Below are 51,377 nucleotides of genomic sequence, written 5' to 3'. Positions count from 1 at the left end.
TGTGAGCACGGATTTTCCCTCCCCTTGGCAAGGGGAGGGCTAGGGTGGGGTTCGTACGGCGTGCACCGATTTGGCATGTGTGCCCGATAACCCCTCCTAGCCTCCCCCTTGAAAAGGGGGAGGAACTGATTGAGCTTGTTGTGAGCACGGATTTTCCCTCCCCTTGGCAAGGGGAGGGCTAGGGTGGGGTTCGTACGGCGTGCGCCGATTTTGCACTTGTGCTCGATAACCCCCTCCTAGCCTCCCCCTTGAAAAGGGGGAGGAACTGACTGAGCTTGTTGTGAGCACGGATTTTCCCTCCCCTTGGCAAGGGGAGGGCTAGGGTGGGGTTCGTACGGCGTGCACCGATTTGGCATTTGTGCCCGATAACCCCCACCTGGCCTCCCCCTTGAAAAGGGGAAGGAACTGATTGAGCTTGTTGTGTCACTCCGATCTCACCCTGTTTCCATTTTTCCACCATTTAATTTTCCGTCCCTGAGTTGCTGCAGTACCTGCTCTTTGGGACCGTCGGCGACGAGCTGGCCTTGCTCCAGAACCACGATGCGATCGACGACATCCAGCATGCTGGTTTTATGGGTGAACAGGATCAGGGTTTCGTCATTGTCGAGCCTGTTTAATACCTGTTTGAGTGCCTGTTCGGCTTTGTTGTCCATGCTGCTGCTGGGTTCGTCCATAACCAGGACTTTGGGCTCGGTGAGCAGGGCGCGGGCGATGGCGATGGCTTGTTTCTGGCCGCCGGAGAGCGCTTGCCCGCCTTCGCCGACCTGACGATCCAGTCCGGCTTCATCCTGTCGGGTAAAGGCGGTGACGCCGGCCCGCTCAGCAGCTCGGAGAATGGCGTCGTCACTGACTTGCGAGCGGCCTAATGCAATGTTATCGCGGACAGATCCATAGAAGAGCATCAGATCCTGCGGCACGCTGCCGATATTGCGCCGGATGTCCGTGGGGTGCAGCTGGCCGATGTCAGTGTCGTCAAGGCTGATCGAACCTGCCGAGGGTTTGTATAGCCCCATGATCAAACGCTCTATGGTGGTTTTTCCGGCACCGACCCGGCCAATAACGGCGACTTTTTCCCCCGGTTCTATGGTCAGATCCAAGTCTTTGATTGCCATACGCTGCTGGCCGGGATACTGAAAACTGACCTGACTGAACTGAATCCGGCCCTGTAAGGAGGCGCGATGCAGAAAGCGCTTATCAGCTTCTTGCTCGACAGGTAAAGCCATGAGTTGTTCGATAATGGTCTTGGCCGATTTTGCCTGATGGTAGCGGGTAGACAGCAAAGCCAATTGCACCAATGGCCCAACCGCGCGGCTGCTGAGCATGGATACGGCAATCAGACCGCCCATGGTTAATTCACCGGCGGCAATCTGATACACGCCAAACACTATCATGCCGACTGTGACAAATTGCTGGCAGAACCCGGCGGTGTTTTGCACTGAATCGGTCAGGCGTCGCGATGTGATACTCCAGTTGGCCATGTGGGCAACCGCTTCTTCCCATTTGTACTGAAACTGGCTTTGCGCTTCGAACCGTTTGATGGTGTCCAGTCCGGACAGGCTTTCAATCAGGTTGGCGTGTTTTTGCGACGACAGGCGAGAGCCTTCTTCTATGCTTCTTCGCAAAGGCCGTTGCACCAGCAGGCTGTAGAGAATCAGCAAGGCCAGGGCGATGATGGGAATGATCACCAGCGGCCCGGCAATCAGCCAGATCACCACCAGAAACAATATCGCAAACGGCAGGTCAATCAGGGAAGTGATGGTCGCCGAGGTGAAAAACTCCCGGATCGCTTCAAATTCCTGCAGATGCCGGGCCAGCGCACCGACAGAGGGGGGCCGGGCTTCCATCCGCAGACCCATGACTTTGGCAAAGAGCTTGGCGGATATCAGAATGTCGGATTTTTTCCCCGCCACATCAATGAAATAGCTGCGCATTAGCTTAAGCACAAAGTCGAAGCCAAAGATCAGCGTGATGCCGCTGGCCAGCACCCAGAGTGAATCAAACGCCTGATTCGGTACAATTTTGTCGTAAACCAGGCGGGTAAACAGCGGGGTGGCAATGGCAAACAGGTTGATCAGTATCGAGGCAATAAACACATCGCGATAGATATTTCTCGACAGCCAGAGTGTGCCCCAGAACCAGTGTCCCTGAGTGGGTTTGAGCAACTCCGGCGACCGCTCGTCATAGCGAAACCGTTTTTTGAGCAGAAACAGGTGGCCGGTATAGCTGTCATTGAATTCTGAAAAAGAAAGCCAGCGCTCTTCGCTGTCAAACTGGGGCGATAAAACCGCCAGTTGTTGTTTTTCATGATCAATACTGACGACGACGCAGGCGTTGTTGCCTTTCAGCAGCAGTATGGCCGGTAGCAACATGGGCGGCAGTTTTTCTACCGCCAGTTTTTCTTCTTTTGCTTCAAGTCCGGCTTTTTCAGCGGCCCGGGGCAGCAGAAAGGGCGTGAGTTGCCCGTCCGGCAGTGGCAGGTCGGCAATCAAGGCATCGGGTGTGTTAGTTACCCCATAGTGACGGCTGACGTAGATCAAAGCGAGCAGTAAGGGATCTGTCATGGTGACGCCCTCAGCAGACTGTCGACCACATAGCCCTGGAAACCTCTGACTGACAGTGCTGCCAGCGTATTCATCTGTGCTTGGGTTTCAACCCGGGTGGCTATGGTCAGAATATTCTGATTATCTGCGGTCCGGGTAACCGCGCGGAGGACATCGGTTTTTATATCCTGATCTAACTGACCGGTATAGGCGTAGTCCAGTTTGACATAGTAAGGCTTAAACCGCTGCAGATAGCCAAGGGTACTGAAATGGTGGCCGTAGTTATCAATGCCGAAGCGGAATCCATAATGACGAATGATGTTGCAAAGGAGGCTGGTAAATTCAAAATGCTGAACAAAAGCAGCCTCAGGAATTTCTAACAACAGCTTGCTGCTAAGATGGCGGTGCATGGCCATAAACCCTGCCAGCCAGCGAAGAAAACCCGCAGTGCGAATGCTGCTGAGGCTAAGGTTGACGGTTAAGGGCACCAGTGAAGTATCGTCACGATAGCCTAAGTGTTTTGCCATCTTGCTCAGCACATAACGGTCAAGGCTGGCGCCCTCTTCCAGCCTATCCAGTGCGTGCAGGAAAAATTGCGCCCGGTAAGCCTGGCCCTGATGTTCAACACTGGTAAACACTTCTCTGAACAAAGACTGGTGTTTGTGATCAATGGCTGTTTGAAAGCTGAATGCCAGTTGATCTGATTTGATGGCCTGAGCAATCAGCGATTGCCATTGCTGACGGGCAAAGGTGGGTAAAGAGGTATCGTCGCCTGTGACACACAGCGGCAGGTCTGCCTGAGTGGACGCCTGATTGACGGCATTGTCTGCCGCTGCCAGCAAATCAGACACAGAATGCATCTTCTCTTTCATCACAACGGCCACGCAGCTGTTATGTTCAGCCACCCCTTCTTGCACCGGATGACATTTATCGGTGATGTCGAGCATGCGTCTGGCAATCTCTGTCAGATCCGTTCGCGACTGAGCCGGCCCGATATAGAGAAATTCTGACTGATTGAGCCTGCCCAGGGTGGCCTTCGGGGCAAACAGTGTCGTCAGTTGCCGGGATATGGCTGACACCAGGCTGTCACCGGCCCGGAATCCCTGTTGCTGGTAAGTGTCTTTAATGATGTCGGCACGTAACAAGACGATACCTCCGTGCCCCTTATCCTGAATAAGCGCAGAGAGCTTTGAGAGCAGAAAACGGCGGTTTGCCAGCCCGGAGACGGGATCCTGATAAGCCTGAATGCGAAGTCTGTCCGCTTCTTCAGCCTGTTGCCTGAAATGGTGGCGTATCTGCCGGTTCATCTGATTAAAGGCGTCCACCACATCGTGCAGTTCTTTGGTGGCAGGCAAGGGCAGCGGCGCCCCGAAGTCATGACGGGAAATGGCCTGTGCTTTGGTACGAAGCCGGTTAAGCGGTTTGCGGACAATCAGGTTCAGGCCCAGCAGTAAAGCGGCGGCACCCAGGCCGAGTATGGCGGACAAGGCCAGAAATAACTGAATGGCACTTTGCCACAGCTGCTGGTAAGCGACCGCAGGATTGCTGGTCACCGACAGCTCGGCGGTTTGCATCCAGCCACTGGTGAGTGTCACTGAACGTGTCTGCGGATCTATGGGTAGCCAGCGGCGGAAAAATCCGGGCACCGCAAAAGCCCCTGGCGGGTATTCCCTCAGAATCTGGCTTTGAGGCGTCACAATCTTCAGGGAAACCCGCTGGTAAAAACTGCCGTCAAACATGGCGTTAATCACAGATTCCGCCCCAATTAAATCGTTTTCCGCCAGATAAGGGGTTAATGCCAGACCGGCGGCATTCACGGCATTGTCTGTCTCAATGGTTTGCTGATTGAGCAGGTAGCTACGGGTATTGTGGATCTGAACCGAGAAGACGCTCACCAGCAGCAGCACAAAGACCAGTAATAACCAGAGGATGATTTGCCTGTAGAGTGTCATGCGTCCGTTCCTTCTATGGCTGGTCCAGATTGATGAGCGGGCGCGCCAGTTTCTGCGCGTCGAAGCGCTCTCTCAGGTTGGTCCAGCGTTTCAGGCGCGAAGACTTACCGGCGAGCTGTCCCTGTCCTTGCTGTTTCATCAGCCATAGCTGACTGCCGTTAAAGCTGTAGACGGGCGATAAGTCGCGACGCTCGGTAGCAGGTTTGATGTCAGGATCCAGGTTATCCAGCAGGACAGGCACCTCACCCGGGCTGGCATAGTAGGCCAATACCATGTGGAACTGATTCAGCTTGAGTGACTTCACATAGACAAGGCGCAGTTTCTGGTCATCGACGCCCAGTTCCCGCAGCGAAAAATATTTGGCGATAGTAAAGTCTTCACAATCGCCGCCTGCTGCGCCGAGAAACTCAGAGGGCGTCGCCCAGTAGTCATTTTCTCCCCAGATTTCAATATCATTCAGAAACGTGAATTGGTTAAAGAAGCGGTTGACCTGTTCCAGTTTCTGCCATTCCTGCTGATGGGATACGGAAGTCAGCAGTTGCCGCCAGGCGATCATCCGCTTGCCTGCGCGATCACCATAAAAAGCCGCGACGCGATCAAACATCGCCTGCTCCTGTTCATCGAAGGCATTGAGCGGGGGCGCAACTAAGAGCCATGTCATCAACAGCCACCGCGTCACTGGCGTGGCCAGCAGGGGGCCGGAGTAAGCCGTACTGTCATGGTGTTATTGATTCCTTGTGGTGAAGATAGTCCAGCGTTCCAGCACCCCGGCATCGGCGCCCGTCACGGTTGCCGTCACACGGCGGCTGAGGATATTGGTCTGCTCCCGTGTCTGTCCCGGTACCGGTTCATTATCCCCGAAGCCAACCGTTCTGACCCGTTCCGGCGCGATACCCTGGTCAATCAGCAATGTGCGCACATTCGCGGCGCGGCGCTTGGATAAATCCAGATTATGGGGTGATGCCCCCACAGGGCTGGCATAGCCTTTTAATTCAATTGCTGTGTCTGGATACACTTTTAAGAAGGCGGCCATTTTCTGAATCTGACTGCGAAAACCTGACGGGATGACATCAGAATCGTTGGCAAACAAGATATGCAGCTGATTGGTACGTTTGCTTTCAACAAATTGCGGACAGCCGTCATTGTTCACCACAGCCGGCAGCGGCGTGTCGGCACATCGCTCCCGCGCATTGATCACACCGTCTGAATCCTGATCCAGCAGATCCCGCGACTGCTCGGCGACGGGCGGATCCGAGACCGTGGTTGAGCAGCCCGGCAGAACGAGTGTCAGCAAGAAATACATCACTTGTCGTTGCATGTCACCTCCTTACTCGTCAGCGTACTGACTCAGCCCATTTATCCGGGATATCCACCCGCATTTCATCCAGCAATTTACCCGTGGCATTCAGGACTCGGTATCTGGCCAGAATGCCGTCGTAAAAGGCCTGCAAATAGGCTTTGCGCGCATCAAACAGTTCATTTTCCGTGTTCAGTACATCAAGCAGTGTGCGTTGCCCAATCTGAAACTGTTTCTCATAGGCGATCACGGTACGGGCCGAAGCATCGACGTGCTTTTGTAAATACTGGGTCTGGCGTTCAGAGAGTTCCAGCGCGCTCCAGGCCAGCCGGGTGCTTTCATCCAGCAGACGGTGCGCTCTGTCCCGGATATCTTTGGATTTGTTGATCTGGTAGGCAGCCCGGCGGCTTTCGGCCATGTCTGTGCCGCCGTTATACAGGTTATATCGCATGCGTAACCCGGCTTTTAATTCGTCGGTATGGCCGGGTGTGCCTTCCAGATCTTCTCCCCATTCCTGAGAGGCCTCAATCGAGAACGTCGGCCAGAAATCACCGCGCTCCTGCTTGTACTGATAATGGGCCGCATCAATATCATTGCTGGCGGTTTTCAGTGTCGGGTTATTTTCCCTTGCTATCTCGATGGCCCGATCCAGCGAGGGAGGAAGGAAATTGATATCCACTTCCGGCTGAACCAGATTGACCGGCTGTTCGCCGACTTCCCGGTAAAACTCCGTGACTTTGTCCTGCACGTTATTACGTGAAGCGATCAGGTTGGACTCTGCCCGTGCCAGCCGGCCCTCGATCTGTGACAGATCGGCGATCGAGCCAATACCGGCATCGGTGCGTTTTTTGATATCGGTGTAAATTCGCTGGTGGATCTGGTAATTCGATTCCGAGAGAGACTGCACTTCCTGCGCCTGCAGCACATTGAGGTACACTTCAGCCACCCGCAGTGCTTTGTCCTGTGCATCGGCCAGCAACTGATAGCGCTGTGCTTCGGCTTCGGACTTATTGCGCTGGATATCGTGATAGGTGATGGAGCCATCCCAGATTAACTGGCTGATACTGATGGTGGCATCCGACGGATTATAATCACCGGTGCTATTGGTGGTGTCATCGTAGTCTTCGTAGCCAATGCCGGCCTCCAGATCGACAGAAGGCAGATACTGCCCTTTTGAGGCCCGGATAGATTCAGAGCGACTCATGAAATCGTTATAGGCCCCTTTAATTTCCGGATTGGAAGACAACGTCTGAGCGACCGCCTGCTCCAGCGATTGTGCCGAGGCCAGCCCGGTGATCAGCGCCAGGGTCAGTGCAGTGCATACCTTGGTGTACAGATAGTGCATTGGTTTACTCCCTCAGGGCGGAATGGCGGGCTTTCAGTATCGGGTTCAGTAAATACTGCAACACGGTACGTTTGCCGGTGATGATATCGGCCGACGCTGTCATTCCCGGTATGATGGGCAGCTGCTCACCGCTGTTATCCGCGAGATTGTTTTTTTCTGTTCGAATTTTTACCTGATAAAAACTGTTGCCTTCTTCATCCTGAATCGTATCGGCGCTGATTTGCTCCAGTGTGCCCTCTAAACCACCATAGACAGTGTAATCATAAGCCGAAAATTTAATCATTGCCTTGAGACCTGGGCGTAAGAAGCCAATATCCTGTGGCAGCACTTTTGCTTCGATCACCAGGTTATCTTCGGTCGGTACGATGGCGACTATGTCCATGCCGGGTTGAATCACACCGCCTATGGTATTGAAATACAAGGTCTGCACCGTGCCATTGACCGGAGAGCGTACCAGGGTGCGCTGGACTTTATCCTCTAAACCGACGCTGGACTGGTTTAGTGCATCGCGCCTGGCGGTGGCCTGATTGAGATCGGCCTGAATGTCAGAGCGAAATTTGAGGGCGACATCCAGACGTTTGAATTCAGCTTCCCGGATGGCCGCTTCAATGACGGGGATCTGCAGCTCGGTAGAGCGCATTTCTTTGCGGGTATCGTTGAGCTGGCGTTGCAGTTTCAGCAGCTCTATTTCAGGCACCACACCTTCATCGGCCAGTGGCTTGGTGATTTTGTATTCCCGGCTGGCCAGGTTGTAGCCTTGCCGTTGCCCGCTGAGCCGGGAGCGGGCTTCAATCAGTTCCTGCTGCTTTTGTTGAAGTTGTTGGGTGGCAACGGCGAGCTGGCTTTCAAGGGTCGACAGATTATCGCTGTATTCGGCCTGCTGACGATTCACCAGATCCGGATACGCGCTGAGGAAGGTGTCAGGAAAAACCAGCGGCGGGCGGGATACTGACACGTTTTTTTTTGTCTGATTAACAGTGACATTATCGAGCAAGGCATCAAGCCGGATAGCATCGGCCTGTGCGCTGGCCAGCTCCTGCGCCCTTTCATTGAAGTCGGACTGGAAACGGGTGTCATCAATCAGCAGCAGGGGTTGATTTTTTTGTACCTGTTCGCCTTCTTTGACCATCAGCGCTTTGACGATGCCGCCTTCCAGATTCTGTACCACCTGAAGCTGGGAAGAGGGGATGACTTTGCCGCTGCCAGTCGTCACTTGCTCCAGCTGCGCGCGGGATGCCCACACACCTGCCACGATAAAGAAAATGACAATCACCCAGAGCATAAGCCTGGCGCTGCCCGGTGTGTTGAGCAGCAGGGCGGCGGTTTTATCATCCACAAAATCAAGGTGCTTGCGGTTCACTGACGGCGTCTTCATCGTTGTCGGCGCTCTTGCTGAAGCTGCGAAAATGTCTCAATAGCAAGACTGGGAACAATTAACCCGGTTTAACACTCAACTTCTCGACCCGACTTCAGTAGTTTGGGTATCAGTCCTGATTCAACATCGCGGAAAGTGCGATATTAACCCACTGAATTGCTCGGTAATGACAAGGATAGAACAAGAAAAAGTGATGTGTATCACTTCTATTCTACAATTCTTAATTATCAGATGAGGAACACTGACCCGCCAGTGAGCCAGCGAATGGGAAGAACCCGTTGCTCACGGCAAGGTTATTGCTTCCCTGCGTCAGCGAGGCGTTATGGCAGAGTCTGTCTCAAATGGTCTGGCAACCCTGACCGTTGAAAACGGGGTGGTGTTTGTTATCAAGCCTGATGGCTCGGTAAAACCGGTCGACTTCGCCTACCAGGTTCAGTCCGATGATCTGGTGGTCGCCAACGGCTATGCCCGCTATGTCATGATGCAAAACGGTGAGCCGGTGCTGGTCGATCGGCCCTGTCCGACCTGTGTGTTACTCGACGGTGCCGGGGTCTGGGTGTCGGATCTGGCCGATAATGTTCAGTTTGAACAGCCTGACAGCGATCAAGCACCGCCGGTTGAGCTGGATATCGAACAGCTCCAGGCGCTGATCCTGGCCGGGGAAGATCCGACGGAAGTGTTTGAGGCTGCGGCATTGGGCAGCAGCAGTGCGAGTGTCGCGGCCAACAGCGGTTTTGTGGTCGTGGATTATGACGGCGACAGTGTGCTGACGGAAACCGGCTTTGATACCGAGTATGAATTCGCCGAGGCAGACGCCGACGATGAGACAGATGTGATTTATGCCGCCAGCGGCGGCGCCAGGGTCTCTGTCTCTGTCACTGAAGGTGATTTAGCCCCTGCCACTTATCCAACCGAAACAATCGCAACCGTCCTGGTGGAAGCGGGAACCTTACCGCTTGATCCCGCAGCTTTTACCTTTGATCCCGCATCGCTGAATGCCTTACTGGCAGAGCTCAGTAACGAAGTCACCTCTGGTGGTCAGCCCGTCGTTTTCCTTTTTGATGCTGGGCAGAATGCCATTATTGGTGAAAGTCAGGGACAGACGGTTATCACTCTGTCTCTGGCGGCGGAATCCAGTGGCCGCGATGTCACTGTGACTGTGACCACCACCTTAAGTGGCCCGGTTGATCACCTTGACGGCGGCGCTGGCGGCAGGGTGTTTATTGCCGATGACACCCTGACGGTGCTGGCCGATGTTCAGGGGGCCGATGTGGCCGGGAATGCGCTCGATGCCCCGATCAGCGTGACTGCCACCATTCTGGATGGCGCGGATCCGCAACTGGGCGCCGGCATCACCATTATTGATGAGGCCTCTGAGCTGGGGATCCCGCTTGCCGGCCAGGTCACTCTGGATGTCGGCAGTGACGCGATTGACACCTTGGTGTTTGATGCCGAGCAGCCTTTTCTCGCCAATGTGACCAGTAACGGTAATCCAACGACCCTGGTGGTCAATGGCAATCAACTGACCTTGCTCGATTCGTCGGGCGCCGATGTACTGACAATTACCATTAATACTGACGGCAGTTATACCGTGACACAGTTTTTGGCTGTCGATGAGGCGTCGCTGCTTGATGCTATTTTGCTGATTGGTGTCACAGCGACCGATTTTGACAGTGACAGCAGTCAGGGTTTTATTCTGATCGGGATATTTGACGGCGATACGCCTCCCGGCGGAGAAACCATCAGCCTGGCGGTGACTGAGCCGGATTTGGTTCCAGATGATTACCCGGTTTCCAACAGCAACTCCGTTACAGTCGTTGCCGGGGCAGACCGCATGGATCCGACCACACTGGAGGTGGATGCCACGCAGCGTGATGCTTTGCTGGCGGAACTGGCCGCCGAAGTGCGGTCGGGTGGTCAGCCCCTGACCTTTACCTATAACGCGCAAACGGATGCGATCGAAGGGCGTTTGCCGGATGGCGCTCTGGCACTTGCTATTACCCTGTCCTCGGCTCAGGCGGCCAATGGTCTGGATATGACGGTGAGTGCCACGCTGACCCAATACCTTCCTTTAAATCATAATCAGAGTGGTAACAGTGAAGGGCTGGTTGCTGTGTCCGGTGAAACGATTGTGATCACTGTCCCGGTGCAGGCGCGCGACACAGACGGGGATTTTCTTAATGATCCTGTATTAGTCACCAGCACTATTACCGACGGTGTGTTCCCTGCATTTGGTGATGACACGGGCGCGGTTGTCAATGAAACAGCAGACGACGGCAATGCCGTCGCAGGCCAGATCGCATTGGATATCGGCAGTGATGATGTTGCCTCTGTGACTATCATTGATAATCAGGCACTGGCTGATGCCATTGGCGCCTTGTCCAGTAACGGCAATCCGGTGACTTACAGCGTCAGTGATAACCAGCTGCAGATACTGGATGCGTCCGGCACTGTCATCCTGACCGCGACCATCAGTATTGACGGCAGTTATGAGGTGATCATCACCGATTCGTTCGATGAGCTGAGCGCCGATGATCAGATAGTATTGCCTGTGGCGGTACTGGCAACCGACGACGACGGCGATACGGCGCAGGGGCAGATCACCCTGACGATTCAGGACGGAGACGATGCGGCGGGCGCAGAGGCAGGCAGTATTGCGTTCACCGAACCTGATTTCGATCCGGATAATTACCCGCAGAGCGGGACGGATGACATTGTTATTTCGGCCGGCGCCGACCGTTTAGTGCCCGATTCGCTGACGCTGGATCCGGCACAATTGCAGGCTATTCTTGATGACCTGAGCGCGGTACTGACCTCGGATGCGCAGACCATCACTTTCTCGGTTAATCCGGCAACGGGCGCGTTGGAAGGCCGGTTGCCCGACAACTCACTGGCGTTAGAAGTCAACTTTACTACGGCGCAGTCCGGCGCTAAAGATCTGGCGGTCAGTATTACTGTCACTCAGCATGTGCCGCTGGACCATCTCGACAGTGCCGTCGTTTCACCCTATATCACCACCAACGGCGAGACGATTGCCTTAACTCTGCCACTGAACGCTGAGGATACTGACGGCGACAGTTTAGCGACCCCGGCAGCCGTGACTGTCACTATTACGGACGGCGATGACCCTGCTCTGGGCATCGATCCCGGGCTGCTGATTAGTGAAACCGAGGATCAAAATACGCCAGTCACAGGCAGTATTCCGGTGGACGGCGGAAGTGATGCTATCGCTTCTCTGGTCTTTGCTGACGACCAGCCTGCACTCGGTTTTACCAGCGATCTGAATCCTGTCTCTCTGGTTGCCAACGGGAATGAAATCCAGCTGGTGGACGATAACGGCACCGTGATAATGACAGTCACAATTTCACCGGATGGACAATACGAAGTCTTGCTGACCGGCACTCTGGATCAGATTGGCGTCGAGCTGGTCAGTATTCCGATGAATGTTGTGCTGACCGATGCCGATGGCGATGAGACCACAGGCGTGATCCGGGTCGATGTCGCTGATGGTCAGGATCCCATCACGCCACGGGAAAATATCGTTGTTACTTATACCGAGCCTGAGCTGGATCCCAGTGCCTATCCGGCCACGTCTTCGGAAACGACCGAGGTGCTTGCCGGTGCCGACAGGTTGTTACCCGACTCTGTCGCATTTGATGCGGATCAGATTGACGCCTTGATTGCAGAATTAAATGCAGAGCTGAGCTCAGGCGGGCAGCCGCTGATTTTTGCGGTGAATGCGACGACCGGGGCGCTGGAAGGCAGTCTGGCCGACGGGACTTTAGTGCTCAGTATATTGCCCAGTGGCGATCAGGCGGCAGGCAGCCGCAATGTCAATGTGACCGTTGAAGTCACCCAGTTCGCCCCCTTGGATCACCTGTCAGGCGGCAGTGATACCGGGCTGGTCGAGGTCAACGGTGCTGAAATCCGTATCAATGCGCCAATCCAGCTACAGGATGTCGATGGCGACAGCTTGCCGGTTCCGGTGAACAGTATCTCAGTCATTATTGACGGTAAGCTGCCGGCCTTCCTTGACGATACCGAAGTGAGCGTGAACGAAACCGGTGATCAGGGCGCGACTTTGCCCGGCAGCATAGGCATTGATATCGGCAGCGACGCGGTTGCCAGCCTGACGTTTTCACCGACTCAGCCGGGCCTGGTGGGGATACAGAGTAATGGCGAAGCGGTCACGGTTAACCGGGTTGATGATGATACGCTGCAGGTGCTCGACGCTGGCGGTAATGTGATCCTGACGGTCAATATTGACGAGAGCGGTGCGTACGATGTCACCCTGACGGGCACTTTTGATCAGACGGATAGCGATCCTCTGGTGATACCGCTGAACGTGTTGCTGACCGATGATGACGGAGACACCACGCCGGGCACTATCACTGTCAATATTACCGACGGCGGCGATGCTGCTGGCGGCGAAAGTGTCGCTGTCGGTATCATCGAGCCGGATTCAGATCCCACCTTATATCCGGAAAGTAACAGTGAAGATATAGTGATTGTCGCAGGCGCTGACCGGTTAGTGCCGGAGTCAGTACAAATCGATCCGGCCGATGTGCAGGCATTGATTGATGAGCTCAATGCCGAAGTGGCATCGGGTACCGAGCCGCTGACGTTTACGTATGACCCGGCAACCGGGGTGCTGCAGGGCGCACTGGCTGACGGCACAGTGGCTGTCAGTATCGTGCTGACGGCTACTCAGGTCACAGGCAGCAATGATGTGTCGCTCAATCTGGCCGTCACCCAGAACCTGCCGCTCAATCATAATCTGGCAGGCAACAGCGATGGTTTCGTGTCTGTCAGCGGTGACAGTATTGCCATTAATTTCAATGTACAGGCTGACGATGCAGACGGTGACAGCCTGATCACTCCGGTTAACGCGACGGTGACAATTAGCGATGGCGAGATTCCGGTACTGTTCGACGAGATAGGGGTAACCGTGAATGAAACCGCCGATAACGGCGTGGTGAACAGCGGCGGCAGCATCAGTGTGGATATTGGCTCTGATGCCGTAGCGAGCCTGAATTTTGCGCCCGACCAGCCCGGGTTGTCCGGTATCAACAGCAATGGTCAGCCAGTCAGCTTCGCGGTCAACGACAATCAAATCACGGTGAGTGATGCCGATGGTAACCTCATTCTGACCGTGACCATTGCTGAGGACGGCAGCTACGATACGCTGCTGACCGGCACGCTGGATCAGGATGCCCGCAACAGCCTGGATCTGCCGCTGAGTCTCATCATCACAGATGAGGATGGCGATACCAATACCGGTATTATCACTGTCACTGTGACTGACGGCGATGATCCTGCCGGTGGCGGAACGATTGCCCTGGCACTGACCGAACCCGACCTGGCACCGAGCGGCTACCCGGCCACCAATTCAACCACGGCGGATGTTATCGCCGGGGAAGACCGGCTTGACCCGTCTACGATTGAAATTGACCCCGCCCAGTTGCAGGGTTTGATTGATGAGCTGGCAGCAGAGCTGACATCTGGCGGACAGGCGCTGACGTTTAGTTATGACTCCGCAACGGGTGAGCTGACCGGTGCGCTGTCTGACGGTACGCCTGCCCTGACGATCACCCTGACCGCCGCACAGGCCGCAAACGGCCAGGATGTGACGCTCAGTTTTTCGACCACTCAGCATTTACCGCTGGATCATAATCAAGCCGGTAATGATACCGGGCTGGTATCGGTCAATGGCACGGATCTGGTGGTCAGTATTCCGGTCCAGCTGGCGGATGTGGATGGTGATTCACTGCAGCAGCCGGTGAATGCTCAGGTCACTATTAGCGATGGTGTTCTGCCGTCACTCGGCACAGACAGCGGCACCAACTTCACCGAAACCTTTGATGAACAGACAGTCGACGGCAGCATACCGCTGGACATCGGCAGCGATGCCATCGCTTCGCTTGAATTTGCCGACAGTCAGCCGTCGCTGGAGGATCTGATCTCCAACGGGGTGAACACCAGTTATACGGTGACAGGCAATGTCATCGAATTAGTAACAGACACAAACGGCACCCCAGTCCTGACGGTCACCGTGAATACCGATGGCACCTACACGGTTGTGCAGCATCTGCCGCTGGAGCAACTGGAGGAGGGGGATGTCACCGAGCTGGTGCTGCCGCTGATTGCGGTTGATCAGGACGGTGACAGCAGTAATCAGGGCAATCTGATCATCAATATTACCGATGGCCCGGATGCGGAAGGCGGCAACCGCACGCTCAGTATCACCGAAGGCGATTTGGAGACCACAAACCCGGCAGACGCCTACCCGGTTGATAACGCCACCACCTTTGCAATTGCTGCCGTGACGGATGATCTGGTCGCCAGCACCCTGATGCTCGAAGCCGGTGCGGCGGACACGCTGCAAAATGAGCTGTCCGCACTGACCTCAAACGGTGAAGCGTTAACTGCGATTGTCGACGAATCCGTCGATGGCGTGGTTACCATTATCCTGGTGACAACGGGCGGCAATGATCCGGTACTCACCGTGACATTCACGGCCAGCCAGAATGGCAGCGATGTCGATGTCACCGCCAGTGTGGAGCAGTTCCGCCCGTTGGAGCATGTCGATTTTAACGGAGACATCGTACTGGCCAATGGCAGCGACATTCGCATTGATGTGCCCTTGCAGGTCGCCGACAGTGACGGTGATTTACTGACGCCCCCGGATGTGACCCGGATTGCGATCATCGACGGTGATCTGCCGGCATTTGGCAGTGATTCCGGCGCCAGCCTCAATGAAGGCGATGACGGAGTGGCAACCGGTAACGGCAATATAGCGGTGGATACCGGCAGTGACGATATTGTTGCTGTGTTCTTTGATGCGACGCAGGCCGCGCTCGACAATCTGACCAGCAATGGCTTCGACACTGATTATCTGGTCAGCGGCGATACGATCACAGTGACCCGCACCGATGATCCCTCAATCACTGTGCTGACAATCACCCTAGACACAGACGGCAACTATGTGGTGAACCAGACCCAGCCGCTCGATCAGTTTGATGCGCCGGATAACAATAATCTGTCCCTGACGGTACTGGCACAGGACAGGGATGGCGATGTCAGCGCACCGGGCGCGATAACAATCACCATTGCTGATGGCACCAATGCCGACGGCAGCTTTACCGGTGTGAATACCATTGTCTTCACTGAAGGCGATCTCACCCCGGCCGATCCGGCCGACGGTTATCCGGTCTCGGGACAGACAGAGTTAACGATCAATCCGGGTGTCGACCGGCTCGACCCGGCCACAGTCACCCTTGATGCTGCCACGCTGGCCCAGCTGATCAGTGAGCTGGAGGCGGAAATCACCGCAAGCGGCCTGCCGGTGACAGCAAACTGGGATAATGCGGCCAAGGTACTGACCCTGACCGCTGGTGGTGCAACCGTGCTGACCGCGACGCTGGTCGTCACCCAGAACGCCGATGGCGCAGGGGTGGATATCACCCTGGTGGTCGAGCAGTTGGCGCCTTTGGATCATAACGGGACAGACACCTCAGATCTGGTGGTGTCGGCAAACGATCAGATTCAATTCCAGCTGCCGGTTCAGGTGCAGGATACCGATGGTGATTTTCTCGATAATCTGGTGCCGGTCAATGTGACGATCCAAGACGGTGATGATCCTGTGCTCACTGCCATTGAAGCGGTGAGCGTGACAGAAGCCGATCTGGATGGCGGCAGCGGCGTCCATCCGGGCACCAATCCCGGCGGTGACGGCGAATCTGCCACCGGCCAGATCACGCTGGATTCCGGCTCTGATCAGGTGGCGGAGTTTGTCGTGGATGTCGATGCCTTCAACGCCGCCAATGCCGGACTGACCTCAGGCGGCAACCCTGTGACCCTGATTTATGATGCCGGGACAGACACTTATCTGGGGCAGGCCAATGGCGTCACAGTGTTCATTCTGGATTTTGATGTGGCGACAGCCAGTTACAGCTTTACCCTGACCGGGGCGCTTGATCACCCCCAACCGGATGACGATACCAGCCTGCAGCTGGATTTCACCGTCACAGCCGTTGATCAGGATGAGGATCCCAGCGGCGCGGTCACGCTGTCGGTCACAGTGAATGATGATACGCCGAACACGGCTGATGTTACCTTCGACACTTTGGTGGAAGGACAGACAAGCAGCACGCTGGATCTGCTGGCGGTCAGCCAGGAAGGGGCCGATGATGCGCAAGTGACGGCCATTATTGACGCAGACGGTAACCGGACCGACTTAGCCAGCGAGACGCCGGATGCCAACGGGTTTATCGCGGTCGATATTTTTGAAAGCGGCCAGCTGATTGGTCAGTTATTTGTCCAACCGGAAGGGGACGCGTTTTTTGTCTCGCAACCAGAGATTGATCATGCCGATGTGGCCCTGACCAGCACGCTGACATTCGAAGTGCTCGATGGCGATAACGATCTGGACACCAGCCTGATCAACCTGACCATCACAGATGACAACCCGGTGCTCACGGTTGACCCTGCGCAGGGCGTGGAAGAGCAGGGGCGTAATCCGGACCCGGATGAGAGTCTGGCCGATCCGACGCTGGGGATTCCTGTCACCATGTCGATTGATCTGGGCGATCAGGACAGAGGCGAAGCCATAGGTGATGTTTTCATCGTTCTGCCGGCCGACCCGCACGGGGATTTCTATCTTAACGGTGTGCTGATCACCCCGACTGGCGGCCAGATACAAATTCCTGCCAGTGCCTTTACCGACGCTGACGGCGACGGTGTGTTTGAACTGCAAGGGGTCACCTTTGTGCCGGAGCCCGATTATTCAACGGCCGCCGAGCCCGGCTTCTTGCTGGATTTCACCGTGACCGCCCAGATTGACGTCACACAAGGTACGCCGCCGGCTCAAATGACCGGCACCTTGTCCGTCGATGTGCAAGGCATTGCCGATGTGCCTGTCTGGGACGGCGCGGCACAGGTTCACTACGGCAACGGGCAGGAAGACAGTGACAATATCAATATCGGCCCGTCATTCAACGCCTTGCTGCAAGATACCGACGGCTCCGAAGAGCTGGTATACATTGTGCGTATTGTCGAAGGTGAGGGACAGATAGTCGGTGAAGGGCTGATTGATCAAGGCGACGGGTCTTTCTTGGTTCCTGTCAGTCAGATCAATACTGTGGCTGTCGATCCGGCGGATAATTTCAGTGGCGATATCCGCCTCGAACTGATCGCCCAGAGTACGGAAACCCTGAACCCGCTGGCCGGTTCGGAAACCGCCCAGTCTGTGGTTCAGGAAGTGGTGATCAACGTGCTGCCGGTGGCTGATGATGCACAGCTCAGAGTGACACGTGTTGAGGGACTGGAAGATGAACCGATTCCGCTCAGCGATCATATTACGCTGACCGAGCTGGACGACACCGCCGATGATTTTGGCGTAGAAACCCTGTTTGTCCGTATTTCTGGGCTGCCTGATGGCGCTGTCCTGCTGCAAAACGGCACGCCACTCACCCCGGATGCCAATGGCGTCTATGAATTTGCCTATACCGACATCGGCGAGATTGCGTTACAGCCAGTGCCGGAAAGCAATGTCGATTTTTCGTTCACCGTGGAAGGCGTTGTCCGTGATGAAGTAGACATTACTCTGGCAGACGGCACCACCACCACGGCGACCGATGAGCGGGTGATTCCGGCGCAGACCATCAATGTCGCGCTGACCGGTGTGGCCGATCAGCCCTTTATTGACACCACAGGCTCCACCTGGACCGAAGTGCCCGGCGAGGATGCACTGGAAACCACCATAGAGGAAGGCGGTCAGGTCACGGTGGATTTCATGGTGTCGTCGGGGGAGAAACCCAATGCCCCTGATGATGATTCTGAAATCTTGTCGGTCCTGGTGGCCAATATTCCGCAAGGCACTGTGATCTTCGATGCCTCAGGCAATGAGCAGACCCTGATTTTTGCCGGGACAGACCCGGACACCGGGTTGCCCAGATATCAGCTGAGCCTGAACGGTAGTGTCACCGCCGGCGATATTGTGATTCAGCCGCCACCCAATGCGACCGAAGATGTGGTGTTGGATGTACGCTATGTGGTGACAGAAAATGATGGTGATCAACTGGTCTATGACACCAATCTGATTATTCATATTGAGCCTGTCATCAACAGTGGCGATTACACCCGAATCAGTCAGGGGCTCGAAGATCAACCTGTCACGATAGACTGGCAACCCGTGCTGGCGGACAGCAAGGAGTTTGCCACCGGCCTGACGATTCAGAACATACCGACAGCTCCCGGTTACTCGCTGCAAATTAATGATGGTGGCAGCATTACGACTCTGACTGTCGACGGCAGCGGCTCAGTAACACTCAGCGCGGCGGAATTTGCTTTATTACAGGGCGGGGCACAGTTGCAGCTCGTCGCTCCGGAAGACTCAGATCTGGATGTCACCCTGACCACAGTGGTGGACATGCAGGAAGATGATGTCGACTCACCCGCAGTGGCCACCGGACAGGTAACAGGCACTATTACGCTGGATATTCGGGCGGTTGTCGAACCGGATGCCGGCATAGGTGTTCAGATTGGCACGGACGGCAGCGGCAATCCGATCTTTGAAGACAACGAGATCACGGTCGATGGTGAACTGGACTTAACCGGCGGCCCTGATTCCGTCGGCATCGTCGCGTTTGAAGATTTTGATCCCAGCAGCGATGAAGTGATCACCAATGTGGTGATTACCTTTTTAGATCAGCCCAATGCCGGATTTGTGGTGATCGGCGGGATTAACAACGGGGACGGCAGCTGGGTGGTGCCAGCCGGGGATATTGATCAGATCCGGATTATTGCGCCGCCGAATTTTGTCGGCTCGGCGCAAATTGAAATCGCCGGTGAAGTCCAGGATCTCAGTGATGACGGCGATACCAGTGCCATTGTTATTGTCTCTGATGTGATCACCGTGAATTTCAGTCAGGGGGATTTTGATAAGTTCGCCGGTGAGATTATCGTTGATGACTCTGTCGTGGTGCTGGGCACGGAAGATACCCAGGTCGTATTAGGCGACTATCTGCTGCAAATTGTGCAGGTAGATACCGCATCCGGCGATCAGGGCGACGATGAATTCTCCCTGGTGATTGACGCCAGTTTATTGCCGCCGGGTGCCTCGATATCCGGTATGGAGTTTAATTTCACCACAGGCCAGTACCAGCTCAAAGCGCCCGTGAATCCTGACGGAACCGTGGATTTGACCGGCGTAACACTCAATCTGCCGCAGGATTTCGCCGGTGATTTCATGCTGGAGGTCCGTTACGTCAACACGGATATTGTCAGTGGTGACACTAATCAAGTGACGGACAGCATCCCCATTCGTGTCTCGCCTGTGGTGGATACGCCCAGTTCCAATATTTCGGTGGTCGACACCCAGGGGTTAGACGCCAACCGGCAACCTGTGTCGGAATCCGGCGAGCCGGAAGTCATAGTAACAGGCACGGCCTATGAAGATGGGCTGATCACGCTGGATTTAGGCGGGGTGGTGGGTGACATCAGCACCACCGAAGAAGAAGGCCTGGAAACCTTCACACAGGTCATTATTACTGTGGCCGATCCGGCCACGGGGTCATTAGTCGATGCGAATGGCAACCTGGTCACCAGCATCACGATTACCGATGCCAGCCAGCTCAGCGCAGTGCAATTTCAGCCCGCGGAGGATTACAGCGGTACTGTGGAATTATTGCTGAACGCCGATGTGCAGGATCTGGCGGTTTTTGATGAAACTCCGGGCGCGCCGACAGAAACGGATACGGCAAATGTCAGTGGCAGTACCAGTTTTGAAATTATTGCTGTCAACGATCAGGTCGAGTTCATCGGCACCGATGTCCCCATCGTGCAGTTTGAGGATTCAACGGAAATTATTCTGGGCGGGATTTCCGGTGCTGCCCTGGATATTGATGGTTCAGAGCAGTTTTTGTCGGTCAAGCTGGAAAATGTGCCTGAAGGTTTTGTTGTCTTAGGGGCGGCGAATAACGGGAATGGCGAATGGTCGTTTCCGGCTGGGGGAGGCAGCAATATCACAGTCGTTCCTCCCAAAGATTTCAGTGGCGTGGTGAATATTGACATTGTGGTGTTCACCAAAGAAGACAGCCTGCCCGATCCGGTTGAGTTCCGCGATACCTTCAATCTGGTGATCATCCCGGTGGCTGACGGGGTGGATACGGACATTACAACCATTGCCACAGGCACGGAAGATCAGAATGTCGAGCTGCTCCTGAATATTCAGGCCATCGATGATGAACTCAGCGTGGCAGAAGCGCCCAATGTCAATGAAACCAGTCCTGAGATGCTGCAGATCATCGTATCCAACGTGCCGGATTCCAGCAGCATTGAACTGCCACCGGGTGTACCCGGTAACGTGACGGATAACGGTGACGGCAGCTGGACGGTGCAGGTGGAAAGCTCCTCGCTGGACAGTCTGATCTTCGTGCCGGGTGATGCCAACAGCAGTAACTGGAACGGTGAGCTGAATCTGGATATCCGTGCTGTCGATTTAGACGACGAAGCCACGGATGATCTGGCGGTCTTTGAAACCATTACGGTGACACTGGACAGTGTTAACGATGCACCGGTCAATGTCGTACCGACCGATCCGCTGACCGTCGATGAAGACACGACGCTGCTGATCAATACCCTGCAGGTGACCGACGTTGATGTCGATGAAGACACCGAAGGCACAATGACAGTCACCCTGTCTGTTACTGACGGCGTACTGGCGATCCCATCCGGCAGTGCTACCGGCGCGTTAAGTATTAGCGGCGACGGCACAGGCACATTAGTGCTGGAAGGCTCTGTCACGGATATCAATGCCTTGCTGAGCAGCGGACTCAATTTTACCCCTGATGCTGAATTCAGTGGCGATATCACCCTGACGATGACCTCCAATGATCAGGGCAATACCGGTACAGGCGGGGCGCTGGAAGACACAGACACTGTCACCATACAGGTACAGGCCATCAACGATGCTCCTGTACTGCCTGCGATGCCGGATCAGACGGTAGATGAAGACAACGTGTTGATCATCAACGGCCTGTCGGTGACAGATGTCGATTTCAACGACGCAGGATCAACAGGTGTGATGACGGCCACACTGAGCGCGACAAATGGCACCTTATCTGTGACTGTTCCCGGCGGCTCAGGCGCAACAGTGACAGATAACGGCACAGGAACTGTCATTCTGGAAGGCAGCTTGGATGAGATCAATGCCATTCTGGCGGCGGGTGTCAGTTATCAGGGCGAGGCCAGTTTCAATGGCGATGATCTGGTTACCGTGAGTGTGAATGACAACGGCAATGTGGGCACAGATGGCCCGAAAACCAGCTCAACCACGGTCAATGTCACGGTCACGCCGGTGGCGAATCCGCCCACGCTGACGCTGACTGTGCCGCAAACGGCAGCCATGCGCGGCGCGCTGGGGGTCTTAATACCGCTGCTGGGGCTGGAAGCGGTGGCCGCCGATCCGAATGAAACCCTGACCGTTGAGATTCGTAATCTGGGTGCCGGTCAGCTGGTGGACAGCAGTGGCACCAGTATCGGCACCGATAACGGCGATGGCAGCTGGACAGTGCCCCCCGATTTACTCAGTGAACTGTTTGTGACCGGGTTGCCGGAAGGGACGATAAATCTGGAGGTGGTGGCCGTCTCGGAAGAAACCGACGGCAGTCAGGCAGAATCGGCACCGGTTGCGATTGAAATTCGTATCGATGATCCGGCCAATACCGGTGGCGAAATTGGTACCGGTGATGGCGGCGAGCCGAATCTGGTGATCAGTGGTGACGGTGACGACACCCTGTTCGGCGGCGACAGTGATGATATTCTGATCGGCGGATTAGGCGCGGACATTCTGGTTGGCGGCGCAGGCGATGACATTCTCTGGGGCGGTGAAGAAGGCGGCACCGGCGACGGGGTTCGCGATCTGTTCAAATGGATAGCGGTTGATCTTGGCAGCGCGGGCAGTGCTGCAACCGATACAGTAAAAGATTTCGAATCCGGCATTGACGGGATTGATCTGACCGAAGCGGTGGATACCTCTGGCAGCACCTCCTTTGATGATTTGGCTGCGCAGATTCAACTGGCCGACAGCGGCAGTGATACGCTGCTCAATATTCTTGACGGCGGTGCTCTTGTGCAGAGCATCGTATTGGAAGGCGTCAGTCAGGCCAGTTTGCTTGGGGAAGATCCGGCCGGATTAACCGACGGAGAGAAACTGGAAACTTTATTCAACAATGGCTCCCTGCTGCTTGATATCAGCTTTGCCACCATAGCGGATGATCAGCTGGCAGCGACAGCCTCGGGCAGCACCCTGAATGCACTGGCCGGTGACGATACCCTGATTGCCGGACCCGGTGATGACATCTTAACCGGCGGGGAGGGCGCCGATAATTTTGTGATCAATACATCGTCTGTTACCACGCCGGCCAATACTGATGTGATTACAGATCTGAATCCCGGTGAAGATGTCCTGACCTTGTCGGATGTGCTACCGGACGACGGCGCTGATGACTTAAGCCGTCTGCTCGATAACATTGATGCCAGTATCGATACCAGCGACAGCATCAATCTGGCAGTAAGTACGGTGAGTGGTGAGCACAATGTGGTGCTGGAAAATCTGGACCTGAGTGGCCTGGGTCTGGATATCAGCTCATCCGCCACAGAAATTGTCACTTCGCTGTTCGACAACAATGTGTTTAACCTGGATCCCTAGTGGCTGATGTCAGAAACAAGACACTGAAGCACAGTCATAGCATTCAACATGACCAGCATAAACAAGACCAGGCAATCGGGTCGATGCAGTCAATGTCATCATCTTTGCGACGGCGCTTGCGACGGGGTTTGTTGGCCTGTAATTGTAACGACGCGGCTTTGCATGCTTTGAATTGCTGGGATATCTCTTTGCCGATTGATGTCCAGTGGCTGGTTTCTAAAATCGTAATGACGGCCCCGGAACAACTCTGTCCTCCGTGAAACGCCGCATGTGCGCACCGAAATCCTTTGTGTGGGGAAAGGTAGCGCTGATAGCCCCTGATCGCCCAGATTGCCAATACTCGCATGTTTACCTCTGGCTGCTAAAGCGTGTATTCAGACACAGCCTTTTTAAGACTGTCTACTGGCATAGGCGGTCATCAGCGTTGAATTGTGAGGTTTCTGCGAATGTTTGAACAGCTCACAGTCACTTTGGGTGTCGATAGCCATGATTACGCCACTCGCATGGTTGCTAACCGGTACAGATCCAGCGCACGTTTTTTCTGCTGTTCAGTCGGGCGCTTATCATGGCAGTAAAGCCAGTAGCAGGATTTCAGAATCTCATTGACCTCATCATGCTGTAGCCCGGCAGGGGTGGCCAGTGCGGTGAGCTCCAGAATTAAAAAACACAGTTCATGGTGAAACGGCACAATGAAAAAAGCACGATAAGCGTGTTTGAGCGCTTTGTTGGCAAGGTTCTGCTGCCGGTATGACTGCGCTTTCTTAACCAGTGCACCCCCCAGTTTCAGCCGTTGGTAAATTTCATCCTGAAAGCCGTTCAGCAGCTCAATCTGACTGAGCATCAGCCCTTCATCTTCTGTCTGGCCGCAGATTTTGCGCGCTTTGACCATGGCCGCTTCATACATGTCCGGCATGCCGCAGAATCCATACATACGTGCCAGATTCAGCGCAGTGTAAAAGTCATCCGTCTCTACGCTATCCATCTCAATTTGACTGGCGATGCTGTAGCAATTTTGAATCTCCCCGCGCATGCAGGCGAGTATGGCCAGACCAACCAGTAAGCTGGGGTGATTTTCGAGCCGTTTATCTTCTTTCGTCGCTTTCTGATTAAGCTGAACGAGTGCATTACGCGCTTCATCAATCAGCTGTGTCGTGTGCTTGGCATCGCGGGAATAGATGCTGGCCAATAGCAGCGAGATGGAAGCGTTCACTTCCACGCCGTAACTGTACTGGCTGGTGTCTGCGACTTTGCGGATGAAACGCTGATAGCCGGTTGCAGCTTTATTATGGTCCTGTTGGTGTGCGTACAGGTTGGCAATAATCAGCTCCCGGATCGGGTTAGCCGGATTGATTTTATGAAGCATCAGAAAATGCTGTAAGGCTTGCGGCAGATCGTCTTGTCTGATCAGACAGTTAGCCAGTCCCTGGCGGGCTTTTGGATGGTGCGGATGTTTTGCCAGAATTTCGTGGAAAATATCTTCTGCCTGCTTCAGTTTGCCTAAACCTTGTAATGCATTACCGAAGCCTATCATGGGCCAGATATGCTGTGTTTCCGCACAGGCTTTTGCATAAAAAGCTTCAGCTTCCAGATGACGCTGTAACCGCAACAGACAGTCACCCTGTATGCGTGTGATGTAGCCTTTAAATTTGGGGAAGTCTTGTGTCAGGGACGAGGCGAGATGCAGGGCCTGTTCGTATTTTTTTTCATCGATAGCAGTCAGTAGTACCTTCAATGCCGTTTTTCGCTCCAGTACGTATTCGATTCTCGAAATGAAGTCAGCAAACCGAAACGGCTTAATCAGATAATCATCGGGTTCCAGCTCCAGAAAATGGGTCACGACTTGCTGGCTGTTATCGCCGGTCACACAGATAAATACGCTGCTGGGTGATAACAGGTGGTTATGTTTGATCTCATCGAAAATAAGCCCGCCATCAATGTGGTGCTGCATATTGTAATCGCAAAGCACCACGTCGTACTGGTTAGTTCGCAGCATGCGGAGCGCTTTCAGGCTGTCTGTGGTGGTCTGAATATGTGAGTTGGATACACCGGCATTAGTCAGCATAGAGCGCGTCAGTGCGATAGCTGTATTGCTATCGTCAATGATTAAAAAAGAGTGGTGACATAACAACATAGGCCTCGCCTTCCCTGACAGAGTTTACTCATAGACAAGATTAGCCCATTGTTGCATATCTGTTCAGGAATTCACGCTACTTAGTTGTCATCACTGCAGAATTAACATCTGTCTCACCCGGTTCAGTTCTGGGAAATCCTGCTGTGCTATGGCACGCCTTCTCTGAGAAAAGATCACAAGACCAGATAACTAAGACCTTATAATTAAGACCCGATAATTAAGACCAGAGAATCAAGGTCAGAAAAGCAAACGCGAGTCATCAGGACAGAAACGGAATCCGGTTCTCACTTCGGGGTAAACCGTTAAATCGACAGTAAAATCCGTCTTATTCACTGAGATTCCAGTGAGAAAGCAATCCTATCTTGTTGATAAAATGGCCTAATTATTGATGAGATGAGGACGGGTAATGCCGGTAACAGTAAGTGCAGATGGGTTGAGTATTGTCCACCAGGGCTCGGAGGGCGTAGCAAACGCCGATATTCCGGATGTTTGTATGACACAGTGCGGACCACCTGTTGTGCCGATTCCTTATTCCAATGAAGCCAAATCAGCCGATCTGGTGGATGGAACGACAACGGTGACCATGGACGGTGGCAACAGTATCGCCATTAAACCCAGCAAATTCTCGACCAGTACCGGCGATGAAGGCGGAGACAAGAAGGGCATAGTCTCTGGTGTGATTCAGGGTGAAGCGGCTTTTGTTACTGCTTCTGCAACGGTCAAAATCGAAGGCGAAGGGGTTGCCCGCTTGTCCGACATGATGACCATGAACAAAGCCAATACCATGTGCCTGTCTGGCGTATCCCAAGCCAGTGTCGAGGTACCGCCAGACGAAGCCGCAACGTTTGATGTCACCCTGAGTTGCCGATACCCAACGGGAGCCCCGTTGGCAAATGCGCCTTTTACTGTCACCGATGAAGGCGGGGCGGAGCTGGGCAGCGGTACGCTGGATGCTTCCGGGCAGGCCGTGGTCAGCGGGTTGGAAGAAACCCTGTGTATCTTCAATATTCAGGAATCACAGGATCCGTATCAGCCTTACAATAACCTGCCGGAAAATAGCGTCGAAAACCCGTATCCGGATTTATTCAGCTATTGCTCAGCCGTGGCGGGCAATCGCGTGCCGTTCTGGCAGGAACGCAGTGGCGTGCGCAACGACTGGGGTGTTTTGCTGTCGGAAACCTTCTCTGATCCGGATTTCGAATCACTGGTGCGGTTTGAAAGCCAGTTCAGCGCCACATATTTCGCCACCGAACATCAGCATAAAGTGTTTGGCGAATGTTTTGTGTCTGCCATGGACTGGATTCAACGCGACGCAGACACAGTCGATCACTACGTGCCGCTGATTCACAGTCTGGCGCCATTGTGCCATCCGCAGGGGCATATTCTCGATGCCTTGTTCACGCCGGACGAGTTTCTGCCGCCGGCCTTTTTACTGGGTGGTGTGCGCTATCACGGCACAGGCAACAGCATCGAATACATCCGCAATATGGACTGGGACGCTGTCGCTCAGTCGTTCAGTCAATACATCGACAATTTTGTCGGGGTGATAGCCGATTATCTCGCCTTTATTAAACTGCAGGCGGAATACGAGCACCGCACCGTGATAGTAGAAGGGATTGCCCGTTATGAAGACGGCTTAAAAACCCTGAAGCGGCTTCTGCCGGACATTACGGCACAATATTTTTCTTCGTTAAGTGAGAAGTTGGTGCAGCTAATTGAAAACGCAGAAGAAAGCATTGTGACAAACACCCAGGTTTCCGGTTACAGTTCCACAGTCGGCCAGGTGACTGCTGTGGTATTCACAACAGCAAACACCGGACAGGAAAGCCTGATTCCGTTCCTCGATGTGTATTCAGACTAAGGTAACACGAGCATGAAAACCGCATTTCCCATCTGTCAGGTCGACGGTAGCCAGTTCAACGATGTGTCTGCACTGAAGGTGCTGCTGAACGGGCAGACCAGTGGTCGTTACATCATCAGCAAAGGCCGTGGCTGGCACGGCGGCATTCACTTCAATAACCGTATTGCATTCTGGGCACAGCACTTCCAGCCGGTTCAGGCCATGGCCGACGGTGAGCTGGTGGCTTATCGCATGGCGGAAGAATACCCGACCACACAGTACCTGGAGACCACCTCCAGCTACAGTAACAACTTCTGCCTGCTGCGCCATACCTTCCAGAACCCGGATCAAGAAGACGAAAGTTACACTTTCTATTCCCTGTACATGCATTTGCAATCGCAAAAAGAAATCCAGGATTCGATTACAGCGGCGGAAAGTGCGAGCCAGATATCCTATATCCGCTTGAAAAAGAACTGGAACTCTCGGAGTGAGCCGGGAAGTGCAGATTTTGACAAGAAAGTGCTACTGCCTAAAGATTCAATCCTGAAGCTTATTGATCCTTCACGAGCAACAGTAACCAAAGACAAGATTAGAAATACCGAATATGACTTTCTTAAGGTCAAAGTGGTCTGCGTCGGTCAGTATGTTGGTAATAAGGATAAAGTTAAGATTCAGAATGAAGCCGATCAGAAGCTGAATCAGGAGGTCTGGCTGGCCATTAAGCAATACGGTGAAGGCACCAATCCGGAGGAGTTTTGGAACAATTTGGCTGAGCCGTTAACCAAAAAAATGCCACCATGGCACACCAAAAATGGCCCTGAAAATAATTTACCCATCGTCGCTGATGGTACCGTCCAGGTGCCCGAACTGCCGATTAACATCAAAGCCGGCGAACACCTGGGTTATCTGGGTAAGTACGAGTACCTTAAAAATGCCCAGGGCAATATTGATCAGGAATACCGCGTTCATCTCGAAGTGTTCTCAAACGATCGCCCGCCGGAATATTTCCTTAATGCTCTGGCCGGCGGACAAGAAGAACATGGTTTTCAGGTTATCGACGGGAGCAGCAGTACCGGCGTCATGGAGCCGGCAAACACCTTCTTCAACGACATTCGCCGCGCAATCGACACAGACAACGACGGCCAGATCTCAGAAAACGAATTGGTTGCCTTCTATCAGGCCGCCACGAACAGACTTGAAAAAGTAATCGCCAAGCACCCGAGTGAGTGGTATTCCAAGGCAGAAGAGCACTGGTTTAATCAAGTATTGGCAATGAGCCAAAAGTTGACAGAAGCAAGTTTAAGCCGATATTTTGATTCGACTGAAAGTTATATGTCGTCGGAATTTCGTAAAAACTTCGTACAGTCATACGACAGTTTTGCCATCCATGAAAAAGAGCGCATCGATAACACCAGTTGGATGCAGGATATCAACCCTGAAAAACTAGAACTAAAGCCAGAGGTTTGGCATTTTTGGCCGTTTACTATCGGTAGCTATGGATACCAGATATCTAAAGAAAAAATGGCTGCGTTATTCCCCGATGCTCCAGAAGGGAAGCGAGAAGAAGTTCGGATTTTATTTAATGCTAATGCTGAACTATTCGAAATCAATACGCATGAACGTGCGGCTCAGTTTTTTGCGCAGATTAGAGAGGAAGTAGGTGATAGCCTGCTTGGGAAAGAAGAAGACTTATGGTATAGCGTCGAAGGGTTAAGAGGTAAAGCATATTTTCTAACTTACACAACTGAAGCAGATCAGTTAGGATATAAAAGAATAACAAGCGATGAGTATGCTATTTTATCTGAACAGGATAAAGGAAAGTATACTAAAAGAAAATCTTATTACTATTCTCAATTCCCTCAGGAATATGAAATTGCTAAAAGAGTTTATGCTTGCCCTAATGGTTATTTTGAATTGATACAAGGAGGGGATGAATCCGGTTGGTTATATAGAGGGAAAGGTTTTATTCAGTTAACATGGTTAGTTAATTATAAAGATGTACAAAAGGTTCTTGAGGATAAAATAAAAGGTTTTGAGTTTGACATTGTTAACAATCCGGAGGTTTTGCTAGAAACTAAAGTTGGTTTTCTCTCTGCACTAGGATTTTGGGAGTTAAAAAAAATCAATAATGTAGTTGATGGAACTATTGAGTCAACGGATAGAGTTACAGATATAGTCAATAAACGTACACCAAGTAGAGCTGAACGAAGACAGCATTTTTTAGATGCCTATAAAGTATTAACAGGAAGGTTGGATATAATTGATGAATAAGTTTATTATTATATTTTTCGCTATTGTTGCAAGTAAACCATCATTTGCAAATGAGAGTCAGAAATGTGTGGATTCAATTGTGAAATTGATGAAAAATGATGCATTTAATTCAAATAATGGGGAGCATCACAAAGATGAGTTAAAAGCGTACTCCTGTAAAAAAACATCCGATAGTGCCTATACAATAGCCTCATATTTACAGCTCAGTGAGAAAGATAAGAAATATGATTTATATCATTGGCGAGTTTTGTTAATTAAAGATGAGCAGCGTATTGAATCTTCGTATTCAGGATTCATAGAGGAAGAGACTGAGATTGCAGTCGGTGATGATCCAATTTTATTAGACACTCATGACTATTATCTTGATGATAACGTCAAAGCATTTGGTGTGATATTGAATGTTGGGTATGCAGCCCCCTGTTCTACAGGTGGCAGGAATCAGTATTTCAATTTATTTGTTCAAAACCAGAATAATATGAATCGGGTGTTGATTGATTATCCAATGCAAGATTGGTTTATTTTAAAAGGAAATGCTTGCTATGAAGATCAAAGAGTCATCAAGCAGATAGTAAATTCATCCGTTGAAGTACAAGAAACAAAAACAAATGGGTTCTACGATTTACTAGTAAAACGTAGAGAAATAATTGAAAATGAACGAGATGAAGTGCTGGATGAGCAACTGAAAGTCATTCACCGCAATAAGCTACTGAAGTTTGATGGTCATTTTTATCGATGATCCGTTGCTGATCATGTCTTGAGGACGTTAGATAATGAAGCTCAGGTTACCAGCTTTATATTTATTGATGCTTCTGTGGTCATTGAAAACATATGCAGATAATTCATTCAGCTTTGATTGTCAGATCGACTACACGCAAGAAATTGTGAGTGAACAAGCTCAATATATCAGGATTTCATCGTATCAAACCAAGTATGACTTTCAAGAGCTAGGTATTACGGTCGCACCTAAAAATCACCCAGAATATCCAGAAAACTATTTAATTATCAATGAACCTCTGATTAGAAATTATCATATCGAAGTTGATGGAGATAATTTAATTCTGAAAAGTAATGACAAAGTACTCATAAATACGAGTGTTAAGAAGCCTTCAGAGGGTATTGTGATCAATGCAAGTATTCAAGAATTTTCAGAATCTTACGTGCTTATTGACTTTTCATTTTATAATCCCAGCACCATGCTAAGACAACATGATTGGCAAATCATGTTTGATAATTATGATAAAGTAATCAATAATGACAATGTCACGAGAACATTAAGTTTCAAGAATTATAATCGTGGTTATGATTGTGAGGATAACCTGGAAGAAACAAATTTCAAAGCCTATCAGAAATATTGGGGTACACTGCTAGAAGCAATTCTACAAAAGAAAGTTGAAGTAGCCGCAGAAAATCCTTATTGATATTTATGTATGATCAAATGAAAGGGTTCCAGTGTGTATGTGTTTTTAGAAAAGCCACTGTAATTCAATTGATAAGCGACCGAAGGTCGATGAATGATAATAAAGTTGAGATTTAAAGATATAAAATTATGAAAACGAAATTTATTCCAATTTTGTTATTCATCGGATTTTCTGTTGAGGTTTATGCAGATGATATCAGTCAATATCGTTATTACCAAATATGGCAAGGGCGACCAAGCGGTGCGGATAAAGGGAGTGTATATATCAAAAAAGATGACCCTTGTATCACTGTTTATAACAAGAAAAATCAGAGTCGAAAGCGATATTGTCAGATGGGAGATAGTCAACTAAATTTAGAGAAAAGCTACCCAACAATTTATCCCACATTGATAACATTTGATGGTGCTATTTTAGATTTTTTTGTTGCCGCACCATGGGCAGAGCAAAAATGTAGAATTCATTTAGGCCGTGAAGAGATCCAATGTACGCCAACAGGAAAATAGTCATCTACGCAGGTTAACCAAAAAATGGATTTTATATTGCATTGAATCGATAGCTTGCATGCATCTAAAATCGATTGAAAATAATCCAGAAACAGGAATGCCGTTGAAAGTTGGCGATAAAGTGACTAAAGGGCAGATTATAGCGAAATCAGGGGTTTCTGGTACTAAATCAAAAGGTACATGTGCACCTCATTTACATTTTGAGGTTTCTACAGCACATCAATACAAAAATTCGGATACAAAAATAAATCCTGGTTATTTTGTTGATTATAAATATCATACGCAGCAATCAGACTCAGAAAAGAAATGGCAGTTAGATGTTAGTAAAACTAAGCATAAAGGGCATATCGGAGATCGTAAATTTTATTGGGATGGTCCAGAAGGTTAAATTTATGGGAAGGTTTTTTTATATATTATTAATGGTTTTTTCAATTGATGCCATATCTGAAGCGGATACTAATTCTTTTGAATATAAAGTAGTTTGCAAAGATTTAGAGCAAGGAAGAATGATTGAAGATAGTGATATCGGAGTTTATCCAGAATACGAAATGGACGATGGATATAGTGGGGAGATTGAATTTAATCTTTTGGATGGTAAAATAACTATCATCCACCAAGGATTGTTCATTGCTTCTAAAAGTTTAACTTCAAATGCAGTCAAAATTGAGGGTGAACAGATTACTGTGACAATTTCTCCATATAATTATTATAATTTCATTTTTGTGACTAAACTTTCAAGTATACAATATGTTAATGTTGAAAATGAAGGTAATGAAGAAGAAATGTTCACATGCGACAACCCTAATTCATCAGAAAAAACAAAAGAAATGATGAGGTATGTTAAAGAGATAAAAAGTAAAAGATAAGAATTATGAGGTGGCGGAATAATTCTTATCTAAGGCAACGACGGACAGCTTTCAGAGAATGAACTGATCGCATTTTATCAGTCCGCCACCAATAAACTGGAAAAAGTGATCGCCAAGCATCCAAGTGAGTGGCACTTTGAAGAACAAGTGGACAATGCCTGGTTTAATCAGGTGCTGGAAAAAGGGCGTGATCTGCTAGAACAGCATGCCAGTCGCCATTTTTAGTCTGAAGTAATATTCCAGAAATCTGTATATCGCGAGAAATCATGTTGTTGTACGATAATTTTATTAACCATAAAAAATTGCGTATCAAGCAAACAGCGTGGGTTCAGTATCTAGATGTGGAGAAATTGGAATGCTGGTAATTTGTTTTCCAGCATATGCGCGCTCTCTGCGAGCTTATGTCAGCATGGGCAGGCGAAAATTTTTGAGAGTTAAACGATAAATGGCAAGTTGATCTCAATTTGTAGTCGTGACCAAGAGCTGATGTATCAATATGGACGCCTTGGTTAGGTTGAACTGTCATTGATACCAACGATTCATTTCAGTCGTCGTTCTTTTATCGGCTGGAATGATGGGATACTGTTTTCGTTTCAAATCACAGTTATTAGTATCATGTATTTGGCTCTTACAGTCAGATTCTGGAAAGAGAAAGGAATCAATCTCAAGTGACTGCAACGAATCTCCAATCCGGTATCTATGTTGAAAAAAGCAGACAACCGCTGACCACGATTCGGTGCGCGCAGATCTCAATCGGGATGTTACCTGACGATCGTGAAACGGAAGCGATGCTGGCACAATATCGCAATCTTTTACCGAGTCAATTCGATTTTGATACCTGGGTGAATAAAGACCAAGATTTGGATGATGCTATAGGTGAGTAAGAAGAAAAGGTTCCAGAAAACGCTCCACTTAATTCTGTCTATTATTACGTTTTCTTCAGCGGGTACTGAGGATAGAAGTATAACTGAATCATTTAACTATGAATTGATTTGTCATGATCTCCATCGGGGAGAAATTATCGTTGATCCGGTGATTGGAGCATATCACGAATATGAAATGGATGATGGGTACAGCGGTCAAGTAAAACTAGTTATTTCTGATAACCAAATATTTATTTATAAAGATAATGGGCTGATGATTAATGATGAATTAACTTCCAATGCTATAGAAATGATAGGATCATCTAGAATTAAAGTATCAAAAACGGATGATGAATATTTTTCTTTTCATCTAGGTCGTACAGATTTGGTTTTGATACAACATTTAATACAATATGATGAAACATTTAAAGATTTCTTTTTTGAGTGTACAAACACTCCTATGATTGGGAATACAGAAGCATTAGTTGATCATATAATTAATGTTAAGAGTCATCAACTATCAATAAAATAATTTAAGATAACTATGTTAGCAGAAAAAATGAACGTGACAGTCTGTTTAATCTATTAAAAAAAGGGATAAATGATGAATAAAATAACATCGAAAATCATCTTGTGTGCATCATTATTCTCTCCCTGTATCTACGCTGAAAAACGATTCAGTTTTGACTGCCAAATCGACTATACGCAAGACATTGTGAGTGAACAAGGCCAATATATTAGACTTGCACCATATTAGACCAAATATGATTTTCAAGAGCTAGGTATTACGGTCACACCTAAAAATCACCCAGAATATCCAGAAAATTATTTAATTATCAATGAACCACTGATTAGAAATTATCATATCGAGGTTAAAGGTGATAATTTTATTATGAAGAGTAATGACAAAGCACTCATAAATACGAGTCTTAAGAAGCCTTCAGAGGGTATTGTGATCAATGCACATATTCATGAGTTTTCAGTGTCTTATGTGTTAATTAACTTTTCATTTTATAACCCCAAGACCATGCTAAGACAGCATGATTGGGAAATCATTTTTGATAATTATGATGATGAAATTAACACTAACAATGTCACTAGGGGGATGGATTTTGAACATTCATATAGTATTTACGAATGTATGAATAGCCTGGAAGAAACAAATTTTGAAGCCTATCAGGGATATTGGGGTACACTGCTAGAAGCAATTCTACAAAAGAAAGTTGAAATAACCCCAGAAAATACTTATTGATATTTATGTATGGTCACATAAAAGGGTTCCAGTGTGCATGCGTGTATTAGCAGAAGAGAAGCCGATGGAATTCAATTGATAAGCGACCGAAGGTCGATGAATGATAATTTCAATTGAGGCTAACAGGTAAAAAGATTGAAAACAATATTTATTACAAATTTGTTATGCATCGGATTTTCTGTTGGGGTGTATGCAGATGATATCAGTCAATATCGATATTATCAGATATGGCCAACACGGCCTAGTTCTGCGGAAATAGGAAGTGTATATATCAAAAAAGATGATCCTTGTATCACTGCGTACAACAAGAAAAAGGATAGTAGAAAAAGATATTGTCAGATGGGAGATAGCCAACTGAATTTAGAGAAAAGCTACCCAACAATTTATCCCACTTTGATAAAGTTTGATGGTGCTATTTTAGATTTTTTTGTTGCCGCACCATGGGCAGAGCAAAAATGTAGTATTGATTTATCTCTTGAAGAGATCCAATGTGAATCTACAGGAAAGTGATATATTGCTAGAATTAACTGAAATCGCCAGTGAGAAATTCTGGTGATTTCAATTATTAGTTTTTCAAAAGAAATAATTAGAACAGACTTTTATACTGTTATGAATGGTCAGGTTTTTTGGGTAGCTTAATTCAAAGGTGATAATAATAGATTTATGCGAATAACAAGGGATTCAAATGAAATTAATAGCCATTTCTTTATTACTCTTTAGCTCTACATACATTTATGCTGAAGATATTGAACATTATGAATACTATCAAACTTGGAAAGAGTTACCTGAGGATGAGTCTATGGGAGCAGTTTATATTAAGAGTGATGACCCGTGCATTATTGTAGCCAATAAATCAAAAGGCACTAAAAAAAGGTTTTGCGAACTTTTACCAAGTAAATTAAATCTTGAGTCTGATTATCCTACAATTTTTCCATATATGCTAAAGTTTGATGGTGTGGTATTAGAGTTTTTTGTGGTAGCTCCTTGGAATGAGCAACAATGTAAGATTGATTTGAATAAAGAAGTTATTCATTGTGAATCAAATGGTAAGTAGTGACTATAAGGAAATGTTGGAGATAAAAAATTCCCGGAGAAAGGTAGGAATGGGTAACCGAATGAATAAATTTATTTGTATTGTAATATTATTCCTTTCAATTAATATCTCTGCGAAAGTGAATTCTGATTCATTTAAGTATGAATTAACGTGTGATGATTTACAGAGGGGGAGAATGATCTACGATAGTAAAATTGGGTCTTATCCAGAATACGAAATGGATGATGGATATAGTGGTGTTATTGATTTCAAGTTGAGAAATGATGAAATAACAATTTACCATCAAGGTTTACTTATATCATTAATAGATATAAAATCCGATTCGGTTGAAGTTAATGGCGAGCAAATTACTGTTATTGCTTCATTGTCTAAATATTTCACTTTTGCGTTTATGAATGAATTGTCAAATATTGAATATGTCAATCTTGAAAATGAAGGGAATGAAGAGGAAATATTTACGTGCAAAAACCCAAATACAAAAGATGAAACAGAAAAATTGATAAAGTATATAAGGAAAATAAAGTCTAATAACATGGAGGTAGTGAAGTGAATTTTTTGATAAATATGATTTTTGTTTGATATTATTTAATAGTGATAAAATCAGCAAGACTGTTTTAATAATTAAAATGATAACAATAAAAACTTCTAACAGTAAAGATATTTCTGGCGATTCTTATAAATAAAAGATAAAAAAGTAATTGAGAAGTTAAATTACAGTCAAAAATTTCATTTTATATATCATGGAGATGGTGCTTTTGCATGGACAGGGTTTGCAGGATGAAAATTAATAGAATATTCGCTTCAGCTCTTATTACTTTATCCATAAATTGTAAGGCAGAAGAAGTAATTAATGATTTTCAATATAAATTGGTTTGTAATGATTTACACCAAGGTAAGATGATACATGGGGATTTTGATACTTATCCGGAATATGAAATGGATGATGGTTATAGTGGAGTAGTTGATGTTTCCATAAAAGATGGTTCGATCTCAATTATTCAGGATGATAAATTTATTGTATCTAGAAACATAGTGACCGAGTACGTGGAGTTTGACAGTTCTGGTGAAATACTTGTTAAGGTTCGTGATGGATATTATTACACATTACTTTTGAATAAAGAACCTGCTTTGATTAATGTTGTTAATATTGAAAATAAAGGTGATGAAGATACATTTTTTGAATGCGATAATATTGATTATAGGAAAAATTTTCAGGAATTAGAGGGTTATATAATAGATATAAAAAATAATGATAAAGTCAATTGATGTAAGAGCGAGAAAAGATTCTATCTGAATTCATAATTCACGTATTGGAAAAGGACGTGATTTGCTGGAACAGCATCCAGTAGCCATTTTTAGTCTGAAGTAATATCCCAGAAATCTGTATATCGCGAGAAATCATGTTGTTGTACGATGATTTTATTAACCATAAAAAATTGCGTATCAGACAAACAGCGTGGGTTCAGTATCTAGATGTGGAGAAATTGGAATGCTGGTAATTTGTTTTCCAGCATATGCGCGCTCTCTGCGAGCTTATGTCAGCATGGGCAGGCGAAAATTTTTGAGAGTTAAACGACAAATGGGAAGTTGATCTCAATTTGTAGTCGTGACCAAGAGCTTATGTATCAATATGGACGCCTTGGTTAGGTTGAGCTGGCCTTGACACCCATGATTCTTTGTACTCAGAGTTCAATCGGGATGGTGCCGGACGATCGTGAAATCGAAACACTACTGTCGCAGTATCGTAATCTGCTACCAGTCGAATTCGATCTTGATGTCTGGGTGAATAAAGACCATGAGGTCGATGAGTAAAGAGAGTAATGAGATGAGTCGAAAGGGTTATCAATGTCGCTGGGTTCTTGCTGGGATTTTGGCAGTGTTTGGCGGTTTTTCTTCTGTGCATGCGGATGATCTCGTCAATCCCGATGACTTGAATGAACTGTATCGTCATTACTTCAAAAAATATGAAACCAAAGATGCGGCATTGAATGAAAAATATCGGGCACTTCAAACGATATTGTCTGCGGATGAGTTCTCGCAACTGAAAACCGTTCAGCGTGCCTGGGTTAAATTCAAAGAAGATTTGTGTGATCATCATCCTTACTTTGGTGATGACTTTGCTGTGTCCGAGCTGGATCCATCCGCAAAATCAATCATCTACCTTTGCCGGGCGGAAGTCACTGAAGCACGATTATTAGAGCTGGAATATATCATCTCTCATGAGACTGAACTGGCTTACACCCTTTATTCATACAAAAACAAAGCGCCACAGGCATCACTGGCGGATCAGAATGCATTGTGGCAAGCCTATGCAGACAAAAACTGTCAGTTCTTGAGCACCTATCTGAAAGAAAACCGAACCGATTGTATGGAAAGACAGCGATTTTATTATTCAGCTTTGCAGCTTTAATTATGGGTCTGAAACCGTGACGATCATGATGTTGAAAAATGCAATGGCTTGAAATGGAAACTGACTAATGAAAAGTACCATCCGTTTTATTTTTACGTTGTGCGCTTTATTGTTCACCAACCACCTCTATGCGTCCGACAGTCAGCCTTGTTCTGAGGCATCGAAATCGCTCCTATTACTCGACTTGTCTCATCAAGGCTTCGTCGATAAAAAGTTTGACGCGATTGCTTGCAAAATATTGCCCCACAATCAAGATAAAATGCTCGCGTCGTATCTGAAGAATATGACGCAAGGCGGTCACAGTGATCGATATTTATGGCGTGTATTGGTGATTGATCAATCATCCGGAAAAGTCGTATCCAGCTATCGTGATGAGGTTCAGGAAGATGGTGGTATTCGAGTAAGTCCATATAGCATCAAGTTGGATACTGCCAGATATCACTTAAATGAGACAACACGAGCATTGGGAGTCCGGTTAATGATCGGTACTGCTCCCCGGTGTGCTAATTCTCTCATAACTGATTTTCTTACATTGTTTGTAGAAAAAGATTCAGAGCTGACGCCTGTCCTTTTGAATTTTCCTACGAATCTTTGGCAACGACTTGAAGGGGATCACTGTAGCACGAACGATGATCTTCTGATTACAAAACAGAGCCATGTGTTCCTTTCTTTTCTTAAGGATCAAGCACATGGTTATCGGGACATTCGAATCACAACAAAGGTCGAAAAGTCGACTGATTATCCATTAAAGAACATTCATGAATCGGACGTAACGAAAACAGACCAAACGCTTCGTTTTGATGGGCAATTTTATCAAGCTACAGAAGTACGGCCAAATCATCCGCAATTACTGAAAGATGTCTATGAAAACCTCGATATCACCACATTCAGAAGTTCTTTGATGCCTAAACGCATAGCGAAAGAAAATCGTTTTCCAGATTTTAAAACTATTCCCAAGCCTGTCTATTCAGAAAAGATGATCGTGATGGACAGTGAACACTGGTATTACGCTTTAACCCTCACCAAAGAGAACCATTTAGGTTATCACTTTTGTTTTGTGGATAAGTCGAAATTGGGTACTTATTTTTCGACAAGCTCTTTATTGCTGAGAAAGTACGGGAATCGCTATGTCGCATTGAATTTTGAGATAGATGCGTGTGAATTATGAGTCAGTCAACCAGAAGGAAAATTTTGATGAAATTAGGCAGTAGAAGCGGTTTGGTATTTTCAGCACTGCTGCTGCTTTCTCACGTTGCTCAAGCCAGCAGTAGTGACAGTCTGTTTGAGTTTGAATTGAGTTGTGATGATTTACACAGAGGCGAATATATTACTGACGAGACCGGGACCTATCCAGTCTATGAGATGGAAGATGGTTATAGTGGGAAAGTGGAAATAATTGTCTCCGGTGAGGATGTCTCGATTTACAGAAATGATCTATTGGCCGTCGAAAAGAAGGTGACTTCCGAATCAGTCACCATGGATCCCTTAGGTTTTCTGAAAATAGCAACTGCAGAATATAACTATTACACATTCAGCTTTATCGATGATGAGGCGCTTTTGGTCAATCACGTGTTTACAGAAGGTGATACCGTGAAGGATGCATTTCTGGAGTGCGAGTATGTGCCGGATACCAAGCGGGTGACTGCGCTCTACCAGCATATTCAATCTTTGAAGGTCAATGAATCATGAAACGATTGAAATTGATGGTGTCTGCCCCCCTCTTTCTTTCGGTGTGGGCGGGTTCGGCACAGGCCGCGCAAACCCAGTTATGCAGTAATGCCATGATGTCGGTATTGAAGTCTGATGCCCGCAATCAGAATGATTCTGAATGGAATGAGGATAATTTCAGCTCGGTTGCGTGTAAGCGCTTACCGGGAGAGCCAGACATCATGTTGGGGTCATATTTTCAGCGCAATTTTATGGTTCCGCTTGATGACTCATCTCAGTATCTCTGGCGCGTTGTCTTGGTTGATACAACAACGCATCAGGTGGTTTCTGCTTATACCGGATCAGTTGGCGATGAAGGGGGAATTCGGATTGATAATGATCAGATCTGGCTGGATACCGCGCGTTATTATCTGAACGATGACACCAGAGCCCTCGGGGTCCGCTTAGATATTGGCCATGCTTCCCGGTATGCAGAGGGTGGGGCGTCTGGCTATATGACGCTCTTTGTGCGCGAGCAGGAAAAGTTACAGCCTGTACTGAAAAGTTTGCCGATGAATTACTGGACGAATCAGGAAGGCCATTTTTCAGTGACCGGTGAGCCTGTCCCGATTCATCAGGCCAAAGTCTATATCAATATCGGAAATAAAATCTCCCATGGATACCGTGATTTAAAACTGACGACCAAAGTCAAAGATAAGATGAGCGATCAATATTTTTCAGATGTTTATGAAAAGGCCTGGAGTTTTGATCAGACGCTGAAATTTGACGGAAAAGCCTATCAGGGATTTAAAGCATGGCCGTGATTTGCGGGACAGAAGGCGAACAGGATTACCTGTTGCCTGTCTTGTTTGATGCCTGTGAATTCGGGGACGAAGGATGATCTTACGTATCTCCTGGCTGGGCATTGTGTTGTTGTCAGGTCCGGCGGCAGCCCTTGATATACACACAGAGAACCGCCGCGACAATGGCGAACCCTATTGTGCGATACAACTCAGTTCACAAGGACAAGTGCTCGAAACGCAATTATGGGGAACCTGGTGTGGCGGTGTTCAAACAGAAGCTGTGTATCGTGACAGTGATCAACTGCAAAAGCTGACTGTGGTGCATGACCGGGGCAAGTATTCAACCGGCTATTACATCAATACGGCCGGTCCGCTTGCTATTACTGCACAAGTGTCTTTCACCCGGCATTCATTCCTGCCAGATTTCCGAATGCATGAACAGCAGGTCTGGCAACCTCTGGCTGTGGAGCTGGACCGGATTCGTTCCTCAGTGGATGTGAATCTTTTATCCACGCTGTACAACTTGCCTCTGGATATCAGCCGCTATTCTCCGGCCCAACTCTTTGACGAGCAAAATTTTTCTTTATTGAATCGTATTGGGCATGTCACCAACGCAGGTTGTCTTGATGGGGAAAGTTATGTCTATCTCTGTGAGATCGGGCGTGAGCGTGTGGCCAGTGTTTGTTTCCGCGAGCAAGATCAGGCGTTGATTTACAGGTTTTCTAAAGCGGGCACGCAGGAACTCATGATGGCAAAAACGTTGACCAGTCCCGGTGCGATTGACTTATCGTTCCAGCGTGGTCATTACAAGTACCAGATTGATTCGCAGGCGCACCAGCTTCGGGTCAGTCTGCAATCACAATTGCTTTTCGAAGCGACATGTAGGTAGTTCACCATGAAGCAAATGAAGTCTTTACTTACTGTGCTGAGCTTGATGCTCAGTGCTTCTGTCTGGTCTGAAACCACAGCCGGGGAAAATCCGGTGGCTTTGGTGAGGTCGGTCGAGATTGGTGATCACGCGGTCAGCGTTCAGTTTGCTGATGGGCGAATGCAATCCATCCCGGTACCTCACGAAATTGAGTCTCTGGATTACAGTGCCCGCTTTTTGGATATCAACTTTGACGGGCATCCTGATTTGGTGATTGACGATAATCTGGGAGCCAATCAGTTATCTGAAGTGTTCTTATATCATCCGAAAGCGCGGTTGTTTTCTCAGGAAGCGGACTGGAAAATGAATGGATTACACTTGAACCCACGGCGAAAACTGGTGTGCGGTCTGCACCGTATCAGCAATACTCAGTATGAAATTCAGATTCTGACGAAAAATGGCAGCTTCCAACATGTGACATTTGATTACGAGCGAAATGCAGGTACTTCCGAGATGACCCGGCAAAGTTTAAGTCGGGAATTTTTTGAAGCGCTTGAACAGCGTTGCCTGAACTGAGCAGTGAACAATGTATTGCATTACTTGATGAAATCCTAAGTGTCTGCATGCTTGTTTTTTACTCCGAATTCTCTACAAAGCATATGTGTTGAAATTCAAGAATGAAAGTGAATAAAGGTTAGTGCTTATGATAGCCATTAAGAAAAAGTATGCCGTTGTATTCATGAGCCTAATTGTAGTTGGTATTTCATCGTTCTTACACGAAGATGACTACGTTGCTGATTTAGGCTTAGGTATGACAGTATCTGGCGATAAATATGTCGATAGTGGTAATTGGGTCTTTAATTGTCACAATGGCGATCTCATCAAAAAGGATGACATACTTTTTCCAGATTTTGATGGCAATGATTTGATGAATCACTTGCTTGCTAAAAGCTATGATTTCAGCCGTAATTTAAGTAAAAAGTCAGTGCTCAATGGCTTCTTTCAGTTATCTGACTGGCAAGGAAGGTTAGAATACAGCACTTCTAAATTGTCGCCATATTCTATAGGAATCAGTAGAAATACATGGACAACAAGGTTTGTGAATGATAATAAAGAAGAATATTTAATCTATGTGATTAATGATAGATTGGATAAGTTGAACGAGATTAATGAATGGTCTTTACTGGTATCAGATTATAGTCCAGAAAAGATTTACCAGAAAGGTGAATTAATCAATTTAGCTATAAGTAGCTGTGACAAAGAACAGATCTTAGATTATTGATAATATTCAAGCTAATCGTTAAGAGTGTACAATTTATTACTGTAATAACAATCGTGGTGTTTACCAGTGCCTGTTATCCAATAAATATTTTGTATATGGTTTTATAGAATGAATTCAAGTTATGCCGTAAGGGAGATTAGCGATGAAACTGATTATTATGTCTGCATTAGTCGCTAATCTAAGTGCAAGTATGCAGTTCAATGAAGATGAATATTCATTTCAATTCCACTGTGATGATAGTCACGAGAGCGGAGAGGTTTATTCGTATGATCCAGATGATGAAAGTGACGATGATGGTTATGGTGGGGTCGTTGACTTATTGATAAAAGGCGATAATTTAACGGTCAAACACAATGGAGATATAGTTACTGAAAAACGATTGTCGTCTCCCGACGTTAAAGTGAACCGTTACAATGAATTTTCAGTGTATCTTGATGAAGAAAATTATTATTCATTTCTGTTAAAAGAAATTTCAGTTGTTCATTATAAGATATCGGTCGGTGAGAAAAGGGAAGAAAACTACTTAGAATGTAAGGAGTTTTTGACACAAGTGAAACAGGCCGAATTAGCTGATCATATCAGAAGTTTCAAAAAATGAGGTTGTTGCTTTTGACTTCGTAATTCTAGCACCTGTTTTCAATTTAGGAGCGTGACCAAGAGTTTGTCTGTCATCATGTATTAAACAAACCAAAGCTGCCTGCTGATTTATCAAGTAATCCCTTAAATATCATCAACGAAATGTCGCCTTTAGGGTTGAAATCAACGGAAGGTAATAATAATGATGTTTCAACGTTCTTGGCTAAAGGTGTCATGTTTTACAGCTTGTATCGGCTTCATCTCTTCAGTGGCAACTGCTGGGGAAGTACAGGTACTCAGCGCCGTCGTGAAAGGCCAGTCAATCCAGGATGCCGACGTGACCTGGCAGCGAACCGGTGAAAACTCTGTCAGAGTAAAAACCAACGCGCAGGGCAAAGCGGATACCGCTCAGCTGGTTGATGACCTGAATACGACCATGCTGATTGAAAAAGAAGGTTATTCAACGCTGGTTGTAAAATGCCCCTGTGAAGGCTTTACCTATGCGTTATCCCCAGAGATGCCAAATCTGGATGGCTTGCGTGTTGTGCTGACCTGGGGTAGTTCACCATCGGATCTGGATTCTCACCTGGTCTTTCCGGGCAACCATGTGTATTTCTCGCAAAAGCAAGGTGATCAGACTCATCTGGATGTCGATGACACCTCATCTTACGGCCCTGAAACCATCACTGTGGTGAAAAAGAAACAGGGCGAGCGATATGTCTACATGGTGCGCGACTTTTCAAATGGCAGCCGTAATGAGTCGACGGCTTTGTCTGCCAGTAACGCGCGTGTCGATGTGTATATCGGTAAGACGCATATCAGAAGTTACAAAGTGCGTCATGATGTCCGTGCCAATAGCTGGGTAGTATTCGGCATTGATGGTGAGGGCGCTTTTCACGACATCAATCAGTACCTGTCTTTAGTTAAAAATAAAGACATCAACAGTCATCTGGCTGGCGTACTGGCTGCTGACTCCTTTGAATCGCACAGTCTGGTGACAACGGCCATGATCGCTCAGGCAAAGCGGCTGAATACGGCTGGCGAAAAAGCCTACCAGGATAAAGATTATCTGGCTGCCATGTATTACTTCCAGGATGCCATCAACCTCAATCCGGATTTCAGTCAGGCATACAGTAATCTGGGTGTGACCTATCCTAAATTAGACAGACGTGCTGAAGCATTATGGGCCAACCGTAAAGCCATTGAACTGGCATCCGGTAACCGCGCCGATCGCATTAAAGCCGGGTCTTACTACAATATCGGCCGCATCTATGAAGCCTCTTCTGAGTGGCAAAGTGCTCTGGAAAATTTCGAATCGGCATCACGGCTTCGTGAGCATTCTGCATACCAGAGCGGTATTGAGCGGATGAAAGAGAAACTACACATTCAATAATTGTCTTGCCTGAAAACGCCTGCTATGCCGGGCGTTTTTCTCATTTGGATGACGTCATGAAATTTACGTATTTTGTTCTTGTCCTCAGCTTGTGGTCTGGCTGGGCACAGGCTGCCGGGCCGAATAAGGTTGCCACGACTGACAGAGACTTATGGCCCGAAGCGATTCACTCACAAGCGGCTTTTGATCGGGCTTCAGCCGCAGAAATACTGCAGTTTGCCCATGTGATGGCGAAAGTACCGCTGGCAAGCGCAGAGGACATCTCTCGTTTTACCGGTGTGAAGCAGGTGAGTGTTGACTCTGTTGTGACATGGCGTAGCAAAACGCAGCAGCGAATGCTGGAAGGGTATCGCTTTGCTTCTCGCAATCAGTCTGTGAAGCATTGGGACGATCTGGTCAGGATCGCGCGTGAACGCCTGCCTGCTTTTGACAGTAAATGGCGTGATTCCAGTGAGCAGTTTTACCGCTATTATTTGTTTGAGCAGGTACGTTTAGCGGCGCTGTTTCCCCGGATCAGCAGTGAGATTCTGACTTTTAACGACACTGAGGTAACAGGTGAACGTTTTGAAGACGGCGAGTTTCTGCTGACCTACGATGACGGCCCGCATCCCACTCGCACCCAGACACTGATTAATCAGCTGAATTACAGAGGCATTCAGGCGTACTTTTTTGTGCTGGGTAGTAAGCTGGTTCCGGCTGAACATAAGCACTGGTATCAGTCTCAGTGCCTTGGCTCCCACGGATGGCGACACCATGCGCATAAGGCGCTGGATAAATCGAAAGGCTCCATTACCAGCACGGAGCAGGCAATGGCGCAATTTTCTTCCCTGCCTTCAGACACCGCTTTCCGCCCGCCTTATGGTATGCGAAGCTTGGCGCTTTCACAGTGGTTACAACGTCAGGGCAAACCTGTTTATCTGTGGACGATTGACAGCCAGGACTGGAATGCCCGTCTGTCATCCCGGCAGGTTGCGGATCGTGTCATGACACTGATGTTGCTATGGCGCAAGGGGATCGTGCTTTTCCATGACATTCACCCTCACGCGACGGTTGTTTTGAATGATCTTGATGACATGGTGCATCAGGCCGGGCTGAAATGGCGGTCATGTTCATAAACAGCGAAAGACGTTGGTCTCAGTGCCAGCGTTTTTTTGATCTTGATGACTGATTTCTAATGGCCGGCTTTGTATTTGCGGGCCAGTGATCGTTTTTATTCTTAATCGCAGCATTTTATATTCAGGTCGGGATAGAATAATGCTCATAGTGAACATAAAAGCAATATTTTACGACTCCAGTTGGTAAGGGCAGAATAATAATTTATGGTTATATCAATTAATTTGACGCAATGGCGGCAATGTTTGCTGCTGTTGTGTCTGTCGCTGTTTTCGTTATTCAGTTATGCGCAAACGGGGCAAGAAAAATCTCAGCAAACACCGGAAGTTTTATTTGTCGGTAGCGGACCGCTGGTTCCGCAGTCTAACCAGCAATCGATCCCTGTTAACTTTATCAATCTTGACCATGTGGATGTCGAGATATTACAGGTGACAGAGCCGGGACAGTTGCTGAACAGGCATTATCTTCAGGACCAATTATCCAGCTATGACCTGGACAATATCAAGCATGCTTATGAAAGCGTGTTTTCAGATCGCTATACACTGCCGCCCAGCGAGAAAGACGTCCAGACCTCAGCCCGACTGCCGATTCCGCATTCCCTGGATGCGGGTTGGTACATAGTGGTGATTAAAGCACCTGGTACGTTTTACCGCGTGAAAGCCAAGCATATGCTGCTTACCGATGTTGGTATTCAGGCCAGAATCAATACCCGCCAGGCTGTATTCAGTCTGGCGAGGCTCTCGACGGGCGACGCGCTGACACAAGGTGTGGTAGAGATTTACCGCAATAACGCCTTACTCGACAGTCAGCCCGTTGACCTGCACGGGGTTGCCCGTTTTGATATCCAGACTCAGCGCAAAGATATTGTTATCGCCCGGGTGACAAGCCGCAATGAGAGCGGTGTCGCTAAAGAAGCAATGGCGATTCTGCCATTGCGTGAAGCGCCGCTGGATTTGTCGGACAGTGCGGTTGGCGGTCGAAAATATCAGGCGACAGAAGCCTATATCTACAGTAATCGCGATTTGGTAAAACCCGGTGAGGCCTTACCGGTAAACATTCTTCTGCGCGATAAAGACGGCAGGGCCTTATCTCAGCGGCCTGTCTCCTTGTCTGTGGTGAATCCATGGAATGAGGAAATCTTAAAGGAGCAGTTACAGCCTCAGGCCGAGGGATATTATTTTCGTCAGCTTGAAACCGAGGCGAATTGGAAAACCGGGCGATACCGTATCGAAGTCCGTTTAGATCCGACCGCGCCAGACCCGATAAGCGAATTGTCATTTCAGCTCGAAGAATTTGTACCTGAGCGGATGGATCTGACATTTCAAAACGCCGCGCCATTTGTGTTCGCGGGCCAGACGAATAAGGTCGAACTGCATGGTCGCTATCTTTTTGGCAGCCCGGCGGCTGGCAATAAAGTGAAATCAGCGGTGACTTATGCTCCAATCACTCATATTCCGGGCAAGTTCGAAGATTATGCTGTCGGCGTGCCTTTTACGCTCGATTCCAATTATCAGGAGCTGAAAGAAGTCGCCCTGTCGGAAGAAGGACGGTTAACCGTCAATCTCCCTACGCCTGATCCGGAACAGATAAAAAGTCCGGTAAAAACCGTGGCAAATTTCAGTTTGCTGGAGTCGGGCGGCGCAGCGGTACAGCGTAAGATCAGTTATGTGACATGGAAAAATCAGCCGGTTCCCGGCATTAAACCTGAATTTGTCTCTGTGCCATACAATACCGATGCCTTGTTCAAGCTTGCACTGCTCAGTGCTGATGGACAGTCTCTCACCAGCGGTGAACTGCAAGTCACCATGGATTATGATCAGGGGCCCTATTACTGGGTTTATGAAGAAGGCATTGGCTGGGAACGTAAAAAACAGGAGCGCTGGAAGCGTTTATCGAGTCAGACAATCAAAGTTGGCCAGCAGCCGGAAAGCTTGGCGTTTTCCACCAAGTGGGGCGACTATCTGCTGACGGTGACTGATGTGTCGACCGGTGTGTCGTCCAGCTACAGCTTTTATGCCGGTTGGTATCAGGGTAATGAACAACTGAAAGCCAAACCGGATCATTTGCTGATTCAAACAGATAAACCGGCGTATATCGCCGGTGAGCAAGCCACAGTTACAGTGACTGCGCCTCTGTCCGGAAGCCTGCTGGTGACACTGGAAGCGGATCAGCTTGTCTGGTCGGAAAGTTATCCTGTACAAGCCGGTAAGATCAATGTGACTGTACCGGTTCCGGCATCACTGGCCCGCCACGATGTGTTCCTGACCACCACACTGACTGGAATAGACGGACAGACACCCAAGCGCTACTTTGGTATCAAACCGCTTAAATTGGATCGCAGTAACAGAAAACTGAATGTTGCGCTGGATCTGCCGGATTTGATTAAACCCTCAGAAACGCTTTCTGTCCCGGTCACTGTCGATAACATTGACGCCCAGCAGGGCGGTGATACCTGGATCACCCTGTCTATGGTCGATAAGGGGATCATCAATCTGAGTCGGTTCAAGCCGGTTAATCCGCATGATTATTTCTTTGGCCAGCGCCGGTACAGTGCGGATGTCATCGACATGTATTCGCGCTTGTACGATCTGCGGCCGGATCCGTTTGCGCAGTCGCGCTTCGGCAGTGATGCCAACGAAGACACAGACAACAAAAATGACGGCCTGGTTGAAAGCAAGTCCATCATTCTGATGACCAAACCGATCAAACTGATAGACGGCAAAGCTGTGGTCGACATGGCCATCCCGGACTACAACGGCGAGGCGCAGATTGTGGCGACTGTCTTTAACGGTTCGCAAGTCGGGCAAGCGGTACTGGATAAACCCATCAGCGCCCCTGTGGTGGCTGAACTGAGTGTGCCGCGCTTTCTGGTGCCTGGCGACCAATCAAGTGTCACCGTCGATCTTCACAATGTGAGTGGTCACACTCAGACTCTGGCGGTGGCGATTGCCGGCTCAGAAACACTGGACTTCAACCAGCAGCCGGCGACTGAACTGGTGCTGAAAGATGGCGAACACTGGAGCCAGAGTTATCGTTTTGGTGTGTCAGATACCACTATCACCGACCGCGCTTCGCTGACGCTGAGTGTGAACAACCAGGAGATATCAATTGAGCGCGACTGGGGGATCCCGGTTCGCCCGGTCATGCCCTGGGTGACGCAGGCGCAGTCGGTGCTGCTGGATTCGAAAGAGACCTACAATGTCAGCGAGCAGCTTTGGTCTGGCCTGGATGTGGTGCGTGGCAGCATGGGACACGCTTATTTCAGCCGGACACCTGTGCTCAATACCGAGGAGCATGCGCGAGGACTATTCCGGTATCCGTACGGTTGTGCCGAACAGACAACCAGTAAAGCCTGGCCATTTTTGCTGGATGAGCCAGAACTGCAGCGTTTCAAAGTCCAGGCCCATCAGTCTCGTCATTACAGTGATGATGACGGAGACGATACGCCATCGACAGACAAGCGGCTGATCGAAAAAGCCGTGCTGCGGCTGAAAACCATGCAGAAAAATAGTGGCGGTTTCTCATTGTGGGACAGCAGTGGGCGGGAAAATCCCTGGCTCAGCGCCTATGTGACCGATTTTCTGCTCGCGGCTGACAAACGTTTCCCTGGGGTTGTACCGGCTTCTATGCTGACGAAAGCCACCCATCGCTTGATGGCGTATGTGCGTAATGAATCCGTGACCCGAAATCTGGCCTATGACACAGAATCAGCCAAAGTGGCGCGTGCTTACGCTGCCTATCTGATGAGCAAGCAGGGCAAGCTGAAGTGGAGCGATCTCGACAGCATGAAACTGACGACCCTGCCAACCCAGCTCAGTTATCTGCATATGGCGGCCAGCTATGCCAACGTAGGTGCCAGTGATGATGCGGAAAACATGCTCGATGACATCAGAGATTACAACCGCAGGCACAGGTACTTCGGCGATTACGGCTCGAACCTGCGCGATGTCGCAAAATCGGTGACTGTGTTGCAGGAGATGGCGGGTGATAATTCACTCAAAGAAATGGCACAAGAGCTGCAAACAAAGTATCTGGAGCAGTTGATCGGTCTGGCAAACACATCTTGGATGAGCACCCAGGAACGCGCTGCACTGGTGCAGGCATCTGCCCTGACCAACGCGGCAAACCGCGATCAGATTTTCAATCTGTCCTTCAGCGGTAATCCGGTCAGCCAGGCAGGGATGTTCAGTCAGCCACTCGCAAGTGAGATGACAATTCAGAATCTGGATGACCAGCCTGTGTATGTCAAAGTGCTGGCGCAAGGCTATCAGATGCTAAATCGCGGGATTGCCAATGAGGCTAACCGCTTTAATACCCTGGATGCCGAACAGGTAGAGCGCAAACTCTATACCATGAAGGGCGAACCGCTGGCATCGAACCGTGTGAAAGTGGGAGACCGGGTTGTTGTGGTGCTCACTGTCGCATTGAACGAGCGCGTGAATGACGCCTTACTGGTTGATAAGATTCCTGCCGGTTTTGTGCTGGAAAACCCGGCGCTGAATCAAGGCTTGCCGATTGAACGGGTATTGCCGGCAGGTATTGAGCTCAAGACTGCCGATCATCAGGAATACCGCAATGATCGTTTTGTGCTGTCCGATGAAATGCGCAAAGGCCAGCCATCCCGTTATGGTTACATTCTTCGCGCCGAAGTACCGGGCACGTTCGCGGTACCGCCTGTCTTTATTGAGTCGATGTATCGTCCGGAAAAACATCTGGCGTACTGGCAGACGCCGCAAACCATTACGGTGGAAAAATAGCAGTGATGATCCAGAGTAATCATTTCTGATGAAACGATTATTGCCCAATCTGCGAGCCACTCTGCCAGTGAAAATGGCAGGGTTGCTCGTTTTCTTTTGGCTGGCAGTATTTGTGCTGAACAGCTTGTGGCCTTTGCCTCCCCTGTACCCGGATGGCCCTGCGACAGTCGTCGTTAGCAGGGATGGTGAGATACTGCGCTCATTCGGGGATCGACAGGGCGTCCATCGTTACAACGTCACACTGGCTGATGTTGATCCTTTCTATATTCAGGCACTGCTCAATTATGAAGATCGCTGGTTTTACTGGCATCCGGGTTTTAACCCTGTGTCCGTTGTCCGGGCCGCCTGGCAGTGGGCCAGCAATGGTTATGTTGTGTCTGGCGGCTCCACGCTGACCATGCAAGTGGCCAGATTGATTGATCCCCATGCGCGATCGATTACCGGCAAGCTGAAACAGCTCTGGCGGGCTTTACAGCTTGAGTGGTATTACAGTAAAGACGAGATACTCACTTTTTACCTGAACCTGGCGCCTTTTGGCGGCAATATCGCCGGTGTTGAGGCCGCCTCCCGGCGGTATTTCAATACCACGGCCGGGCACCTGACGAAGAACGAAGCCGCTTTACTGGTGGTCTTGCCGCAAAAGCCGTCGCTGTACCGCCCTGACCGATACCCGGATACAGCGCAAGCGATGCGAAATAAAGTATTGGATCGTCTGCACGGCAGCGGTTTGCTGGGTGATAAGGCCACACGGCATTTAAAACAGGAAGCGGTTGAACTGAGGCGTTCGGACAACACGACGCTGGCCCCTTTGCTCAGTCGTATGCTCAGGGAGCAGTATCCGGACAGGCATGTTATTGAGACGACACTGGACGCTGTTATTCAGCAGCGGGTCGCCCGCTTACTGCTCAAAGTGAAGCGCCAGTTGCCTGCGCATTCCTCCGCGGCGGTATTGGTGGTGGATAACCAAACAGCCAATGTGCTCGCGTATCAGGGCTCGGTGGATTTTCAGGATAATAGCCGCTTTGCCCATGTTGACATGACTCAAGCTATCCCGAAGGGATCACCGGCATTATCAATGACTTTACCAATGATATGACCTCAGGGGGACAAT

At 49.0% G+C, this 51,377-nt stretch carries 37 protein-coding genes; 28 read left to right on the top strand and 9 right to left on the bottom strand.

Going from position 1 to position 51,377, the window contains the following annotated elements:
* Nucleotides 1-434 precede the first annotated feature (434 nt).
* The 6 genes from P0Y67_RS14285 to P0Y67_RS14260 form a co-directional block, all read right to left on the bottom strand.
* Nucleotides 435-2,561 (bottom strand): type I secretion system permease/ATPase, encoded by a 2,127-nt coding sequence (locus P0Y67_RS14285; protein WP_342392404.1) that lies wholly within the window; start codon nt 2,559-2,561, stop codon nt 435-437.
* Nucleotides 2,558-4,492: a bifunctional diguanylate cyclase/phosphodiesterase gene (locus P0Y67_RS14280; RefSeq protein WP_342392403.1), complete on the bottom strand. Its 1,935-nt coding sequence runs from the start codon at nt 4,490-4,492 to the stop codon at nt 2,558-2,560. The genes P0Y67_RS14285 and P0Y67_RS14280 overlap by 4 nt, the downstream gene beginning before the upstream one ends.
* 13 nt (nt 4,493-4,505) lie before the next feature.
* The gene (locus P0Y67_RS14275) at nt 4,506-5,153 is read right to left on the bottom strand and encodes a transglutaminase-like cysteine peptidase (protein WP_161442104.1); all 648 of its coding nucleotides are present in this window, start codon (nt 5,151-5,153) and stop codon (nt 4,506-4,508) included.
* A gap of 63 nt (nt 5,154-5,216) precedes the next feature.
* Nucleotides 5,217-5,810, bottom strand: coding sequence for an OmpA family protein (locus P0Y67_RS14270; RefSeq protein WP_342392402.1), 594 nt, complete (start codon nt 5,808-5,810; stop codon nt 5,217-5,219).
* Nucleotides 5,811-5,826: 16 nt separating this feature from the next.
* Nucleotides 5,827-7,134: a TolC family outer membrane protein gene (locus P0Y67_RS14265; RefSeq protein WP_161442100.1), complete on the bottom strand. Its 1,308-nt coding sequence runs from the start codon at nt 7,132-7,134 to the stop codon at nt 5,827-5,829.
* Between the two features lie 4 nt (nt 7,135-7,138).
* Nucleotides 7,139-8,509 (bottom strand): HlyD family type I secretion periplasmic adaptor subunit, encoded by a 1,371-nt coding sequence (locus P0Y67_RS14260; protein ID WP_342392401.1) that lies wholly within the window; start codon nt 8,507-8,509, stop codon nt 7,139-7,141.
* Nucleotides 8,510-8,831: 322 nt separating this feature from the next.
* Between P0Y67_RS14260 and P0Y67_RS14255 the strand changes: the two genes are divergently transcribed.
* Nucleotides 8,832-23,219, top strand: coding sequence for a retention module-containing protein (locus tag P0Y67_RS14255; protein ID WP_342392400.1), 14,388 nt, complete (start codon nt 8,832-8,834; stop codon nt 23,217-23,219).
* Between the two features lie 43 nt (nt 23,220-23,262).
* Here P0Y67_RS14255 and yidD read toward each other — a convergent pair whose 3' ends face one another.
* Entirely contained in the window at nt 23,263-23,565 is a 303-nt protein-coding gene (gene yidD, locus P0Y67_RS23015) for a membrane protein insertion efficiency factor YidD (protein WP_446728837.1), read from the bottom strand.
* Between the two features lie 144 nt (nt 23,566-23,709).
* The gene (locus P0Y67_RS14250; RefSeq protein ID WP_342392399.1) at nt 23,710-25,350 is read right to left on the bottom strand and encodes a response regulator; all 1,641 of its coding nucleotides are present in this window, start codon (nt 25,348-25,350) and stop codon (nt 23,710-23,712) included.
* 406 nt (nt 25,351-25,756) lie between these two features.
* On the opposite strand from P0Y67_RS14250, the gene P0Y67_RS14245 reads away from it, so the two are divergent.
* The 23 genes from P0Y67_RS14245 (at nt 25,757) to P0Y67_RS14135 (ending at nt 43,025) form a co-directional block, all read left to right on the top strand.
* Nucleotides 25,757-27,211 carry a DUF4150 domain-containing protein gene (locus P0Y67_RS14245; RefSeq protein ID WP_342392398.1) on the top strand — a complete coding sequence of 485 codons (1,455 nt, stop codon included), beginning with the start codon at nt 25,757-25,759 and terminating at the stop codon, nt 27,209-27,211.
* Between the two features lie 12 nt (nt 27,212-27,223).
* Nucleotides 27,224-29,461 carry a glycoside hydrolase family 19 protein gene (locus P0Y67_RS14240; protein ID WP_342392397.1) on the top strand — a complete coding sequence of 746 codons (2,238 nt, stop codon included), beginning with the start codon at nt 27,224-27,226 and terminating at the stop codon, nt 29,459-29,461.
* The gene (locus P0Y67_RS14235) at nt 29,454-30,197 is read left to right on the top strand and encodes a hypothetical protein (protein ID WP_192016382.1); all 744 of its coding nucleotides are present in this window, start codon (nt 29,454-29,456) and stop codon (nt 30,195-30,197) included. Before P0Y67_RS14240 ends, P0Y67_RS14235 begins: the two co-directional genes overlap by 8 nt.
* Nucleotides 30,198-30,231: 34 nt before the next feature.
* Nucleotides 30,232-30,879 carry a hypothetical protein gene (locus P0Y67_RS14230; RefSeq protein WP_342392396.1) on the top strand — a complete coding sequence of 216 codons (648 nt, stop codon included), beginning with the start codon at nt 30,232-30,234 and terminating at the stop codon, nt 30,877-30,879.
* 128 nt (nt 30,880-31,007) lie between these two features.
* Nucleotides 31,008-31,382, top strand: coding sequence for a hypothetical protein (locus tag P0Y67_RS14225; protein ID WP_342392395.1), 375 nt, complete (start codon nt 31,008-31,010; stop codon nt 31,380-31,382).
* A gap of 58 nt (nt 31,383-31,440) precedes the next feature.
* Nucleotides 31,441-31,770: a M23 family metallopeptidase gene (locus tag P0Y67_RS14220; protein WP_342392394.1), complete on the top strand. Its 330-nt coding sequence runs from the start codon at nt 31,441-31,443 to the stop codon at nt 31,768-31,770.
* A 4-nt stretch (nt 31,771-31,774) separates the two neighbouring features.
* Nucleotides 31,775-32,248, top strand: coding sequence for a hypothetical protein (locus P0Y67_RS14215; protein ID WP_342392393.1), 474 nt, complete (start codon nt 31,775-31,777; stop codon nt 32,246-32,248).
* A gap of 668 nt (nt 32,249-32,916) precedes the next feature.
* Nucleotides 32,917-33,132, top strand: a complete 216-nt coding sequence (locus P0Y67_RS14210) for a hypothetical protein (RefSeq protein ID WP_342392392.1) — start codon at nt 32,917-32,919, stop codon at nt 33,130-33,132.
* The gene (locus P0Y67_RS14205) at nt 33,125-33,643 is read left to right on the top strand and encodes a hypothetical protein (protein WP_342392391.1); all 519 of its coding nucleotides are present in this window, start codon (nt 33,125-33,127) and stop codon (nt 33,641-33,643) included. Before P0Y67_RS14210 ends, P0Y67_RS14205 begins: the two co-directional genes overlap by 8 nt.
* 360 nt (nt 33,644-34,003) lie before the next feature.
* Nucleotides 34,004-34,363 carry a hypothetical protein gene (locus P0Y67_RS14200; protein ID WP_342392390.1) on the top strand — a complete coding sequence of 120 codons (360 nt, stop codon included), beginning with the start codon at nt 34,004-34,006 and terminating at the stop codon, nt 34,361-34,363.
* Nucleotides 34,364-34,498: 135 nt separating this feature from the next.
* Nucleotides 34,499-34,873 carry a hypothetical protein gene (locus P0Y67_RS14195; protein WP_342392389.1) on the top strand — a complete coding sequence of 125 codons (375 nt, stop codon included), beginning with the start codon at nt 34,499-34,501 and terminating at the stop codon, nt 34,871-34,873.
* A 175-nt stretch (nt 34,874-35,048) separates the two neighbouring features.
* The gene (locus P0Y67_RS14190) at nt 35,049-35,417 is read left to right on the top strand and encodes a hypothetical protein (RefSeq protein WP_342392388.1); all 369 of its coding nucleotides are present in this window, start codon (nt 35,049-35,051) and stop codon (nt 35,415-35,417) included.
* Nucleotides 35,398-35,967, top strand: coding sequence for a hypothetical protein (locus tag P0Y67_RS14185; protein WP_342392387.1), 570 nt, complete (start codon nt 35,398-35,400; stop codon nt 35,965-35,967). The genes P0Y67_RS14190 and P0Y67_RS14185 overlap by 20 nt, the downstream gene beginning before the upstream one ends.
* Before the next feature lie 227 nt (nt 35,968-36,194).
* Nucleotides 36,195-36,683, top strand: coding sequence for a hypothetical protein (locus tag P0Y67_RS14180; RefSeq protein ID WP_342392386.1), 489 nt, complete (start codon nt 36,195-36,197; stop codon nt 36,681-36,683).
* A 393-nt stretch (nt 36,684-37,076) separates the two neighbouring features.
* Nucleotides 37,077-37,229, top strand: a complete 153-nt coding sequence (locus P0Y67_RS14175; RefSeq protein ID WP_342392385.1) for a hypothetical protein — start codon at nt 37,077-37,079, stop codon at nt 37,227-37,229.
* The gene (locus P0Y67_RS14170) at nt 37,222-37,827 is read left to right on the top strand and encodes a lysozyme inhibitor LprI family protein (RefSeq protein ID WP_342392384.1); all 606 of its coding nucleotides are present in this window, start codon (nt 37,222-37,224) and stop codon (nt 37,825-37,827) included. The genes P0Y67_RS14175 and P0Y67_RS14170 overlap by 8 nt, the downstream gene beginning before the upstream one ends.
* A 67-nt stretch (nt 37,828-37,894) precedes the next feature.
* Complete coding sequence (locus P0Y67_RS14165; RefSeq protein ID WP_342392383.1) at nt 37,895-38,995, top strand: hypothetical protein; 1,101 nt, start codon at nt 37,895-37,897, stop codon at nt 38,993-38,995.
* 26 nt (nt 38,996-39,021) lie between these two features.
* Nucleotides 39,022-39,516 (top strand): hypothetical protein, encoded by a 495-nt coding sequence (locus P0Y67_RS14160; protein ID WP_342392382.1) that lies wholly within the window; start codon nt 39,022-39,024, stop codon nt 39,514-39,516.
* The gene (locus tag P0Y67_RS14155) at nt 39,513-40,298 is read left to right on the top strand and encodes a hypothetical protein (protein WP_342392381.1); all 786 of its coding nucleotides are present in this window, start codon (nt 39,513-39,515) and stop codon (nt 40,296-40,298) included. Before P0Y67_RS14160 ends, P0Y67_RS14155 begins: the two co-directional genes overlap by 4 nt.
* Before the next feature lie 73 nt (nt 40,299-40,371).
* The gene (locus P0Y67_RS14150; protein ID WP_342392380.1) at nt 40,372-41,166 is read left to right on the top strand and encodes a hypothetical protein; all 795 of its coding nucleotides are present in this window, start codon (nt 40,372-40,374) and stop codon (nt 41,164-41,166) included.
* A 6-nt stretch (nt 41,167-41,172) separates the two neighbouring features.
* Nucleotides 41,173-41,721, top strand: coding sequence for a hypothetical protein (locus tag P0Y67_RS14145; protein WP_342392379.1), 549 nt, complete (start codon nt 41,173-41,175; stop codon nt 41,719-41,721).
* Nucleotides 41,722-41,848: 127 nt separating this feature from the next.
* Nucleotides 41,849-42,427 carry a hypothetical protein gene (locus tag P0Y67_RS14140; protein WP_342392378.1) on the top strand — a complete coding sequence of 193 codons (579 nt, stop codon included), beginning with the start codon at nt 41,849-41,851 and terminating at the stop codon, nt 42,425-42,427.
* 142 nt (nt 42,428-42,569) lie between these two features.
* A complete protein-coding gene (locus P0Y67_RS14135; protein ID WP_342392377.1) occupies nt 42,570-43,025 on the top strand; it encodes a hypothetical protein in 456 nt (151 codons plus the stop codon).
* A gap of 73 nt (nt 43,026-43,098) precedes the next feature.
* On the opposite strand, the gene P0Y67_RS14130 is transcribed toward P0Y67_RS14135, so the two are convergent.
* Nucleotides 43,099-43,239, bottom strand: a complete 141-nt coding sequence (locus P0Y67_RS14130; RefSeq protein ID WP_342392376.1) for a hypothetical protein — start codon at nt 43,237-43,239, stop codon at nt 43,099-43,101.
* A 32-nt stretch (nt 43,240-43,271) separates the two neighbouring features.
* Here P0Y67_RS14130 and P0Y67_RS14125 point away from each other — a divergent pair, with 32 nt between their 5' ends.
* The 4 genes from P0Y67_RS14125 (at nt 43,272) to P0Y67_RS14110 (ending at nt 51,362) form a co-directional block, all read left to right on the top strand.
* Nucleotides 43,272-44,396: a tetratricopeptide repeat protein gene (locus P0Y67_RS14125; protein WP_342392375.1), complete on the top strand. Its 1,125-nt coding sequence runs from the start codon at nt 43,272-43,274 to the stop codon at nt 44,394-44,396.
* 56 nt (nt 44,397-44,452) lie between these two features.
* Nucleotides 44,453-45,511 carry a polysaccharide deacetylase family protein gene (locus P0Y67_RS14120; RefSeq protein ID WP_342392374.1) on the top strand — a complete coding sequence of 353 codons (1,059 nt, stop codon included), beginning with the start codon at nt 44,453-44,455 and terminating at the stop codon, nt 45,509-45,511.
* A gap of 204 nt (nt 45,512-45,715) precedes the next feature.
* On the top strand, nt 45,716-50,266 hold the full coding sequence (locus P0Y67_RS14115) for an alpha-2-macroglobulin family protein (protein ID WP_342392373.1): 4,551 nt from the start codon (nt 45,716-45,718) through the stop codon (nt 50,264-50,266).
* Nucleotides 50,267-50,294: 28 nt separating this feature from the next.
* Nucleotides 50,295-51,362: a transglycosylase domain-containing protein gene (locus P0Y67_RS14110; protein ID WP_342392372.1), complete on the top strand. Its 1,068-nt coding sequence runs from the start codon at nt 50,295-50,297 to the stop codon at nt 51,360-51,362.
* The last annotated feature ends 15 nt before the right edge of the window (nt 51,363-51,377 follow it).

The organism is Photobacterium sp. SP02, assembly GCF_038519165.1.
GTDB lineage: Bacteria > Pseudomonadota > Gammaproteobacteria > Enterobacterales > Vibrionaceae > Photobacterium > Photobacterium halotolerans.
This window is presented reverse-complemented; position numbering and strand designations above follow the sequence as displayed.

What these genes read in the sequence shown, in the direction of transcription:
- P0Y67_RS14110 (WP_342392372.1), top strand. Translation starts at nt 50,295, where the DNA reads ATGAAACGATTATTGCCCAATCTGCGAGCCACTCTGCCAGTGAAAATG.
- P0Y67_RS14285 (WP_342392404.1), bottom strand. Translation starts at nt 2,561, where the DNA reads ATGACAGATCCCTTACTGCTCGCTTTGATCTACGTCAGCCGTCACTAT.
- P0Y67_RS14225 (WP_342392395.1), top strand. Translation starts at nt 31,008, where the DNA reads ATGAAAACGAAATTTATTCCAATTTTGTTATTCATCGGATTTTCTGTT.
- P0Y67_RS14190 (WP_342392388.1), top strand. Translation starts at nt 35,049, where the DNA reads ATGAAATTAATAGCCATTTCTTTATTACTCTTTAGCTCTACATACATT.
- P0Y67_RS14150 (WP_342392380.1), top strand. Translation starts at nt 40,372, where the DNA reads ATGATCTTACGTATCTCCTGGCTGGGCATTGTGTTGTTGTCAGGTCCG.
- P0Y67_RS14240 (WP_342392397.1), top strand. Translation starts at nt 27,224, where the DNA reads ATGAAAACCGCATTTCCCATCTGTCAGGTCGACGGTAGCCAGTTCAAC.
- P0Y67_RS14275 (WP_161442104.1), bottom strand. Translation starts at nt 5,153, where the DNA reads ATGACATGGCTCTTAGTTGCGCCCCCGCTCAATGCCTTCGATGAACAG.
- P0Y67_RS14220 (WP_342392394.1), top strand. Translation starts at nt 31,441, where the DNA reads ATGCATCTAAAATCGATTGAAAATAATCCAGAAACAGGAATGCCGTTG.
- P0Y67_RS14235 (WP_192016382.1), top strand. Translation starts at nt 29,454, where the DNA reads ATGAATAAGTTTATTATTATATTTTTCGCTATTGTTGCAAGTAAACCA.
- P0Y67_RS14265 (WP_161442100.1), bottom strand. Translation starts at nt 7,134, where the DNA reads ATGCACTATCTGTACACCAAGGTATGCACTGCACTGACCCTGGCGCTG.
- P0Y67_RS14170 (WP_342392384.1), top strand. Translation starts at nt 37,222, where the DNA reads ATGAGTAAAGAGAGTAATGAGATGAGTCGAAAGGGTTATCAATGTCGC.
- P0Y67_RS14160 (WP_342392382.1), top strand. Translation starts at nt 39,022, where the DNA reads ATGAAATTAGGCAGTAGAAGCGGTTTGGTATTTTCAGCACTGCTGCTG.
- P0Y67_RS14245 (WP_342392398.1), top strand. Translation starts at nt 25,757, where the DNA reads ATGCCGGTAACAGTAAGTGCAGATGGGTTGAGTATTGTCCACCAGGGC.
- P0Y67_RS14215 (WP_342392393.1), top strand. Translation starts at nt 31,775, where the DNA reads ATGGGAAGGTTTTTTTATATATTATTAATGGTTTTTTCAATTGATGCC.
- P0Y67_RS14130 (WP_342392376.1), bottom strand. Translation starts at nt 43,239, where the DNA reads ATGACACCTTTAGCCAAGAACGTTGAAACATCATTATTATTACCTTCC.
- P0Y67_RS14270 (WP_342392402.1), bottom strand. Translation starts at nt 5,810, where the DNA reads ATGCAACGACAAGTGATGTATTTCTTGCTGACACTCGTTCTGCCGGGC.
- P0Y67_RS14230 (WP_342392396.1), top strand. Translation starts at nt 30,232, where the DNA reads ATGAAGCTCAGGTTACCAGCTTTATATTTATTGATGCTTCTGTGGTCA.
- P0Y67_RS14155 (WP_342392381.1), top strand. Translation starts at nt 39,513, where the DNA reads ATGAAACGATTGAAATTGATGGTGTCTGCCCCCCTCTTTCTTTCGGTG.
- P0Y67_RS14135 (WP_342392377.1), top strand. Translation starts at nt 42,570, where the DNA reads ATGAAACTGATTATTATGTCTGCATTAGTCGCTAATCTAAGTGCAAGT.
- P0Y67_RS14165 (WP_342392383.1), top strand. Translation starts at nt 37,895, where the DNA reads ATGAAAAGTACCATCCGTTTTATTTTTACGTTGTGCGCTTTATTGTTC.
- P0Y67_RS14280 (WP_342392403.1), bottom strand. Translation starts at nt 4,492, where the DNA reads ATGACACTCTACAGGCAAATCATCCTCTGGTTATTACTGGTCTTTGTG.
- P0Y67_RS14145 (WP_342392379.1), top strand. Translation starts at nt 41,173, where the DNA reads ATGAAGCAAATGAAGTCTTTACTTACTGTGCTGAGCTTGATGCTCAGT.
- P0Y67_RS14180 (WP_342392386.1), top strand. Translation starts at nt 36,195, where the DNA reads ATGAAAATTAATAGAATATTCGCTTCAGCTCTTATTACTTTATCCATA.
- P0Y67_RS14120 (WP_342392374.1), top strand. Translation starts at nt 44,453, where the DNA reads ATGAAATTTACGTATTTTGTTCTTGTCCTCAGCTTGTGGTCTGGCTGG.
- P0Y67_RS14250 (WP_342392399.1), bottom strand. Translation starts at nt 25,350, where the DNA reads ATGTTGTTATGTCACCACTCTTTTTTAATCATTGACGATAGCAATACA.
- P0Y67_RS14260 (WP_342392401.1), bottom strand. Translation starts at nt 8,509, where the DNA reads ATGAAGACGCCGTCAGTGAACCGCAAGCACCTTGATTTTGTGGATGAT.
- P0Y67_RS14140 (WP_342392378.1), top strand. Translation starts at nt 41,849, where the DNA reads ATGATAGCCATTAAGAAAAAGTATGCCGTTGTATTCATGAGCCTAATT.
- P0Y67_RS14255 (WP_342392400.1), top strand. Translation starts at nt 8,832, where the DNA reads ATGGCAGAGTCTGTCTCAAATGGTCTGGCAACCCTGACCGTTGAAAAC.
- P0Y67_RS14200 (WP_342392390.1), top strand. Translation starts at nt 34,004, where the DNA reads ATGAAGAGTAATGACAAAGCACTCATAAATACGAGTCTTAAGAAGCCT.
- P0Y67_RS14115 (WP_342392373.1), top strand. Translation starts at nt 45,716, where the DNA reads ATGGTTATATCAATTAATTTGACGCAATGGCGGCAATGTTTGCTGCTG.
- yidD (WP_446728837.1), bottom strand. Translation starts at nt 23,565, where the DNA reads ATGCGAGTATTGGCAATCTGGGCGATCAGGGGCTATCAGCGCTACCTT.